The organism is Xanthomonas sp. NCPPB 3959, assembly GCF_056675575.1.
The window spans coordinates 1-57,671 of record NZ_JBWWVR010000025.1 but is presented as its reverse complement, the minus strand read 5'-3'; the positions used below and the strand labels follow the sequence as shown (position 1 = coordinate 57,671).

41 protein-coding genes are annotated in these 57,671 nt (G+C 60.2%); 20 read left to right on the top strand and 21 right to left on the bottom strand.

Annotated elements, in window-relative coordinates; genetic code table 11:
• Positions 1–136 precede the first annotated feature (136 nt).
• From AC1KVG_RS20560 to AC1KVG_RS20540, 5 genes are all read left to right on the top strand, one after another.
• Positions 137–1,723, top strand: a complete 1,587-nt coding sequence (locus tag AC1KVG_RS20560; protein ID WP_481095635.1) for a thioredoxin family protein — start codon at positions 137–139, stop codon at positions 1,721–1,723.
• A gap of 747 nt (positions 1,724–2,470) precedes the next feature.
• Positions 2,471–3,460, top strand: a complete 990-nt coding sequence (locus AC1KVG_RS20555) for a TIGR03571 family LLM class oxidoreductase (RefSeq protein WP_481095634.1) — start codon at positions 2,471–2,473, stop codon at positions 3,458–3,460.
• A 50-nt stretch (positions 3,461–3,510) separates the two neighbouring features.
• Positions 3,511–4,608, top strand: a complete 1,098-nt coding sequence (locus AC1KVG_RS20550) for an alkene reductase (RefSeq protein WP_481095633.1) — start codon at positions 3,511–3,513, stop codon at positions 4,606–4,608.
• 33 nt (positions 4,609–4,641) lie between these two features.
• A complete protein-coding gene (locus AC1KVG_RS20545) occupies positions 4,642–4,923 on the top strand; it encodes a hypothetical protein (protein WP_481095632.1) in 282 nt (93 codons plus the stop codon).
• Positions 4,924–5,236: 313 nt separating this feature from the next.
• Positions 5,237–5,698: a nuclear transport factor 2 family protein gene (locus AC1KVG_RS20540; protein ID WP_481095631.1), complete on the top strand. Its 462-nt coding sequence runs from the start codon at positions 5,237–5,239 to the stop codon at positions 5,696–5,698.
• 176 nt (positions 5,699–5,874) lie between these two features.
• On the opposite strand, the gene AC1KVG_RS20535 is transcribed toward AC1KVG_RS20540, so the two are convergent.
• Positions 5,875–6,795, bottom strand: coding sequence for a LysR family transcriptional regulator (locus AC1KVG_RS20535; protein ID WP_481095630.1), 921 nt, complete (start codon positions 6,793–6,795; stop codon positions 5,875–5,877).
• A gap of 1,851 nt (positions 6,796–8,646) precedes the next feature.
• Positions 8,647–9,684, bottom strand: coding sequence for a hypothetical protein (locus AC1KVG_RS20530; protein ID WP_481095629.1), 1,038 nt, complete (start codon positions 9,682–9,684; stop codon positions 8,647–8,649).
• A gap of 85 nt (positions 9,685–9,769) precedes the next feature.
• On the opposite strand from AC1KVG_RS20530, the gene AC1KVG_RS20525 reads away from it, so the two are divergent.
• From AC1KVG_RS20525 to AC1KVG_RS20510, 4 genes are all read left to right on the top strand, one after another.
• Positions 9,770–10,228, top strand: coding sequence for a hypothetical protein (locus AC1KVG_RS20525; protein ID WP_481095628.1), 459 nt, complete (start codon positions 9,770–9,772; stop codon positions 10,226–10,228).
• Entirely contained in the window at positions 10,225–10,692 is a 468-nt protein-coding gene (locus tag AC1KVG_RS20520) for a hypothetical protein (RefSeq protein WP_481095627.1), read from the top strand. Before AC1KVG_RS20525 ends, AC1KVG_RS20520 begins: the two co-directional genes overlap by 4 nt.
• An 865-nt stretch (positions 10,693–11,557) precedes the next feature.
• Positions 11,558–14,566, top strand: coding sequence for an NACHT domain-containing protein (locus tag AC1KVG_RS20515; RefSeq protein ID WP_481095626.1), 3,009 nt, complete (start codon positions 11,558–11,560; stop codon positions 14,564–14,566).
• Between the two features lie 830 nt (positions 14,567–15,396).
• Positions 15,397–15,621: a hypothetical protein gene (locus AC1KVG_RS20510; protein ID WP_323514014.1), complete on the top strand. Its 225-nt coding sequence runs from the start codon at positions 15,397–15,399 to the stop codon at positions 15,619–15,621.
• A 41-nt stretch (positions 15,622–15,662) separates the two neighbouring features.
• Here the strand turns inward: AC1KVG_RS20510 and AC1KVG_RS20505 are convergent, their stop codons facing one another.
• The gene (locus AC1KVG_RS20505) at positions 15,663–16,079 is read right to left on the bottom strand and encodes a hypothetical protein (protein WP_274497649.1); all 417 of its coding nucleotides are present in this window, start codon (positions 16,077–16,079) and stop codon (positions 15,663–15,665) included.
• Positions 16,076–16,354, bottom strand: coding sequence for a hypothetical protein (locus AC1KVG_RS20500; protein ID WP_076037883.1), 279 nt, complete (start codon positions 16,352–16,354; stop codon positions 16,076–16,078). Before AC1KVG_RS20500 ends, AC1KVG_RS20505 begins: the two co-directional genes overlap by 4 nt.
• Positions 16,355–16,845: 491 nt before the next feature.
• On the opposite strand from AC1KVG_RS20500, the gene AC1KVG_RS20495 reads away from it, so the two are divergent.
• The 7 genes from AC1KVG_RS20495 to AC1KVG_RS20465 all read left to right on the top strand — a co-directional run bounded on the left by AC1KVG_RS20495 (position 16,846) and on the right by AC1KVG_RS20465 (position 24,916).
• The gene (locus AC1KVG_RS20495; protein ID WP_481095625.1) at positions 16,846–17,325 is read left to right on the top strand and encodes a JAB domain-containing protein; all 480 of its coding nucleotides are present in this window, start codon (positions 16,846–16,848) and stop codon (positions 17,323–17,325) included.
• 68 nt (positions 17,326–17,393) lie between these two features.
• Positions 17,394–17,594: a hypothetical protein gene (locus AC1KVG_RS20490; RefSeq protein WP_068574169.1), complete on the top strand. Its 201-nt coding sequence runs from the start codon at positions 17,394–17,396 to the stop codon at positions 17,592–17,594.
• An 840-nt stretch (positions 17,595–18,434) separates the two neighbouring features.
• Positions 18,435–19,064: a DUF1629 domain-containing protein gene (locus AC1KVG_RS20485; RefSeq protein ID WP_481095624.1), complete on the top strand. Its 630-nt coding sequence runs from the start codon at positions 18,435–18,437 to the stop codon at positions 19,062–19,064.
• A gap of 35 nt (positions 19,065–19,099) precedes the next feature.
• Positions 19,100–21,679: an XVIPCD domain-containing protein gene (locus tag AC1KVG_RS20480; RefSeq protein WP_481095623.1), complete on the top strand. Its 2,580-nt coding sequence runs from the start codon at positions 19,100–19,102 to the stop codon at positions 21,677–21,679.
• A gap of 49 nt (positions 21,680–21,728) precedes the next feature.
• On the top strand, positions 21,729–22,739 hold the full coding sequence (locus tag AC1KVG_RS20475; RefSeq protein ID WP_481095622.1) for a hypothetical protein: 1,011 nt from the start codon (positions 21,729–21,731) through the stop codon (positions 22,737–22,739).
• Between the two features lie 9 nt (positions 22,740–22,748).
• Entirely contained in the window at positions 22,749–23,861 is a 1,113-nt protein-coding gene (locus tag AC1KVG_RS20470) for an AlbA family DNA-binding domain-containing protein (RefSeq protein ID WP_481095621.1), read from the top strand.
• Between the two features lie 149 nt (positions 23,862–24,010).
• Entirely contained in the window at positions 24,011–24,916 is a 906-nt protein-coding gene (locus AC1KVG_RS20465; RefSeq protein WP_481095620.1) for an EcsC family protein, read from the top strand.
• Between the two features lie 323 nt (positions 24,917–25,239).
• Here AC1KVG_RS20465 and AC1KVG_RS20460 read toward each other — a convergent pair whose 3' ends face one another.
• From AC1KVG_RS20460 to traD, 4 genes are all read right to left on the bottom strand, one after another.
• Entirely contained in the window at positions 25,240–26,202 is a 963-nt protein-coding gene (locus AC1KVG_RS20460) for a hypothetical protein (RefSeq protein ID WP_481095619.1), read from the bottom strand.
• A 6-nt stretch (positions 26,203–26,208) separates the two neighbouring features.
• Positions 26,209–26,769 (bottom strand): hypothetical protein, encoded by a 561-nt coding sequence (locus tag AC1KVG_RS20455; RefSeq protein ID WP_481095618.1) that lies wholly within the window; start codon positions 26,767–26,769, stop codon positions 26,209–26,211.
• Entirely contained in the window at positions 26,763–27,038 is a 276-nt protein-coding gene (locus AC1KVG_RS20450) for an HNH endonuclease (protein ID WP_481095640.1), read from the bottom strand. The genes AC1KVG_RS20455 and AC1KVG_RS20450 overlap by 7 nt, the downstream gene beginning before the upstream one ends.
• A 263-nt stretch (positions 27,039–27,301) precedes the next feature.
• Positions 27,302–27,628 (bottom strand): conjugal transfer protein TraD, encoded by a 327-nt coding sequence (gene traD, locus AC1KVG_RS20445; RefSeq protein ID WP_369975443.1) that lies wholly within the window; start codon positions 27,626–27,628, stop codon positions 27,302–27,304.
• Between the two features lie 256 nt (positions 27,629–27,884).
• Between traD and AC1KVG_RS20440 the strand changes: the two genes are divergently transcribed.
• Positions 27,885–29,471, top strand: a complete 1,587-nt coding sequence (locus tag AC1KVG_RS20440; protein ID WP_481095617.1) for a MobA/MobL family protein — start codon at positions 27,885–27,887, stop codon at positions 29,469–29,471.
• A 45-nt stretch (positions 29,472–29,516) separates the two neighbouring features.
• Here AC1KVG_RS20440 and AC1KVG_RS20435 read toward each other — a convergent pair whose 3' ends face one another.
• From AC1KVG_RS20435 to AC1KVG_RS20380, 12 genes are all read right to left on the bottom strand, one after another.
• A complete protein-coding gene (locus AC1KVG_RS20435) occupies positions 29,517–29,885 on the bottom strand; it encodes a hypothetical protein (RefSeq protein ID WP_481095616.1) in 369 nt (122 codons plus the stop codon).
• Positions 29,886–30,093: 208 nt separating this feature from the next.
• On the bottom strand, positions 30,094–30,891 hold the full coding sequence (locus AC1KVG_RS20430) for an NYN domain-containing protein (RefSeq protein ID WP_481095615.1): 798 nt from the start codon (positions 30,889–30,891) through the stop codon (positions 30,094–30,096).
• A 590-nt stretch (positions 30,892–31,481) separates the two neighbouring features.
• Complete coding sequence (locus AC1KVG_RS20425; protein ID WP_481095614.1) at positions 31,482–31,841, bottom strand: hypothetical protein; 360 nt, start codon at positions 31,839–31,841, stop codon at positions 31,482–31,484.
• A 105-nt stretch (positions 31,842–31,946) separates the two neighbouring features.
• Positions 31,947–32,192: a hypothetical protein gene (locus AC1KVG_RS20420; protein ID WP_481095613.1), complete on the bottom strand. Its 246-nt coding sequence runs from the start codon at positions 32,190–32,192 to the stop codon at positions 31,947–31,949.
• 76 nt (positions 32,193–32,268) lie between these two features.
• Positions 32,269–39,486 (bottom strand): hypothetical protein, encoded by a 7,218-nt coding sequence (locus AC1KVG_RS20415; RefSeq protein ID WP_481095612.1) that lies wholly within the window; start codon positions 39,484–39,486, stop codon positions 32,269–32,271.
• 10 nt (positions 39,487–39,496) lie between these two features.
• Entirely contained in the window at positions 39,497–39,988 is a 492-nt protein-coding gene (locus tag AC1KVG_RS20410; protein WP_115038584.1) for a hypothetical protein, read from the bottom strand.
• Complete coding sequence (locus AC1KVG_RS20405) at positions 39,942–40,301, bottom strand: hypothetical protein (RefSeq protein ID WP_176341731.1); 360 nt, start codon at positions 40,299–40,301, stop codon at positions 39,942–39,944. Before AC1KVG_RS20405 ends, AC1KVG_RS20410 begins: the two co-directional genes overlap by 47 nt.
• A complete protein-coding gene (locus AC1KVG_RS20400) occupies positions 40,298–43,894 on the bottom strand; it encodes a hypothetical protein (protein WP_481095611.1) in 3,597 nt (1,198 codons plus the stop codon). Before AC1KVG_RS20400 ends, AC1KVG_RS20405 begins: the two co-directional genes overlap by 4 nt.
• 190 nt (positions 43,895–44,084) lie before the next feature.
• The gene (locus AC1KVG_RS20395; protein ID WP_255085149.1) at positions 44,085–44,480 is read right to left on the bottom strand and encodes a hypothetical protein; all 396 of its coding nucleotides are present in this window, start codon (positions 44,478–44,480) and stop codon (positions 44,085–44,087) included.
• Between the two features lie 1,052 nt (positions 44,481–45,532).
• Positions 45,533–47,644 carry a methyl-accepting chemotaxis protein gene (locus AC1KVG_RS20390; protein WP_481095610.1) on the bottom strand — a complete coding sequence of 704 codons (2,112 nt, stop codon included), beginning with the start codon at positions 47,642–47,644 and terminating at the stop codon, positions 45,533–45,535.
• Between the two features lie 273 nt (positions 47,645–47,917).
• Positions 47,918–49,102, bottom strand: coding sequence for an FAD-dependent monooxygenase (locus tag AC1KVG_RS20385; protein ID WP_481095609.1), 1,185 nt, complete (start codon positions 49,100–49,102; stop codon positions 47,918–47,920).
• A 36-nt stretch (positions 49,103–49,138) separates the two neighbouring features.
• Positions 49,139–49,603, bottom strand: coding sequence for a MarR family winged helix-turn-helix transcriptional regulator (locus AC1KVG_RS20380; protein WP_481095608.1), 465 nt, complete (start codon positions 49,601–49,603; stop codon positions 49,139–49,141).
• A gap of 470 nt (positions 49,604–50,073) precedes the next feature.
• On the opposite strand from AC1KVG_RS20380, the gene AC1KVG_RS20375 reads away from it, so the two are divergent.
• Positions 50,074–52,932 (top strand): hybrid sensor histidine kinase/response regulator, encoded by a 2,859-nt coding sequence (locus tag AC1KVG_RS20375; protein WP_481095607.1) that lies wholly within the window; start codon positions 50,074–50,076, stop codon positions 52,930–52,932.
• 39 nt (positions 52,933–52,971) lie between these two features.
• Here AC1KVG_RS20375 and AC1KVG_RS20370 read toward each other — a convergent pair whose 3' ends face one another.
• Positions 52,972–53,316 (bottom strand): response regulator, encoded by a 345-nt coding sequence (locus AC1KVG_RS20370; RefSeq protein ID WP_043889761.1) that lies wholly within the window; start codon positions 53,314–53,316, stop codon positions 52,972–52,974.
• Between the two features lie 257 nt (positions 53,317–53,573).
• On the opposite strand from AC1KVG_RS20370, the gene AC1KVG_RS20365 reads away from it, so the two are divergent.
• Both AC1KVG_RS20365 and AC1KVG_RS20360 read left to right on the top strand, forming a co-directional pair.
• Entirely contained in the window at positions 53,574–55,088 is a 1,515-nt protein-coding gene (locus AC1KVG_RS20365) for an ATPase domain-containing protein (RefSeq protein WP_481095606.1), read from the top strand.
• Positions 55,075–57,147 carry an ATP-binding protein gene (locus AC1KVG_RS20360; protein WP_481095605.1) on the top strand — a complete coding sequence of 691 codons (2,073 nt, stop codon included), beginning with the start codon at positions 55,075–55,077 and terminating at the stop codon, positions 57,145–57,147. Before AC1KVG_RS20365 ends, AC1KVG_RS20360 begins: the two co-directional genes overlap by 14 nt.
• The last annotated feature ends 524 nt before the right edge of the window (positions 57,148–57,671 follow it).

Here is a 57,671-nt window from a genome sequence, read left to right as displayed (position 1 = left end):
AACTACAATCCACATCGAAACGCTGTTGCCGAGGTGTAAGTGGATCTATAAAAGTGATGAACGCCACTCCGTGCGGGCAGGCCTGCTCCCTGGCGCGATCGATACATTGTTCTGCCTCTCCCATTGGTAATTGACCATGAAGCTTTCTTGCCGACTCGCTTCCCCGTCTTCACTCGCACTACTGGCGTTTCTGACGACCCTGACCGCCTGCGATAAGCCAGCGCCGCCTTCACCGCCCACTGCACGGGCCAAACAACCCGCCGTCGCGTCTGCGGCAGAAGCGGAAATTGCTTGGCACGAAGGTGACGTCGAAGACGCGTTTGCCGAGGCTAAGGAAAACGGCAAGCCGATCTTGCTCTACTGGGGCGCGGCCTGGTGCCCGCCGTGTAACCAGTTGAAGGCCACTTTGTTCAAAGATCTGGCCTTCATTGCGCGCACTCGGCAATTCGTGGCGGTTCATCTGGACGGCGACTCCGAAGGTGCACAGGCCTGGGGCGACCGGTTCGGTATCAAAGGCTATCCCACCATCATCGTGCTGCGCCCGGACCGCAGCGAAATCACTCGCTTAGCGGGTTACGCCGCTAACGAAAGCCTAGCTGACACGTTGCGTGTGGCGGCCAACAGTACCGCCAGCGCCAAGCAGCTGCTGAACAAGGCACTGCACGAGCCGAAAGACCTTAGCGCGGACGACTGGGCCGTCCTCAGCAACTATGACTGGGTGGGTGATGATCGAATGGTCAATCCCGATAACGCTCAGGACGTTCTGACTCGCTTGTCCAAGGCCGCACCGCAGGCAGCATTGAAGCATCGTTTCGCGCTTGCGGCGGTCGCTGCAGCCAGGAAGTATCCCACTCCCGACCCTGCCTATCGCCCGCTACTCGAAGCGATCTTGGCCGATCCGGCCGAATTGCGCTCAAACCTCAGCATGCTGACCTACCTCGCCGCACCGCTGGTCAATGCTGCCAGCCCCGATGCCGGCACGCGCGCAGCCTTGGCCACCAAGTTAGATCAGGCCCTAGATAAGGTCTATCCCGACACAAGCCTGCCAATGGTCGACCGGCTGGGCACCGCCTACTTGAAAATCCAGCTGACGCGCGTGGCACAGGGACAGCCGATTCACTCCGAGGAAAAAGGGCCTCCGCATCCGCTGCCGGAAGCAGTCATTAACACTGTCCATCAACGCGTCCAGTTGGCAGTCGATACGGCCAAAACCCTAGAGGAGAGGCAATCGATCATCAGTGATGCGGCGACATTACTGAGCGAAATCGGCGACAGCAGCGGCGCCGAGCAATTGCTGCTCGCCGAGCTGGGACGTAGCAAAGCACCTTACTACTACATGCCGGAACTGTCTCAACTCGCTGAAGAGCGCGGCGATCGGAAGACGGCGGTATCTTGGCTCAAAAAGGCCTACGAAAGTGCGGATGGCAGCGCCACCCGCATCCAGTGGGGGACGATGTATGTGGTCGGACTGATTCGGTTGACACCAGATGACTCCGCTGGAATCGAAGCGGCGGCAACTCAGGTAATTGGCGAACTGGCTGGAGAACCAGATGGTTACCGCCAGCGCAGCCGTCAACACTTCGACCATCTCGCTTCCTCTCTCAAGACCTGGAGCAAGCAGCATCATCAGGAAGGAAGCGCGATGCTTGGGCGGCTGCGCCAGAAGATGAAAGCCAGTTGCGACAGCAAGCAAACCAGCGAGTGCAGCAGCTGGCTGAGCTAACACGGTAGGCGCCTGCCTAGCGGCAATTGTGATAAAAGCGGATGCGGTGTTGTTGCTGCTGAGAAGCCATAAGTGACATACACGGGGGGCGCGTGGCGGCCTTGCCCTCTGAAAAGCAGACTAAGGGCGTGAACTCTAGTTACGCCCAGCGCAGTATTGTCTGAAACGTCCGGCGAGGTGCCGCTAGCGGCATCAAACTTCATTTGTCTATGCGCTGAAGCTGTAGAGCGTCCTTAGGATGGCACCCTAGCTGGTGGTATAGCGCAGCATGGTGCAATGAAATTCGACCCATCCGCCGTTCAAGAAGGCAGAAAATGCCTTCTTGAACGGCGCTTGTCGTGATGGGTGGGTATTGCGTGCGATGCGGTGGCTCCGAGCTTCGAGGAGCAAGTAGCTTGCTTGTGAGAATTAATCGGCCAAAGTACCTACGTTGCTTGCCGGATTGGGGAAGATAGGCAAGAAATTGTAGCGGGAAGGCAGCGCTTTTGCGGAACACGCGACATAACAGGCGAGATCGTCTGTGAGCCATGACGGCTTGTGACTTGACGTTGCCTTCCTGCGATCGGACCCTATGTGACCGCGGCCGTAAAGCCGCAGGAGTGGGCTCACAGATAGGGCTCGATACCGGTCAAGATCAGCGAGCACATTCGTTTGTGACTGTTGGGATCAAATGTTGGGAATGTAGGTTCGATTATCGTATCGATCATCCTCAATACAATGGCGCGCATCTCTTCTGAGTCTTCAGCGATGCAAGCCAAACTTCAAGCGGCCCCCAGCAAGCCGCACGATAGTTCAACGCAAATTATCCAGCGCGTCTTCCCAAGCAAAGGGATGTCCGTTGGCCTGATCATGCCGCTGGAGTCACATCCAGGCCGGCCTGCGCCGACAATGAGTGATCATCTAGAGATGGCCCAGTGCGCCGATGCGCTGGGTTTCGCCACGCTGTGGTTGCGGGACGTCCCGTTCTACGGTCCGCGCTATGGCGATGTGGCCCAGGTATTTGAGCCCATGGTCTACATGGCGCATCTTGCTGCCGTTACCCGCTCGATTGGACTAGGGACTGCAGGCATAGTGTTGCCTATTCGCGAGCCGAAAATTTTCGCCAAGCAGGCCACCTCCATCGATCAGCTCTCGGGTGGACGGCTGCTCCTGGGCCTTTCCTCTGGCGACCGCCCTTCGGACTACCCGCTCTTCGGCATTCCCTATGAAGAACGAAGCGAGCGCTTCAGGGAAGCATTCGAGGTTTATCGCGTCGTGAGCGATGAAGACTTCCCCGTGTTTGACTCGGCCCATTTTGGGCGGTCTTCGGGGACGCTCGACCTGATTCCCAAGCCGTGGCGTTCCAGCTTGCCCAAGATCGCTATCGGTCGCGCACAGCAGACCGAGCAATGGATTGCCGAGCACATGGATGCCCTGGTGGTTCCTACACCGCCAGAAGCCGCTCTCTTCGACTTCGTGGAAGGCTGGAATCGAATCGTAACCGAGACGCTTGGTTACCAAGCGCGCAAGCCCCTGGGCATCGCGGGTTTCCTCGACCTGTCCGCCAAGCCCCGACACCCCTTCGAGCGCGTCCAGGGCGGATTCCGTTCTGGACGGGAATCGCTCATCAGTTTTCTGTGCACCGCCAAGGAAGCTGGTATCGCCCACATTGCCCTCAATCCAAAGATCAGCCAGCGACCCTATGTCGATGTCATGCAGGAACTGGCCGATTACGTGATACCGGCGCTAAGTGCGTAACCACTGCGCTGCCCGATCAACCTGTTCCCTTCGCCAAAGACTGAGACCTAATGAACACACTTTTCAGCCCATACGACCTGGCAGGACTGCAGCTGCCCAATCGCACCGTAATGGCGCCGATGACTAGAGCCCGGGCGAAGAACGGCGTGCCCGACGAGCAGACCATGCTGTATTACCGCCAACGTGCGTCGGCGGGCCTGATCATCAGCGAAGGCGTACCGATTTCCCAGGAAGGCACGGGATTCGTGTTTAATCCGGGGCTGTTTACCGAAGAGCAGACCGATGCCTGGCGTCGCGTCACCGACGCGGTGCATGCCGACGGCGGCCGGATCTTTGCCCAGCTTTGGCATGTTGGACGACTTTCCCATGTATCGCTACAGGAAAACGGTGCGGCGCCCGTGTCGGCAGTGGCCCGCCAGGCACAAAATGCCAATGCCTTCGCCTGGCAGGAGACCGGCGTTGCCGGGCCAGTGCCTGCCAGCATGCCGCGGGCGCTGGAATCGCACGAGGTGCTGAGGGTCATCAATGACTTCGTCGCCGCCGCAAAGCGCGCTATGGACGCCGGTTTTGATGGTGTGGAACTGCATGGCGCCAACGGCTATCTCTTCGAGCAGTTCATCAACGGCGAACTTAATACGAGAGACGACGCCTTCGGCGGCTCAATCGAGAACCGCCTGCGCTTGTTGATGGAGACTGTCGACCGGGTCTCCACAGAAATCGGCAGCCAGAAGCTGGGGGTTCGACTGTCACCTTATGGGCGATTCTCGGACATGAGGCCTTTCGAAGACGAGCGCGAGACATGGCTTGCAGCTGCCGAGGCGCTGAATGCACGCGCGCTTGCCTACGTGCATCTGAGCGATCAGTTCAGCCTGGGTGCCGAGTCGATTCCCGCTGGGTTTTTTACAGCCTTCCGCGAAACCTATCGGGGCACCTTGATTGCTGCAGGCGGCTTCAACGCCGAGAGCGCAGAAGACGCGCTCAATCGCCGCGGCCTGGACCTTGTAGGCTTCGGCAGGCCCTTCATCGCCAACCCAGATCTTGTGGAACGGATGAAGAATGGCTGGCCAATCCAGGAGGCCGACCGCGCGACGTTCTATGGGCTCTTTGGTGCAAAGGGCTACACCGACTATCCGAGATATGCGGCCTAGCCGAGGCACCGACTTCTGGTGAAAGCACCATGCATGTCATCCACCAGCATTATGCCTCTGAGCAACTCGCCGACGCATTGGGACGGCCCCGATTTTGACGTCGAAAAATGCAGAGAAAATGAGATGAACGACATGCCACACGCGTCAGCTCAACACATCATTGAACGTTTCATGCAGGCGTGGCGAAGCGGAGACTGGCAAGGTGGCGAGACATGGATTGACGCGGGCGAACCTCTTCGCAGCTGCCAGCATGGACAAGGCCTTGGCCCGCTCGCTTTTGCCGCGCTGTTGGCACCGGATGCGGTGGGCTATTGAACGAGAACGGCAGACCCGTCTATGGCGATCATTACCAGTTGGCCAGCGGAGCGAGAGGGCGACACTCAGCGGTGGATCTCATGGACGGACAATCGGCCCGGATGGTTTGGCACCGAGAACATGCCCGCATTTGACATGCCTGCGTTCTCATTCGAACCCGAAGGCATGCAACTGGTATTTCCGCTGCATATTCGTAAGCTACTGAGAGCGGCTCACTCGCCGCCAGGCATCACCACTTGAATAGACGATGCGCCTCACACTATCCCCCACGCAGTGGCGCCACCGGCGCCGCACCACACCAAAGGCAATGGCCATGAATCCGGAAATCAATACACTAATAGACCGCGAAGCCATCCGCACCTTGAGGATGCTCTATGCGCATCACCTCGATAGCAACAACATTGCCGCCCTCGACGAAGTCTTCTCCGCCGATGCAACCGTAGAAGTCACCGTCGGAAAGATGGAAGGCATAGATGCCATCCGCAAAGGACTTGAAGAGGCGTTCGTGCTGTTTGATCGCGACCATCAAGGAAGTTACCCCTTTATGCATGTGATCGCCAATCACTGGGTCAATTTGACCGGACACGATACAGCTGAAGGAACCTGCTACTTGATCGATTTCGAGACTGCGAAAAAGCCTGATCCCAATCCGCTGCTCCTGCTGGGACTGTATAGCGACCAATACAGGCGCATTGATGGCCAATGGCGTATTACAAAAACCAGGCTGGAAGTCGTTTGGCCTGATCGCGCCAGCGCCGATGGTGCCCTCCCGTGAAGACATAGGCCTGAGAGATGGCCAGTAACCTGCGTCTAATCGTTCTCGACTATTCCCTGCTTCACGAGGGCCCGATGCCAAGCGACAGAGGGCCGCACTAGCTTCAACTAGCGTTGCCGGACCAGAGCCGATCCGGCGAGCCTGTGCTCTCTGCCGTGAATTACGGATATGCCGTGCTAAGGAACGAAGCCCGAGCCGGGGCGCCGTGCAAGCGCGATCAAACGGTCGACGATTGCCCGCACCTTAGGCTGTAAGTAGTGCGATTTCGGCCAAATGGCTTGGATCGGCATTTCTGCACCCGAATGATGCTCCAATACGGGCAGCAGGCGCCCAGCCACGATCGCTTCACCTACCAGCCAAGTAGGCATCTGCATTACCCCACATCCTGCTAGGCCAGCCTGCAGCATTGCCTCGCCATCACTGAACTCATGGCGCGGTTCGACCTCCAGCCGCATAGGCCTGCCATCGGCGTCCCGAAGCAACCACGACACCTTAGAGCCACGCCTTGGCCCAGTGATGTAGTCGTGGCCGAGTAGGTCGTCTACTGAGTCAATTCTGCGGTGCTTTGCCATGTAGCCGGGCGCCGCGCACAACACAAGCCGCTGCGTGCCGAGCTGGCGAGCCACCAGGTTGTAATCGCTGGTTAGTTCACCTATGCGAACCGCCAGATCGAACTGCTCCTCGACAATGTCAATTCTGCGCTCGGAGAAGGACACAGTGAGATCCAGGCGCGGGAATTCACAGGTCATTCTGAGGAGTTCGGGCAGCACATGTCGGCGGCCGAAAGCGGCAGGTAACTCGACTCTTACTCGGCCTTGTGGTGCCGTATCCTTTGGTGAAAGTCCTGCTTCGGCCCCTTCTAGCTGCTCTATGATTGACCTGCATGTGAGCAGGTATGCCTCGCCCTCGGGGGTCAACGTCAGCCGACGGGTGGTGCGATGGAATAGTTTGAGCTCAATGCGGGCCTCCAAGCGGGTCACCGCTTTTGCAACGCCAGAAGGCGTCATCAGAAGCTCGGCTGCCGCTGCCGTGAAGCTTCCGTGGGTTGCCGACGATACGAATGCGTCGATTCCCGAGAAGCGATCGCCGTCAGACATCATGAACTCCATGGATTACACGGGTATGGACAGCCTGATTTTCCTCTAAAGAATGTTCAACAGGCCAGTCTCCTTCTGAAATAGACTGGTCCATGCTCCATACTGTTTAAAAATTCGGGGTGGCGATAAGCGTGATATAACCTAACGTAAAGATGAATGCAGCATAAACAATTGTCTCTGGATGTTAGTTTGTGTTGACAGTAGTGGCGCGACGTAGCAGCTTTGTTTGGCTCTTCCCTCTTACTGAAGGAGTCAAGCCATGGCGATTAAACCTGGTCCGAAGCCGATTGCTCCATCCACTGGGGAGCCGGATAAGCGCCGACGGGACAACAAGGACACCCCCGGAAATACGCCTGGTTTGAAACCTCACAAGCATAAAACCGGCAAGTGATTGAAGGCGGGGCAGTTCTCGGAGCAAGAAGGCGAGAAAGTAGAGCTGTTACAACTAGCCGGCACTGCCTTGGCGCCGGCCTCTGCCGCTGTGGCCGGTTGTCTACGTAAGCAGCCTGGACCTAGGGGGGCGGAAGCGAATGGGGATCTATCGCGTGGGACGCATTTAGTGGAAGACGGATAGGCACAGTCTCGAACTTCCGCGGGAGTGTACGGTCAAGTGTGATGATGAGGATGAAATCGCCGGAGCATCGAGCGTCGCCACGTTCGTCGTATTGGACAGCCCAGCTCACCCGCGAGCGCTTTATACGATAGAGATCCTCCCTAGCCGGGGAGGCATCTCCGTAGTATTTAAAAATAATTGGTTAGCTAAAAGCTAAAAATAGATCTATTCATAAAATGAACGAAAGTTAAACGTTAGCTAATATTGGACGATATTAGTTAGCTTATTTCTATTTGATTTACTCGCTGCGAGCTGTTATCAAGATGCAGGCAGGGTGGCCCCGTCTCGGAGCGCGTCACCCATGTCCCCTACCAAGATGAGACGTAGGATTGAGCCTATGTCCGCAAAGAAACTAAAGCATGGACCACTTTGAAGGCGCGGTATTGGACTACCTCTATCCAAGCGGACTCTATGGGGTGCGCTTGAGTATTCTCGAGATGCCGTGTCTATGAGGATCAGTCAAGGCAATGGTGTGCGCGAGGTCGTCGCGGCTTGTCTCGCGATGAATGACAATAATTTCTTGGCCTTCCGTCACCGTCCCATATCGTAGCCCATTGGCGAGGGGGCGCTGATCTACCTTGATGTGAAGCTGGATGCCCGGAGGCGCAAGGATCACTCCGTTTGCATGCCCTAGTCTGATTTTTTGAGGCGCACGTGCGGGGCCGCCCAGGGGGCCTGTGGGCCGTAAAAGAAGAAGTGAGAAGTCTTCATCGCTACCAGGTTCATTGCGTAATACAAGTGATTTAAGTCGTTCGTGGTGAGCTCCTAACTTTACATTACGAAAGAACTCATGCGTTGTAAGATGCGCTCGTAGCAGTAAGGAGTTTGCATAGAGGCGAAGTAATCGGGGGTTCGCCTGTTGCTGGGTGTATTGTCGGGCCAGTAATTTCCCATCCAAGTGGTGGATGGGTCGGCCGGATTCTATTTGCCTGACAAAATTGACGAAATGCCTTTCTGGCTCGCTGAACAATGCCTCGCAGGACTGGCACAGAAAGCTCTCATATATACCCATGTGGCTTTTCTTGACACCTTCTCGTGTGACCACTGCAAGTGGCTCTCCAGATGTTCCGAAAGGCTGATTCAGAGCTCGGGGGTAGATGTGCGACTTCACAAGTGAAGAGACTTTCTGGAGGCAGAGGCGGCACTCATGCATCGATTCGTCCAAGGTCGAGAGGGTGATGTATCTTATGTGGGATGGAGCTTGCAGGGCAAGGCGTGCATAAGGCCCATAGCGTAGCTTATCCCTGACTGGCGCTAATACGTAAGCGTGCTTCGAAATTATTCCTAACTGTCCACCTATTTTTAAGGCGGGCAGGGCGCAGTTCCAAAGCAAAACGTTGCCTTGTATCAATAGGGGTTTTTACGTAGCCGACGCCAGGTCTCCCAAGGATCGCGACTAAAAGTCGGCAAATCAATGCCTGCATTTGGAGTGGCACATTTATGTTTTTTCCTTTTATGTGGCCGCCGCTGTAAATGGCGAATCCTATCGGCTGGTCAAAGAACAGGGCCTCATGTGAGAGGTCATTTCTGACTATTGACAACTCGGTCTTGCTTTGTGCATCGAGAGTTGCCCACCCTGGAACGGACAATCCAAACTTGTGGCACATCCACTGAATACGGCCAGCATGAGACTTCTCTAGTCCAGTTGGTTTTGAAATGTTAGGTTCTTTGGAGATTACTAGCTTGAAACATGCATCTAATGCCATGTAGAGATATTGGAATTTTTCGAAATCTAAGCTTTGTGGATGCTGAGCCAAGAAAAGGGTATGGATGACTGCCTCTACACGCCTAAGAGCGCGTGGGTTGCTGCGCTCTGATTCTAGGTAATCTAAAGCCAAATTGAGAGCGTCTGTCAAAGTGCAGCGGCTCAAGGAAAAATCGATAAGCTTTCCAGGAATTATTGGTGTCGCGTCGAGAAAGCCCCTGTCTGTTGTGGTCAGGCGCATGCCGGTTAAGAACGATAGGCACCACACTACAAACACGAGTTCCTCTCGGCTTCCGCTTTTGCGAAGCGTTAATGCGTGAGTTTTGGGAAGCCCGAAGATTCGCGCGCTGTAAGGCATTTCACGATCGCCCCCCTTTAGGGCTTGTTGCGCTCCAGGATAAATCCACCCTTTGACCACGTTCGGGTCGCCTCGAACATCAGCCACAATTTCTTTGTGGTCAGGAAGTGTTTTTAAAATAAACCGCCTGGTCTTTATGTCACAGGCCATAGGGTAATATCCGAACTCCGCCGCAACTCCGCTCGGAGGTGGGGTGATTGATTTTTCGATCACGATCAGCGTGCCATTTTTCAGTTTGGTCTTGGCTAAGATAACTTGTCTGAAACCTTATCCTAGTCTAAAGAGGAGCATTGCAAACATGGATCATTTCGAAGGCGTGGTGCTCGACTACCTCCGAGCCGACCGGGCGCTGTTCGTCAACAGCCAGTGCTGCATCCAGCTCAACGAGGGCGCCAACCCGGACACCAGCGGCCCGCATTGGTATTGCGATGCGGTGGCCGTGAGCTTCAAGGAGCAGGCGGCCTACCTGTGCGAAATCAGCTACGCAGCCCGGGCCCCTTCCTTGATTGCTCGCCTGAAGGGATGGAACGAGCACTGGGCCGGCATCAGGGATGCCCTTGAGCGTGACAGCGGTGTGCCGCTGGACTGGACGGTGAGGCCTTGGCTTTTTGTCCCCGAGGCTCAGGCCGAGCGGCTGCGCGCCAGCATCGCAGGATTTGGCAACCTTCCTGGCCCCCGCATCACGTTTTTGGAGGACGTAGTACCTTGGCGCTATCGTTCCTGGAATCGCGGTGCATACACCGATACGACCCCATGACCCCGCTGACCTTTAGCGCTCCAAGTTACGCCCTCCTGCAAGCGACCACTGAGTGCTGGAAGTGTGCGAAGGCCATTCCTGTCACCACGGTGTGGGTGCCGTCCTTCATCGACAACGAAGGTGTGGAAGAGCCAGACGACGAGCCCGAGATAGGTGGCACGGCCATACTGGGCTACATCGAGGCGCTGGACCCAGGCACTGCGGAGCACATCCAAAAAGTCGCACCATGGCTCAAGCCGGGGAGCTCGGAGACCGCGAACGCGACCTATTGGGCCAATCACTGTGAGGCATGCGGGGCTATTCAAGGCGATCACTTCGTCAGGGGCGTGGACGGGCCGTTCTTTCCCCAGGATCAGGCTGGCGTAGACGCGCTCCAGGTCATCGCGGGCCGTGGCCCGTTGAGCGCGCAAGCTTCCGTATCCCAGTCTGGGTGGATGGACTTGGTGGCGAAACGTTTGGCCTGAAGTCGGCCCAGCCACGCCCCGCAATGGTTGCGCTAAACATCTAGGTCAAGTGGCTCTGACGGCGGGGCAGCAGCCCGGTTGGATGTCCCGTCAATTCTGTGCGGCCGTGACTTGGTCGCGTCGGAGATGCCTGGGGGAAATTGGCGTCATTCGACGACGGCTGGCTAAGAACTTCCTGACATCCCGCAGGGCTTGAGGCCTATGGTTTCAGGAATGCCAGAGGCGCAATCTGATTCTGCCGGACGCGGGACCGATGGTCGCTCACCCCGCGAGACGCTTGAGCAGCGTCGTGCCGGCAACCCGCAAGGATGTCTGTTTGAGGTTGCGTTCATACGGTCTGGCGGCATAGCCGCCCTTCGTGCTACCTCCGATTAGAGCCAGACGCCGATAGGTGCGAGGCATCTAGTCAGTGCCATGCGCTGTCAGCGCACGATCGTGGGGCTTCTGCCGTATCAGGGAGAGGGCGCGTCTCAAGCAGTGCGACAGCGCCGCCGATACTCGAGCCCATGGACAGAGCCGAGCTCCGCCGTCACCTTGAGCGTCTGGATGCTGCGGTGCCCGGGTGCAGTCGAACCTAACACTTCTTCTCTCGATTCCCATTAGACGCATGATAATGCCTGGAGCTTGCGAACAACGAGTTGGGCATTTTTCCTCAGGACAGTATCACCCAACGTTGCTCTAAAAAGCTGTATCCCTAACAGATTCGATAGGGATACCCCCTTTTACTACGCTGTAATTCTTAATATGCTAGGCATTCTATGGATCCAGCATGTTCCTTCGATGGCGACCAAACGCCGAAACGTGAGGGGCAGCAGTAATTCGCGGGAACCGCCTCAATTGCCAAAAGTAAGGACGGTACGATTCAATGGAAGAGCTTGCCACTATCGATGCATTGACACCAGTGCTGTCACAATTCAGGCCGAAGAATTCGTCTAGTAGACTAGATATTAGGGAGTCACTGGCCTTAATTGATTTCCATACTCGACTTGTGTATACGCTTGCTGTCTGTCTCGGAAAGCGCCCCGAAGGCATGCCAATTCGTATGTCTCCGGTTCCGGGCTTTGGAACAATGCTCGCACCATTGCGAAAGGGAGAAAGTTATGCAGCGGAAGCTTCCACATGGATATCATCCATGGTCGGCAACTGGGGCAATGAGATCACTGTTGCTTTCGAAAAGTTCAAAGTTCCGAGATATAGCTCCCTAAAGTCCTTGAGGGATAGGCTTTCGCACGGGCAGCCACTTCCTAATGACTCGGAAGTTATTGAATTAATTAGCGCTGAGCTGAGCAGGCTACTAGATCAGCTCGATGTAATCTTGAAGAGAAATCTCCTTGATACATATGTGACGGCCCGAGAAGATAGGTTAATTATTCAAAAGCGCAAGGAGAAATCCCTCTTCGAGGTATCTCCTTTGTGGATGTGGTCTGAAGCGTTTAACGCAATTCAGGTCTATTCACACCTGTCAGGCGACGGCATCCACTACATTGCCCCTGACGGCGATATTTTCTCAGAAAGCTCAGACCCCATCGTCACTCGTTTTAGAAAGACATTTATCGGAGATGGCTTCGCTCAACAGGGTGGTTTGGGCCGACTTGTTAAAGATGTCCTCGCCGATGTGGGTGCTTATACCGAGGACTACTCAAGGCCGAGTTATTTCTTTGGAGACGGCGAACATGCGGGAATCCTGTTTGTACCCTGGACAAGATCGACGAGTGAGAGCAACGTGCCAAGGCTCGATGCATTTCGAATTGGAATAGCCGATCAAAGGGAATGGAGAGTAAAAGGGGGTGAGTGGGTAAGCTATATCGCATTTTTGAAGCACATATCGAACTGGGATTTTCTCGCGCGAAGGCTGGCGATTGGGCTGGAAACCTATGCCAATGAACGAGAGCAGGAAGAAATATCTCGACTCGGTTTCCCGAAAAGCACGGGCGTTAGAGGGCCAACGCTGATCAGAGAAAGGAAAGATTTTGGAGTATCTGACAACGAGAAGGAATTTGATCTTGTTGCGCGCATTGACGATTCCTGCCAAAACGTGAAGCCATCGACCTCCGCGTTCTTCTTGATCGGGCAGGCTGGCCTTGGAAAAACGGAGCTGATGGTCAATGCTGCCATTGAAAGAGCGCGTGCCATTGAAAAGAAACCTAGCTCTCCACTTCCTCTATATTTATTCATATCCTCATCAGGGCGAACGCTATCTAGCCTGGAAGATGCGGTAAACAGTGCGCTAACCATTACGAAAGTGCTCTCTAGTCACAGTGCTAAGGCGCTTTGCAGAAATGGACTGCTCGTACTTCTTGTGGATGGCTTCGACGAGCTTCTAGGTAGCAGCGGATACGAAAACGCATTGGGCTCTCTCGAGCCTTGGTTCAACGAACTCAGAGGCCGAGGCGTTCTTGTCGCTTCCGCTCGCTCATCATACTATCTAACACAATATCGAAAATCCCTAGCGCTCGCCACGCATCTCAATGTTGACCACACATTGCTGGAATTGCAAGCATGGACCAAGGCTGATTCCAAGAAGTACTTGACTGCAATGGGCGCTGATGAAAGCGTGTTGAGATCGGTGAAGGAACGCGAGTGGCCCGTTCTGAGTGTGCCATTCTTTGCCAAGGCCTTCGCAGCTTGGCTTGAGCTCCAGAGTGACTCGGCGCAGGCTATTCCTTCGGTTTACGAAATTGTTATTGAACAGTACCTCGAGCGAGAAGCGCTAAAGCTACGCGATCCGAACGCTGGCGAGCTTCTCAGCTCAGATGAATTACGTGAGCTTTTTTCGGACATCGCTGAAATCATGCAGTCCACTACGAGTCGTGAGATTGAACAGAGCGATCTTGTAGCTTGCGCGGAGGCTGTCGTAGGCACCGATGCGCTTGATCGAGCCCGTCCTGGTTTGACTCGAAGACTATCATCACTCTGTGGACTTGGCGTCGCTTTTGATGCTTCAGGACATAGCCAGTTCGGATTTTCGCATGAAGTCCTATTTGACTGTTTCCTATCTCTTGCTCTGCAACGCAAGCTCACCGGGGTCGTGAGCACGGCGTCGATTCTGAGGCTATTCAGCGCGAGTAAGATTAACCCCGTCGCCTTTGAGTGGCTCGTGGAAAAGATGCCTGCTGCTTCGAAAATTCTGGCGCAGAGTGTTGAGTTCATGGTGCCGGCGGGAAATGAGGGAACTGTACTGGCCTCGAACCTCGGCGCCCTATGGGAAGAGATGCTAGGCGCAAATCAAGGCGTCCCACCTACATTGCGCGCGATCGGACTACAGCTGGAGAAAATCCAGCTAGCGAAGTCTGGATGGAGTTCTCTAGACATTAGCCGAAGTAATGTTGGGGAGCTTTCTATTCCTCCGGGACTGACAGCCGTAGTCAACGTGACAAATTCAACGATAGAGTTCCTTAATGCAAAGTCTCCAGACCTACTGTCGCGGGCGTTGACAGGCGTAGAGTCTTCAGATATCCGAAGTCTTTACGTCGGAGATCGGTTTGCGGACAATCTGACTGATATTCGTGCTGCTCTCGAAGATCTGGGCTTGGTCAGTAGGTCAAAGGTATTGCAGAACGATGCGTCGCGCGAACAGGCAAGCAACTTTATCGGTCGTCTAACACGTCGATCTGAGATGCCGGTTGTATTAGATCGAGATGACTACAGCGCTGAAGACCAGCGGCTCTCTTGGATCGGCCATGCAGATCAAGGGGAGTGGGTGAAGTTCGTAGATGCGCTGGAGCACTCAGGAATGGCCCGACTAGAGGCAATGCCGGCTTCCGGACCAGCAAAAGTGCGTCTCGCCTACAATAAGCCGCTAACGGCTCTATTTGACACTCCGCTGAGCTCAGAAGCGACTCAGTTCTGGGCGCGGTACGGGGGAGGCGGCTGAGACCTGCCGGCACGGCAGGCATGATATGCCAGCCGTGCCTTGCAGGAATTCCAACCAATCCCAGCGATCATAATGTTTAATTTTTATGGGCGAGCCAGAGGTTCTGGTCTGTTAGCTTTTAATATGTACCATTCTTAAACTCCCGTAAATATTTGTCAGTATTATTTTGAGATGCTGAGGGTGATTAAGGGAATTGACTAACATGGATCGCTTCGTAGGCGTGGTATTGGACTATCTCCGCGCCGCCCACGCGCTGTTCGTCAGCAGCTAGTGCTACATACAGCTCAACGACGATGGTCCATCAGGCCCTGGCTGTTCGTGCCGCAGGCGCACACAGAGCGGCTGAAGAGCAACTTGGCATCGCTAGGCACACTACCGAGTCCGCGAATCACATTCTTGGAGGACGTGGTGCCTTGGCGCAACCGGTCTTGGAATCGTGGGGCTTACGAAGATCCGGCGGAACTAATGAGTCGCTCGGCCTTGGCTAAGCCTGGTTTCAATTTCGTAAGGCGACAGGGACGCCCGCCTCAGAACTTCCTGACAGTCCAAGGGGTGTGAGACCTATAGGCTACGGAACGCCTGCGGCGCAACCTGACTTTGCCGGACGCGGGACCGATGGTCGCTCACCCCGCGCGCCGCTTGAGCAGCGTCTTGCCGGCACAAATAGCCTCCGTGGTGGAGATCGAGTCCGCACATGCCAGCGGCATAGCTCCATCCGGATTTGGCCTGGGCACGGCGGTGTGCAAAGCTGTCACCTACTTCAACTTTTGCCTTCAGAGGGGCGTGGCCACGGTCTCAGGCGATGCGACAGCGCTGCCGATACTTGAGGCATGGACCGAGCTGAATTGCGCCTCCACCTCGAACGCTTGGATGCAGCGGTGCCCACACTGCGGGCCTCAAGTCCCGATCGTCGCCACTTCTGGCGAGCTTTTACAGTCATGGCCGCCGCCATCGAGAGCAAGGCAGCGACGAGCGAGGACGCCCAATTCGTTGGCCGTCGGGCCCAGGAAATTTTGTCCTGGCACGGGCTCTCCAGCACTGACGAACCAAGCTAAAAGCGCAAATGGCCAAGGCGCTGCGTGTTGAACAGGCTTGGCTACCGCCCGCCCTGAAACTTGAACGTGAAACGAGCGGCAGATGCTGGGACGGCCTCCCCACTGAGGGGCACGGGTGTGGCGTCCACCAGCGTCAACATGCCATCGGCAACAGGGACCGGCATACCCAACGTGAGATCGATCTGCTTAGACCAGCCGCCGCCCATCACGGTCGTCCTGACGATCAACCGGCCTGCCACGACGCATTGAACGTCGGCCGGGCAACGGCTGTCCTCAATCACGTTGTCGGGACGCACCTTGGGCCCGTCGACCGCCGCAATCTCGCCCAGACGCACGGGGCCTTCGATGGGCGGGCTAGTGACGTGGCCAGTCGCTGCGCACCCGACAAGTGAGACGACCCAAAGCATTGCAAGCACCAGGCTGCGCAAGTGGCGGAAACGCTTTATGGCGGCGGTCATGCTCTTGTGTTGTGAAGATAGAAGCTGATGTTCTCGGCGAGCTGCGCATAGGCCTCGATCGCGTCAATGTGATGGAGCATCACTTCACCGTGGTGCTTGCGCGCGAGCGCCAGCATCGCAGTCTCAAACTCCAAGGCTTCAGCGGGCAGGCCAACCACCTCGAAGGCGGCAGCTAGGGCTAGATGGAAGCGCTGTTCGTCAAGCGGATGAAAGGTGTGCCACGTTTCCACGCGCATCCACGGGTCCAGGGCGGCCTTTAGTCGTTCATTTCCCATGGCTCGGTGCCAGTCCGAATATGCATCGAGTGTCCCACAGCTAGGCGGCATTTCGCTGAGATGGGTGCCTCAGCCTACTGCGCCCGAAATGCGTTGAGCATGAGTGTTTTTCGTGGGTCGACGCCCAAGGCTGCTGGCGCTGGCAGCTGGCAGCTGGCAGCTGATTGCAAGCGGCGTGGTTCGGGCAGGCGGCGACAGGGCGAGTGCAGCAGATGGCAATGGCACGCGAGCAGCATGGAGTCCACCCTTGGCTGTTCAACCACCGGCATGGGAGTCGCGCATCACCACTTTCCACCAGCGCTGGGCCTCTGAAAGGGACCTTAGCTTCGCTGTCCCGACCGCAAGGACAGGCCTCCTTCTCGTCGCTGGCGCTTTGTTGCGGCCCTTCGCTGTGCGCCGCTTGCGCGGTGCTCACTCCCGGGTGCGGTAGGGCCGAACGCTTCGCCTGTCGGTTCCCACGAGGCGCACAACGCGCTGGTGGAGAAGAACCGATGAAGCGCACCCAAGACCTGAAGGCTCAATACCAACTCCAGATGGACGAGGAGGGCATCTTGCTCGCAGCAGCCACCATCCTGAAGCAACGCCTTCAACGCCAAGGCCGCATCCACAGCCCTGACCAAGCCGGTGACTACCTGGTCGCCCGCTGCGCCCACCTGCCGCACGAAGTCTTCGGGGTCGTCTTCCTCGACACCAAGCATCACATCCTGGCAACCGAACATCTCTTCTTCGGCACGGTCGACGGCTGCGAGATTCATCCCCGAGTCGTGGCACAGCGTGCTCTTGAGCTCAACGCGGTGGCTGTCATCCTTTTCCACAACCATCCGAGCGGCAATCCAGAGCCGAGCGAAGCGGACCGCAAGGTCACCCAGCGCCTGCAGGAAGCCTTGGGCCTCCTGGACATCCGAGTGCTGGACCACTTGGTCATCGGTGGCCAGAAGAGCGTCAGCTTGGCGGCAAGGGGGTGGGCATAGCCCGCCTCTTCACCTATGTGGTCTATCGAAGCTAGACTGCTACGGTAGATGCACTCCAGGGAGCAGGAATGAAAGCGTTTCGCGTGCGAGGTATTGTGTGGGAGACCGACGGCAAGCGTCCCGTATTGCCCGCTGAAGCCACCGTCGAATGCGAGAGCGAAGGCGATATTGCCAATGTGCTCAGCGATAAATATGGCTGGCTAATGAGCACTTTCGTTGTCGTAGAGGAGCGTCAGGCCAGCGATCTCGATGAATCGGGGCAGAGCTGATGGGAGCGAGTGATTCAGATGTGAGAGCAATGACGGGCCGGGCTAGTAAGGAATGGCAGTCGTATGGCTTAGTTCATCATGTTCTTCAATCAGTTCAACAGTGTGGAGGCTGACCCAGGATCTAGGTGGTCCAATGCTAAAATGTGCCCGTCGTCTATCTCTCGGCTTTTTAGCAAGCAGCCGCCTAGAATGTGCTCATCGCTCATCCTGCCATATTGCCAGGCAAGCTCGGTGGACAAGAATAGGCAGGTCAATGACTGGAGCTGCTCGGTGTTTAAGTTTTCGATACGGCGGAATAGTTCGTCGTGATTGAACACTTCTAACCAATACATGGACGATCTGCTACAAAGAAGGTTCCTCTTAATACGGCAAGGAAAAGGGAAGTCAAGTGGCTGATTACAGAAACGTCCTAACATTCGAGACCATCGGTGGGAAGCGAGGTATCTTCCTGCAGTGTAATAAATCAGATGCTGTGTCTCAGGTGTTTCGTCTCCACCCAAGAGGAGGTAATGCGTTGGTTCGAGGCGACGTGAAGATGTGGCATACGAAAAGTAAGCCTGATGAGAGAGCTAAGCCAAAACAAATTCACTTAGTCATCGAGGATGACGGTGTGTATGAGATCACTAACCAGTCCAAGCTTGCAGGGTTCTATCTCTTTAAGAAATCCCCTACTGGTCGTATGACTTATTTTGCAATCAGTGCCCAGGAGAAGGACTCACTTCTCGCGTCTCCCGAAGGAGCCGACTTGGAAGTGTTGCTGCGAACGTTGAGGCAGTAGTAAGAAGCCGCCAGCCTGCCAATACTTGTAAAAAAGATGGAGCGCAACGCGTGGAGTCGACGATGGTCAATCAGCCAAAAGCTGGAGAGTTTTTTTTATTTGAGCCCGACCTTGAAAGCGACAGGCCGTTCCGTGGCGCAGTCTTCGAAAATGTACAAGCGTTGCTCACTCCACCACGTCTCATCCTGCGCCCTGAGGACGGCGGATTCCCTCCGTTGAGTGAAGCACCACGGCTCTTGTTTGATCCTGCCCAGGGACCCACGCCAAGGGACTTGGAAGGAGGCTTCAGCGGGTATTGGCTGGTCTCGGAACGGCTCCAACAAGTCATGGTCGCGGTTGACCCTGGCGCCTTCGCATTCGTTGAGTGCGAGACCCGTCTTGCGGACGGCACTAGAGGGCCGAGACACTTCCTCTGCGACGTTGTTCGCGAGGTAGATGCTTTGGACGAAGAAGCCTCAAGGTTGAAGATTGAGATTGATGAGGACTTCGTCAACGGGAAGTTCTATTCCCTCGGTGGAGGAGCCAGCTTGGCTTTCAGACGAGAGGTCTTGAGTGGTGCGCACGTGTTTCTGACGCCGTTCAATTCCTTTGTCGTTTGCGACCGATCTTTCAAGGAAGCTGTTCACAGCGCTGGAATACCTGAAGACCCTGCGGCGAGTGGCATCTCTTTCATCGACGCATCGGACATCTGACTGCCCTCAGGCGCGACAAGGAAGGAATCTGCACCATGCCCAACAACAGTCCCCTTTTCCAAGGGCACCACGGCATCGAGCAACAAACCCTGGGGCATAGCCGCCTGTTGAAAGCGCTGGCGGACACTGGGCGCTTTGAGATGGACGCGGGTTCGAATCTGATCAACATGCCGAACGACAAGGCGCTGGCTCATGCCCTTGGTGTTTCTCCTCACAGCGGCGGCCCTATCCGTGACTACCGCCAGGGCCTGGAGGACAGCCTCACCCGGTTGGAACGATCCAAGGACGGACGTGCTGCGTTGGCCGGCGATCCCGAAGCGCTGGATAGGGTAGCGGCGAAGGTCCATCGGCTCGGCGACAGCGTGCAGGTGGCTCTTATCAATGGTGACCTTCGCACCAACGCCGGGTTGGGGCAGACGATCGATCAGGCGCGGGCCCAGACCCAGGCGTTTTTCCAAGACCCAAACGGCTACGACAAGCTGCACGCTGGGCAGGTAGATGCCCATGGCCAAGTCAGTCCGCTAAACCGCCAATGGGGTGTGGTGACGCAGAGTGAGCCGCGTGTGCTTGCAACTCTCCAACACCTCCAAGGGTCCACGCAAGCGCTGACGCGCGGCGGCAATATGGACCTTCAGCGGCACGGTCTGTCGCAAGCGATCGCTAATGCGCACCAAGATGGACGCGTGGTGATGTCCGAGCGGGGCATCCTGGTGGTCGAGCAAACCCTGGGAGAGGAAGCCGCCCAGAACCTCCGTGTCCCGCGCGGGCAGCGCGGTGATGTCGCCATGCAGCTGTTGATGGGCGAGGCCTCTGCTCGGGGCCTGACCCGTGCTGGCGGACTTTTGACCACTGGCGCGGATGCGGTCATGACCGCGCGCACGGCGTCCGCGCTGATGGAGCAGGGAAACACCACGGCGGCACAGTCGGAGGTTCAGCACGCCATTGCCCGCAACGCGGGCGGTTGGGCTGGTGGTGCGTCCACGGCAGCGGCGCTGGGCAGCAGCGGTGGCTTTGTGCCCGCGGCTCTGGTGGTCGGCGACGCCGTCTTGATGAGCAAGGCCTTCGACAAAGGCGCCGATTTGCTGGACAACCGCGCCATCTATCACCAGACCGACAATGCCGGTGTGGATTGGCAATTCAACGGCCGGGATTGGCAGCGCCAGGGCGCTTTCGAGCGCGGGGCCGATGGACGAGACACTCCCAGTCAGGCTCCGGTGGGCGCCAGCTACGCCAAGTCCCAGGAACTGGGTGCGGTGGCGAATGCCAAAGCTGCCGAGTTGGCGCTGGGCAAGGCACCGCCGCCGCAGGACCCCTTCAATCTCCCGGCCAAGCCTAGCGATCAGACGGGACTGGATAACCCCAACTGGCAACGCAACCCGGCTACCGAGTCCTGGGAGCGCCAGGTCAAGACCGGCGTGGCGGGTGCAAGCGACCAGGGTGTTTACGAGCCCCAGACCGCTACCCCGGCGCAAGCGCAGCGTTTGAACCAGGAATCCCTTGCTCGGATCGAGAGCAACATTTCCACTGGTCGCGAGGCCATCGCCCAGGCCTATCTGGAAAACCATGCCGCTCAGCGAGGTCAGGACTACGGTGTGCCAGTGCCGGAAGCAGTGGAGAGCGCCCGGGCCAGGCCCGACCAGGTCCAGGGCCATACCGGCCAGCTCTACCAGCGAAACGACGTCGGGCAATGGGCTGGCAAGGACGGGGTGGCCAACGGCAACCTTGCGGTGGAGCTGGAGCTCACCAACCAGATGCGCCAGCCCTCGCTGGAGCGCGCCCAGGAGACCCTGGCAGCCATCCAGTCGCGGCCAGCGCCCACGCCCGCGCAGATGGAGCACAACGAGCTCCTGCATCGCTACCGGGCTGCGGGTGTCGACCTCAACGCCCAGGAGAACAACCTTCAGGCGGTGGAGCTGGCCACCCAGCGCACCAAGCAGACCGAAGGCCTTGCCGGCCCGACGATGCAGCAGCTGAAGCCGAACGAGCAGGGGCAATACGGCTACGACAGTCCCATTGCCCATTACCAGACCGGACCCGATGGCGTTGCCCACCAGGTGGCAGTAACCACCTCTGAGGAGCTACGCCAAGCCAAGGCCGAACTCGGCCACCCTGCTATGGCGCATGTGCCTACGCTGGGGACGGTATCGGTGACCGGGCCAGTGCGCAGCAAGGAGCAAGAGGCCGAGCCGGCGCTGGAGAAGGTGGCGCCGGGGCCGGTGTTGGCCGACAACCCCGCGCACCCGGATCACTCCACCTACCAGCAGATCCATTCTTGGGTGAGGGGCACGGGCAACTGGAACGAGGAAGAGAGTCGCAACGTGTCGGCGTCGCTCTACAAGCAGCAAGCCGAAGATTCGCTGTTGCAACGGGTCGACCGGGTAACCGGAGGCCTGGGAGACAATGGCGCGCAGAACGTCTTTGCGGTCTATGCGCCCTTCGGGGACAAAGGACCGTTCTTCCATGCTCATGTCGACGGGCGCGAGGCCTGTCAGCAGCCGGCGCAGCAGAACCTCCAGCAGGCCGAGGTCATCAAGCAGGATCAGGTGCGTCAGCAGCAGGTGGAGATGAGTCAGAAACAGAATCAAGAACAAGTTACGTCAACGCGCTCCTTGTGAACGTCTGCAATACAGGTGGATTTTTCTAAATATTTGGAAGGACTTACATATGGATAGTTTGACGGACGCTTTCTTGGCTCATTTTCAAGCTCAGCACTACGTTGCGCCCAATCTTCTGTTAGGTGTTCATGTAGCCAGAATCCGGAGTGTTCTTGAATTTTTGGATGCCGAGCCGTCGGCTAACAAGTTCAAGGTCGATATCAAGCAGATATTTCAGGATTCAAATTGGTTGCTCAATCCGATAACTTTTCAAAAATTCATCCAGCTGGTCGGTGAAGCCCAATTTTGGCAAATGGCCAAAGAGCGAGGAGTGGATCTAGGACGGATCCCTGAGAGAAATAATGAAAAGACCCCGGACTTTCGGTTGGCTGCTGTGGCGGGCTTGGCGCCGTGTTTTGAGGTGAAAACCTTGTCAGTTGTTGGTGGCGCATTTCATCTGGCAGAAATGGATGAGAGAAGCTTTGAAGCTCAGCTGTCACTTAGTAGTCAAATTTCAGATGGACGGCTTGTGGCGACGGCCATAACGGAAGTGTCGCCGCATGGGGTGATCAATGATGGGAAAAATATGACAGCCATCATCCGTAACCTCATCGATAAATCAAATAACAATTTTAAGTCAGACCAGTACGCCGCCGCGCCAACTTGCTTAGTGCTCAACTTGATGTTGATAGACGGCTACTACAACGGCAATAGCTCGCTTCGACCAGTCGCGTTTGGCTATCCAGATGAGTGGCAAATTCGTTCAGGCGCCTATTGGAACCTCGCGTTTGGCCGGCCAGGCAACTTGGTGTTTGGAGTAGTCGAGTTTGGGGGAAAGCCTAGTATAGAGGGTCAATTGGATCGGGAGGGTATTTTATATGCTTATCCCGAAATCCAAGCTTTGCTAATCATCGTCCACACATTGGGCGAGGAGCCAACGATCTACGGTCTCGCGCGCGAAGCCGACACCGACCAATGGCGAGGAGGACTCAAGCCTTTGGGGGATGCATTTTACAAATTGGTCGGTCAGAATTGGAACGACGACGGCGATACTATGGGATGGCGCCTGACTGCACACTAAGGAAATTCAATGCTTTCTGATTCGCTTTTGGAGGAGCTTCGAAGCACAGGGGAAGGTTCGACCCTTGACTACAAGGTTGAGCGCTACAAGTTCGCAAAGGCGACGGATGAAGACAAGTCTGAGCTACTAAAGGACATCCTTGCACTGGCAAATACGCAGCGCATTGGAGAGGCATACATCCTGCTGGGCTTCAAAGAGAATACTCCTCATCCAGCGGAGGTTGTAGGGCTTCCAGCGGAGGGTGCCATTGACGATTCTCGGATTCAGGAGTTCGTTAATCAAAAGCTGGAGAGTAAGCTTGACTTTAAATATGAAGAGCAGCTGTTTGACGGTAAGCATATCGCTGTCATTACTATTCCAAAGCAATCGCGGCCGTTCTATCTCTCTAAGGCCTACGGGAAGGTGGAAGCAAACACCGTCTATGTTCGCCGCGGAAGTTCAACCGGGATTGCCACTCCTCGTGAAATCTACCGCATGGGGATTATCGATCAATCAAAGGGAGAGGCACTGTTTGAACTGAACGTGCTTGACCATGAGAATCAACCGTTGGGTGAACTCTTTGAGCGATGCTTCTTAACTTTCGATGAAATGCCAGATTATGGGCGGGAGCATCTTCCAGGTTACACGTTTGCCTCCGACTATACCAAAGAAAATCGCGGCTACTGGCGGGAGGGGGCAGAGTATCAGCAATCCAAAAACTGCCTAATCCGGATCCGATTGGCGCTAACCAATCGCTCCAAGTTTTCATTGAGCGGGACTAAGCTCGAAGTCACTTGGGCTGGCGAAGCTTTCAGGGTGCTGACAGCCGATGATCTGCCTGACGTTCCAGCAGAGGAGTGGAATTTTTCCCTGGCTAGAGTGGGCAGCGCCACCGACGTGGATGAAGTGGGCGGCCAACCTGTCTATCAGTCTTTTCTGGGCGACGTTCGCCCGGGCGAGACAAGGCGAGTGAGTGAGGACATGGCTTTCTTGCCTGTGAAGCCTGGCTGCTACACCATGAAGGTCAGGGTTTTAGCCAATGAGATCAGCCCTCCATACTCAGTTGAACGAGTTCTAACCGTTGAGGGGGAATGCAGGCACCTCAGCTTCGACGAGCTTCAAGATTTGCTGGATAAAGACTAGCTCTCCTGCGCGCCAACTTCGGCCAATGGGGAGATTTTTTGAGATGAGGTAAAGGTATATTTTTCGGTGGTGCAAGCTTCGACTAAGGTGTTTTGGGATACGCTTTGGGGGATTTCTATCATAGTTTTTTAATATCAGGAGATAGGTCATTGCTTTCGGAATATGAAAAGCGCGCATTGGCGCAGATTCATGCTTGGAAGAACCCTCGGCAAACCTGGTTCGATACCGCCATGACCTATGTGAACAAGCCTTTGGAGCTTGCGGGTCAGGCAGTAGATAAGATCCCTGGGTTCAGTGAAACTTGTAGTAAGGCCACAAGCGGTATCGTAGGGTTGGTCAATGATTTCTCACAATGGTCAGTTAGGCCGGGCGCGATTATCGAAGAACTTTCTGCGATCTCTAAGAAAGAAATAACAGGGCTGGATCAAGTTCCAAGCCTCGATCTTCAGCTTGTGGACAGAGCCATAGGTTGGCTTGATACAAAATACGAAGGTCTTGCGCTGTTGGAAGGGGCTGCAGCAGGTGGAACAGCTGTGGTCAATCCCTTGGTCGCGCTTGCCGCGATTCCGGTTGACTTAACTGCGCTTCTGACCATGAATCTTCGGGCGATCGGGGAATATGGAACCTATTGCGGCTTTGATATGTCCTCTCAGGAGGAGCGGCTATTTTCGCTAAACATCTTGGCGTTTGCCTCGAGCAGCACTGATGGCGGGAAGCAGGCTGCCTTGTCTCACTTGGTGAAGATCGCTCAAGACGTAGCCAAAAAGAAGACTTGGGAGCATCTTGAGAAGAGTGTATTTGTTCAGGTTTGTTTGTCTATAGCGAAAGCCATGGGTATAAATCTAACCAAGGCGAAGCTTGCCAATGTCATACCCGTGGCCGGAGCGGTACTTGGCGGTGGATTCAATGCCTACTATACGGACAAGGTTTGTAAAGCTGCCTTCTACCTCTACAGAGAGCGGTTCCTTGCACTAAAAAGCGGCTCACAGGTGATTGAAGTGACCGTGGAGCCAGCAAAGAGCGATGTCTGGACGCCTGAGGAAAGTAGCGCTTAAGCCAGATTTTCGGACGCTACGCTGGGGCTAAGTTGTCCGCGGATCAATGTCTAAGCTTCGCTGGTTGGGGAGGCCATCCAGCTCCCCATTCCGCTCCGACACTGAATTCGCTGTGGCGATCACCGAGCGGATCTCTTCCAGGCTCAGGTCCAGCGCCGTCAGCTTGGCCGGATACATGATAATGGCGATACCGCAGGCTCAGGAATTCCTGAGCCTCAGGCGGAGGAGACCTTATTCTTCACCAGCCGCCCGTAGTGCGAACCGATGGCCGCACACCCGAGAAAATTGAATCCTGAAGCTCAACTAGGAAGAGTGGGTGTGCGTCATTGTTGGCGTTGACGCTGGAGTTCAATTAATTCTTTAGTTGACGTGGCAGTCCAGTGAGACTGGGCTGGAATTAGATGCAGAGGCAGGGGGTTTGTAGCGTTAGGGTTATAGGCCATCGCTGACAGGTGTTCCCTGGCTAAGGGTTTTCCTGGTAGCTCTTTAACCAGAACTTCCTCCATCAGATCTACCGCATATATCGCGGACACGTGATTGTAAGATGGATTTAGGAAGCTGTCTGCAGGGACTGTAGTCGCCGGCTTTCCAGCAACTTGCTTGGGAATTTCAGGTCGGTGTGCGTAGTCACGGTGAACGACTTGGCGGGTATGTCTGTCGATGTGAATTTGTTGCGGGCCGACAGCAAAAGCCACCTCACATGCGACAGGAATTTGACTGATGCCGCTGAGGGTGCGAAAGGATCTCTGGAGTAGGTGCTGGTTTATGGCAATAACGTAGATATCTCGTGGTGCTACTATCCCATTAGACAAATAGCCAACTTTTCCACGTCCATTGCCTACTAGCTTTTCGTGCTTTTCCTTCAGCGCCGAGGTGTAACGCAAGGCAATCTCAGGGTGTGGATACTTCCACACCCCTTGCTTGTTGCCTGTTAACCATGTCGGGTCAATACCGCTGGGCTCAGGAGTGAGCAGTTCCACCCATACTGAATGGCCGTCTTTGGTGGCACGGAAATCCGGACCTTCGTTTGCACTATCTAGATCAAAACCGTGCGCCCAGAGGTGCCCGGCCATTAGGAGCTCAGCTAAACGCTGCGCGTGCTGGGTCGGGCTTCCAGAGGTCAAAGCTTGGTCAAAGTGGCGGTCGGCTAAGCCTTCCTGATGGAAACGGTCGTAAAGGTTACCTAGTGCGACAATTAGCTCTGCGCGCAGCTCTGCAGGAGCTTTATGCCAAGTCGTGCCTATGCGGTTCAAAAAATCGGCACGAAGGTCAGCGATGATTGGCATGGGCAGCTACTGATTTGAAGGCAGCGGAGTCACCACGATCATCCGCTCATCAATCGCTGGTCCTCGGTCGTAAGTGTATTCAAAGCGGTAGCCACTCCCCTCCTGGGTAACGTTTTTCTTGCCCTTGAATGCAAGTAACAGGACTTTGTCATTCGGGCTCGGGTAGAGCTTCACTAAGTCATGAACCATCTTGTCAGCGTCTTTAGCATCAGCATGAATGCCATATCTGCGGTCTTTGAACCAGTCGTTCCATAGGAACTTCATGCTCTTTACTTTACCGGTGCCTTGCTCTTCATTGATGAAGAACTTCACCGTCTCAGCTTGACCACCAATGCAGCCGTAGAGTGCGCCCCAGCCATCGCTTGCCGGGGTGATCTTAGAGCTGCGGCAAGACAGCACGCCCTTAACCCGTTCGACTTCTTGCTCAAATGGGGTAGGGCCGACAGGCGTGGCTGTCGACGGTGGAATCTCGGTCGGGACAGAAGAGGGCGATGTTGTGGCAGGGCCCTTTGAGCAGGCAGCCAAAATTATTAGGGTGACAAGCGTGGCAATACGCTCCTTCAACATCCTATGTCTCCTTTCAGTCGGATGAGTGACGCAGGCCACCATCTTCCCATTGCGACGCGTCGAAGCACCAGCGCTCTATAGGCCTGGGGCGAGGGGGCTGGCGCAGGACGTTTGTGCCGCCGCAGGTTGCACAAGTAGCAGGCGGCCACGACATTGCCGGCGGTGTCCTTTCCCCCATCTCGGCGAGCCAATAGGTGCTCGGCAGTGCATTGGTAAGGTCGCGCCGAACGTGGGCGCAAATCCAGCTCGTCGGGGGAAGAAAGCCACATTGGCGCATCGCAGTAATAACAGCGGCCGTTCTGGGCTTGGAAAGCTTGTGTGCGTAAGGTTTTAAGGCGTTTCACAATAGAGGTCCCAGCATGGAATCAAAAGGCGATTCCCGTGCCCCCATTGGGTGGACCTCGGGCACCCGGAGCCGTTTGGCATGCGGGCACAACACCGACGCTTAGCGATCGGCAAACATGTTTTAGCTCAACTTTCAGACGACTGCAACTCGGAGACCGCCAGCAAGTGCGAGCGCTGAAGAGCCAGGTCAGTGCCTGATTTGGCTGTCTTCTGCGTCTGCCATTGTCAGCCGCAAGGTCCCGCGCGAACGTGCTTGGTTGCGGACATCATGGTCATTGCGGCTTTCTACATAGCTCAACAGCGCGCCGACTAACTCAGCATCCTCCAGCGTTTCGGCACCGGCTAAAAACACAAGCTCTGCGACCTGCATGCGTCGCTTGGCTTCTTCGCGGCGTTGCGTTTCCTTCGCCTTTACCGCTTGGCGCTGGCTCGCTAAAAGCTCGCGCGCTTGCAGCTGCGCTAGCCGCTCTGTAGCTCGATGAATTCGGTCGTGGTAGTGGTTTGTCGCGCTCATTTGATTTCTCCTCTGCGTGCTTACGAGTCAACCAGAGAAATGGCTCGCGTCAAGTTCGCGCCGACTTGAAAATTTGGACTCCTTCGGAATCGAAAAGATCTGAAAAACAAGGCTTAAAAGAAATAAGCAAGAGCGCACTTATGCAATGTTTCACATTGCGCGCGCAAAGGGCTCCGCCCCTTGGACCCCAAGCGCTCCGCGCTTGCGCAAATCAAAAGCCACGGCATAAAGAGAGCAACCTCATCCGGAGCTCTGCATGGCCATCTACCACTCTCGCGTCAAAGTTTTTAGTCGTTCCCGCGGCGACTCTGCTGTGGCCGCAGCCGCTTATCGGGCTGGCCTGCTTCTTATCGATCACCTCACCGGCCAGCGCCACGACTACCGCCGACGAGGTGGAGTCGTGACATCCGAGTGTCTCGCTCCCCAGGACGCGCCCGACTGGGCGCTCGTCCCGGCCGAGCTCTGGCAAAAGGCCGAGGCGGCGGAGAACCGAAAAAACTCGGTCGTGGCCCGCGAGTTCGAGGTGGCGTTGCCGCACGAGCTCAATGACGAACAACGGTCCGATCTCGCTGTGGCCATTGGGCAAGCCCTGGTCGCCCGCTACGGTTTCGCTTTGCAGGCCAGCATCCACTCCCCGGGCTCACGGGATGGGCTGAACCATCACGTCCATCTGCTGGCCACTACGCGTCGGCTGACCAGCGAGGGCTTCGCCGAGAAAACGAGGGAGCTGGACGGCGGAGCGTCGGGGAAGATCGAGATCGAGTGGATCCGCCAAGCCATTGCATTCACCATCAACGAGCACTTGGCCGCTGCCGGCATCGATGCTCGGGTCGACCACCGCCGCCTGGAGGTCCAAGCAGAGGAGGCTCTGGCTCGCGGGGACTGGGCCGAAGCCATGGTGCTGTCCCGCCAGCCCACAAAGCACGTAGGCAAGACGGCCACAGCACTGGCCCGCAAGGGAGTGATGACTGAGCGTGCCGCCGAGAATGCGCGCATCGTGCGAGACAACGAGAAAGCTTTCGAACAACTGCTAGCCCAAGCTGAGCGGGAGGGCAGGGCGACTCTGGGCTCCGCTGGTCATAGCCACGACCGGGCGCAGCGCGACCGTCGACACAGGGTTGGCTCCACAAAAGACCTTCCGTCTTCTGTGCCGGGTTTGGAGATCCACGGGCTTCGAGTCATGCGCCTGTCCGAAGCGCTTGGTTGGTCTGCAGAAGAGATGGAACCTCGACCAATGCGCTCCATCGGTGAGTTGGTCATGGAAGCAGCTCGTGACCTTGCAGAGATCCTCTCGACTCGGTCCGACCTGGTGTTGGTGGCAACCCAGCGACTGTTGCGGAACTGGACGGCGCAAACGGCGACGTTTGTCGACAACGCCGACCTTCGCCGAGGACTTGATGGGCTGGTTGAACGACTGGGCCGCCTCAAGCGCAGCATGGTGAAGTTCGCCCAACGAACCAGCGCCTTGGGGCGTGCGAAGAAGCTCTTCCACCTAGCTGAGCAGGCATGGGAGCAGTTCAACGGCGACCATCCCCGTCCCGATGGCGAGTGGTCCTCTCAAGAATGGGAAAAGCGACGAGGACGGCGGTTGGCCCTGCTGGAAAAACGCACAGCCGAACTGGCGACAGCCCGGTCAGCGGTCTCCGAGCAGCGGTGGAACGACGACGAGAACGAGATTGAGATCCGCGCGGCTCAAGTGGAACAGTGGAGCGAAGCGATGCTCGCAAGTCCAGAGCCTGAAATCGTCCATGGCTCTGTTGCATCTATCGACGCTACTCCAGCCATGCCCAAGCCTTCGCCAGTGCCAGCGCCGCAACCAACACGCCGCCGGCCGCGGCCCTGATGGATATCGAAAGCCCCGCAGATGCGGGGCTTTCTTCCTTGGGCCCTAGCGGCAGGCGCGAGGGCGAGGGCGCAAGTCTGCGCGTTCAATCCCAATGGGCTCCTTGGGGCGGGGGACGTTGTCCTTATCCTTCTTCTTGCGCGCCTCTCGCCACTCCTCAATGGAGGTAGGCATGGTCGGCACGACGTTGCGATCCACGGCCGCTCGTTTGACGAGGATGGGTTGAGAAGGTGCCATGGCTGACGCCTGGGTTTGACTTGCCGGCCCTGGCGCGCCGAGCCGTAGCAACTCTGCAGCCAAATCGAGCGCGTATTGGATGTCCTCGACTTGGTTCGGGGGAAGGCGTGTGGTGTGTTGCTGGAGGAGGTGGCCGAGCAAGCGACTGGCGACTTGGATTTGCGTTTGGTGGTGCATGGGTGCTCCTGTGTTGGGTAAGCCCTCATCCAACCAAGAAACGGTGCTTACGCAAGAGCTCGCTTGTGGCTGCATTTCACAAATTTGAATACGCGAAGAAATTCGATGGCAGTTATGCCATTTGACGAATAGGAAAGATTTCAACTGGGTCGGCGTCCCCGATTTGTCGTTTGTAGAAGCACATGGTCCGCTGAGGCAACGGGAGCAATCACGCCGTATCGGTGGGTTCTGGCTTGTGCGCGATGCTGACCGACCAGCCGCCGGTCTCCTCCCGTTGCGTGGTCAGCAGGTCATAGGTCTTCACCATGTTGAGCAGGCCGGAGTGGCCGTAGAGGTTGGGTGAGAAAGACGGGTCAGTGCGTTTGAGGTATTGGCCCAGTGCTCCCAATCCAACCTTGCCTTCAGAGGTGTCTCCCGTCAGCAGGGTGACGGCTTCAACCAAGAACCGAGGGCGGCGCTTGGGTAGCGGCTTGGCTTCAGCGCGGGGCGCTTCTTCTTTCGCCGCCTCCGATTTCAGGACAGGAAGTTCATTGCCCTGGACTTCGGGTGCTGCCGCTTCCTTGGCCTTCCGGTCCCATTCGAAGAACTGGTCGCAGGCGTTGCGCAAAGCATCCGGGGTCTTGGGCTCGCCCACGATGAAGACCGTTGCCCCACGCTCCCGGAGCTTGCGGCAGAGGTAGGAAAAGTCGGAGTCGCTGGTGACCAAGCAGAACGTGTCGGCTCGGCTGTCGAACAGTGCCTCCAAAACGTCTAGTGCCAGAGCGATGTCTGCGGTGTTCTTGCCGGAGGCGTATTGGTATTGAAGGCATGGAGTGAACGCCTGGCGGACCAGGACTTCCTGCCACTTGTTGGCGAGGGTGTTGTGGTTGCCATACCCACGGCGCAGCACGACCCGGCCGAACTGGGCCACCATGAGCAACGCGTGCTCCACGATGTCGGTCGGCACGTTGTCGCAATCGACCAACACGGCGACACGTGCTTCAAGCGGGCTGTTTGAGTTGCTCATGCCTGTGAGGTCCGAGTTTATGCAGACAGACAATGGCGTCAGCAACTTGCCGATGGCAAGCGGGCGCTAGCAATCGAGTCAAGCCCGGCGTTATGATCGAGGAAACATTGACAGGAAACCTGCCGAGCACGCTTTCTGCAACGGATTGAATGGGTTAATTCGGAGGTGATCCGATCCCACTCTCTCCGCCAAATCAAGGTGCGTTGTTGCTTGACCACAGCGTTAAGATTTTCTCGAGATCCCGAAGATCCGAGAAGAACGCAAGTCGGGACATCTTCGACTTCTTGGCAAGACTGACGCAGGCCACTGTTGCCTAATTTGCTGCCACCTTCGCGCCGAATCTAGGCGGGTGGTTCGGCTACAAACGCGTCCGGCAGCAAGGTAGCTGAGTTCAGCCTCTATCCAAAGCGTTCAACGCGCTGTTGACGACTTTATAGAGCCACATCCGTCTTACGATTCCCAAAATTTATCTGGTCAAGAGCGCAGTTCATCCATTAACCGGTTGGCGTTCTTGAAGCAGGCGTGCGCATGGCGGCCAATCCGATCTGTTCGACTCAGCCCCATCAAAGAACCCGTCTCCGATGCTTACCTCAAGCCGCTGGTGTGGTGTCGGGCAGCACGATCCCTCGGCTGGAAAGCAGGCTGACCGAATTGCGGAACACGTAGAGAATCAGGTCATCGTCGATCGAGCTGCTGTCGGGAATCACGACGACGCAATCGATTTGTTTGTGCTCGGGCGGAATCGTGTCCGCGAATTGCACGTAGAAGTCGTTGGATCCCATGGCGAAGGTGCCGGATGGGTCCGGGTAGCGCGAGCGTGCGACGATGACGAAGTAGGGCGTGCATGTGGCGGAATTCATCGGGCGCGCGGGCGTGCTGACAGGCGTGTTGTTGATGGAGTACGTCGCGGCCGAGGCGCTGATGTTTGCGATATAGACTTTGCCCGTCATTGCATCCTCCGATAGCGCATGGGTGTCACTCCGGCGGTCTTGCATCGCGACTGCCCGCAAGCCGGTGGCGGCCCGGCGTGTCGGCTGGGTCGCCGCCGGTCCACATTACGTCTGCTGCTGGAACGTGGCGGTCTGCATTCCGCCACCTGGCGCGTGCACCAGCTCTACTAAGATTCCGGGCGGATAATTCGGGTCCGAGATGCTGTAGGTGTTGCCGACCACCAGATCCCGGTTGGGATACGGCGCGATATGCGAGACGAGGTACTGGGTCGGGTTGCCGGCCTGGACCACGATGTTGTTGCCGTTTGCGATGGCGCGGAAGCCGGGGATTTGCTTCACGGTGGTAGGCATGATGCGGTTCCTTCAATGATGCGAGGCGGAACGGGCGGCCTCGCTACGCCCTCGGCGTCGGAGCGGTCGTTGGCGTTCATAGGGAGGGCGTCCACCCGCCCGGCGGAACCTGGATCTCCAGCTCGGGCGCAAGCACGATCGGTACTTGAGTGCCTTCCACATTGGCGAACAACGTGACGTCCAGACGCAGCAGTGCGACGTCGGTGGATGGCTGCATGATCGCGAACCAGCGCGCGCAGTCGTTGGCCAATTGTCCGGCCAGCACAGGCAGCGTCACGGCATTATCCGAGACGGCTTGCACGTCATCGCTGGTGAGTCGCACGTCGGTGGCCAGCAAAATCGGCATGTCGCTCCACAGGCCGGTGCCACCTTGTGCCGGCGCGGCGATCTGGTAGCTATACGTGGCAGCGATCTTGAGCAGGCGTTCCTTGGCCGCTGCGCTGGTGGCCTCGGCGAGCGGCGCCAGCGCGTTTTCGATTGCGTCGGCCAGTGCGTCGCCGGAGCCGAAGGTGCAGCGCGGTACGGTGATGATCGGCACTACTGGCGAGGCGAACGAGACCTCCGGCGTCCGGTAGATCAGGGCGGGATTGGTCCTCACGCCGTTGGCGCTGGCGAGATTGGCGTTGCGGACGATCCACCAGGTCGAATAGCCGGTCTGGCGCGTGGCGATGTCCAGGTTCTCCCAGACGACGTCGAGGGTGCCGGTGGCTGTTTCCGGCAACGCCGCGTAGGCGTAGGTCGCCATGAACCAGCACGCCGTGTCGTCGGGTGCAGCTGCGCCAGCGGGTGACACCTCGCCGTGCATCTGGCCATTAATGGCTGGCCAGACGATGCTTGCGGCATCGCATTGGCCGTTCGCATACGCACCCTGGGCGAACAGCTGCACGGTTTTCTGTTCGTCGAACGCATGCGAAAGATTCAAGACGTAGCCCGTGCTCGACTGCGCTACCGGTGCGTTGGCGAGCAGCACCCGGGCGGCATCGCCGGGCGGGCCGCGCCATGTCGCCCACGCAGCGGTGACATGGCCGATCTGATCGAGCAGTGCGCCGATCACCTGCTGTGGTGTCGGCATGCCCACATGTGCGTCGAACGCACTCTGCTGCAGCGCGAGCACGGCAGGCCGCAACACCGGCCAAGCGGCCATGAACGCGGCCAACGCCTCGAACACGGCTTCGATGGTGCCGAGCTCGGAGAGCTGCCGGCCGCGCAGCGTGCCGTTCACTGGCCGGTTATAGGTCAGCGTCAGCCACAGTTCGTCCTGCGCTTCCTGCTCGGCCAGCACGAGCCGGGTCGAGTAATCCCATTGCAACGCGGTGGTGGCCGAGGCGGTGAAACGGACCGGCCTTGTCTGTTCGGCGCGCTGCGTCTGCAGCACCGGCGAGGCGGGAAACGCGCGCACCGGCACCGGTGCGTCGATCGCACCAAGCGGCATGGACAGCGGATCGTTGGGAAGCTCGAGCACGAAGCGCAGCCATTGCGACGGCGTATAGCCGAATGCCGCTTGCGTTTCGTCGATCTGATGCTCGACGAAACGTGCGCCGTAGGTCAGGTCCAGATGCAGGTTGGCATCGTTGCCCGCGTGCGCGGCCGTCACCAGGAAATTGAGCAGGCCAGGCGTGGACGCGGTAGCTGTGGCAATCGGCAGCTTTGCGCTGCTGATGCTGCAAGAGGAGGGCAATGTTTCGGTCGGGCCACTTGCCTTGGCACTGGCAGTGAGGCCACCGAAGAAACGCGGTGGCAGCGTGCCCGCTTCTGCGGTGTTGGCCACGAAGACGTCGGCCGGCACTTGTACGATCGAGGAGACTGCGTAGGCGGTCGAGAGTGCGGCCAGCACGCTTTGTTCGAATTGATCCTGCGCGGCGGCAAGATCGCCGCCGGAAAGCGCTGGGAACACCGGGCCGACACCGCGCGCGAGCGCTTTTGCCAGGGTGGCTTTATGCCCCATCAGCGTCTGGTAGGCGGCACCGTCGAGCGCGGCGAGCGCGGCGCAGTTTGCCGGCGCGAGCAGTTCGTCGAATGCGGATAAAAAGCTCTGCGCCCAGGCATCGACATCCACGCCACTGAAGGTCTGCGTGGTGTAGGTCGGCAGGAGCGTATCGGGATTGTAGACAGGCACCTGGGCGGGACCAGACATCAGCTTGGTGTTGAGCGGCAGCAGGGTGAAGTAGCTGGCCGCGTCCTGGCGGAACTGCACATGGATGCCGTGGGTCTTGCTCCAGCGCATGCCCCATAGCGAGGCCCCGCCGTCGCCGGTTGCCGGGCTGTCGGCTGCTGTGCGCACGGCGAGCCGTGTTGTGCCGTCGGCGCCATCGAAACCCGCGAAGCTGGCCTCGAACTGGCTGGCAAACCAGGCCAGGCCGACATCTTCCACCGGCGCCGCGCCGCTGGCAGCAGCGCGCTGGCGTGCGCGGGCAGTGCCCTGCGACGGCGGGTCGAGATCGGCGGCCAGCGGCATCGCCACCGACACCGCGCGCGGCATGCCAGTGCGCGCTACCTCGTCGACCAACTCGGGCGGTCGGGCGAAGGTGAGCGTGACCGTTACCGCAAACAAATCATCGCCGCGATTTGCCAGATCGGTCTTGTCGAAGGGGAGCTGCAGCAGCAGGCTTTTGGGCGTTGCCGTGCCGCCGCCGAGCGCGTTGCTCAACTGCTGCACGATGTCGTTTGCGAACGCAGTCAGCGCCTGCTTGATGGCGCTACCGTCGCCGAGTTCGCCGCCGTTGGAGGGCAACACCGATTGGGTGAGCGTCACGCAGGTATGCGGATCTGCCAATTGCGCGGCCACGGTGGCATAGCGACCGAGTGCTGCGCGAATCTGCTGCTGAGCGCGGTCGTCGTCGGTTGCGGTCGCACCAGCTGCCAGGCCATGTACGCGCACGTGGGCCAGCGCCGGGTCGGTGCGGATCACCAGGCTGGGGTCGAACTGCATCGACAAGCCCAGCTGGCTAGGCTTGTCCAGCTGGCCGGGTTCGAAGCGATAGGCGCAGCGCACGCCAGGCCATTCCATTGGCGCGAGCAGCGCATCGTTGTAAAGCACCGGGAAGTCGGTGGTAAAGGTGTCGGTCGCGCCGTCGAGCGCGTTGCCGAACACGTCGTTCACGCGCAGCATCAGATTCGGCTTGCCGCCGATCGCCGCGTAGGGCAACGGCGTGCTGCTGACCAGTCCATTCTGGGTGACGAAGCGATAGGCAGGCACCACTTGCCGATAGCTCTGCTGGGCCGCGTCGAAGCTGTCCGGGCGCGCAGCATTGGCCGCGTCCTCCCCGGCGCTGTCGGACGACGGGCTCAGCGCCAGACTCCACAGCGAGGTGCCGAACGGAACCGCGCTGTCGGCCGCTGCGCCGTCGATGCGGAACTGCAGCAGGTGATAGAGGGCGGCGATCCAGTCGGCGTCGTACAGCGTGCCGGCTTCGCGCGCGAGCATCGTGTTGGCAAGCGACCAGTCGGCCACAAAGCCAAGACAGCCGGGTGGATAAGATGGCTGGTAGTGCAGCAGCGGCGTGCCTGCGGCGTCGGCGACGCCGAGATACAGCGTGCCGTCCAGGCTGCCCTGTGGCGCGAGCGCGAACGCGTTGTGCCAGGGATGGAATGTGGTCGAGGCGGGGAAGCTCACCAGCAGCGTAAGGGTGGCGGTGTCGCCGTTGGCAATGCCGTCGGTGGGCGCCGCTTGCCCCTTGGGGGTGAAGATACGCACCGGCAGCGGTTGGCCGCTGACGTCTGCGTAGCGCAGGAAATAGCCATCCGACTGGGTGACGCTGACTTCCCAGATCAATTGCAGAAGCGCTTCGAGGCGCTGCTGGTTTTCCGGGGTGTCGGGGTGCTGCGGATCGGGGAAAAGTGTCGACACCGGGCCGAGTGGGTCGTCGCTCGCGCGCAGCAAGGTCTGGCGCATCGGCACATTCGCAAGCGCCGGTTCGCTGCTCGTCGACAGGTTGGTCTTTGCCAGCACTATCGGTTGCGCGGACAACGCGATCGCGTCGGATTGGTAGCCGGTGGTGGTGGCGTCGTAGAGCACCGAAAGCGTTGCGCCGGCCAGTGCTTGCGCGCTCAGTAAGGCATGGATGCGCTCGCGCGTGGCGTCGTCTGCACCGCCGATGCGGTAGATATCGGTGTAATACGGATTCGCAGGGCCGCCGTCGCCATCCACACTGCCGGCTGCGGCGCGATTCACTAGCCAGATCGGCACCTGGATCATCAGGGCCGGGTTGACCTGCTGCAGGCCGACCGGGTCCGAGGTCTGCGGCCGGCCGGTCTGGACCGTCAAGGTGAGCGGCGCGCCGGCCGACTGCTGCAGCACCGCCGGCGGCAGCGGCACTACGAAGCGTGCTGGAGCGTCTGCTGCTGTCCAGGGCAGGCGATCGCGCGCGGCATACCAGACGGCCTCGCCATGCACCGGCGGGATCGGCGCCACGCTGACGGCCGCAGCTGCGGCAAGCGCCAGGCCGCGTCGGCTCCATCGCGGGCAGGGCACCGGTGGCACGGCCTCGACGGGCATCGTTGAGGTGACGCTGCTGCCGCCACCGGCGAACTTCACCGGAATCGCCGCCACCGCGCCGAGCGGGGCGGGTGCAAGCGAGAGGGTCGCCGAGACACTGGTGGGCGGCTCGCTTGCGTTGGTCGCAATTGCGAACTGCTGCCCGTTGAGCGCGTAGCCGGCGGCAATGTCGAGCGTGTATAGATCCACCTTGTCGATATCTGCTGGCGTTGTGGCCGGGTCGGGAAGGCGCATGCCGTTCATCAGGTAGCGCGAGGTCATGCCCCCCAGGGTGCGCGTCAGCGCGGTGTCCGGCAGTGCGCCGGGTTGCCCCGTCTCGCGCTCTGTGCCGGCGAGGCTGCTCGCCATCTGGCGGCACAGCGTGAGGAAGTAGTCGTCGAACATGTAAGCCGTCAGCGACGGACCCTGCGGCGCGTCGCCGTCGGCTGCGCCGAAGCGTGCCGCGCCGCGCAGGTCGGGGTTGTCGGTCAGCACGCTGAGCGAGAGTTGGGCGAAATAGGCCTCGACGGCCTGACGGTAGTCCGGATAGGTGCGCGCGTGGTCGGCGAACACCAGCGGCGTATCCTGTCCGGTCCAGCTCATCTGCAGCGCGCCGAACATCGGGAACATCGCCCAGTCGCCGTCCTCGCCGTCCTCGCGATGCACGCTTAGATCAATTGGATTGAGCGTGAAGCGGACCTCGGTGGACAGGCAACCGGTCAGCGTCTTATCCCACTCGGCAGGTGGCAGAGCGCGGCCTTGTCCCAGGTTCGCGATCACCTGGGCCCAACTGCCGGTGCCGTTGGACCAGGTGCGCAAGAGCCATGATGCGAGCGCGCCGACCAGCGTCTCGAGCGCGCTTAAGTGCGCGGCGTCGCTGGCGCCGGGCGCACCGATGATCAGCGTCGCCACGCCGACTGCGCTGCCGACGTCAGCCGTATACACCACCGACGGCTGCAGCAGGAACGACAGCGCCACCTCGACCGGCGCGACCGGCGGACTTGCGTGCCATGCGGTCCGGGCCAGCGGTGCGGTGGCAGCACGCAGCCGCTGACGATGGGCGAGCAGACTACGCTCATGCTGTTCGATGCCGCGATGCGCCCAGTCGTTCATGCCATGGAAGGCGGGATCGAGCGGTCCATCCAGGCTGGCCGGGGTGCCGCCGGTGATCTCGAAAGAGGTGGAAATTGTGGTGTGGAAGCCCACCGAGATCGTGACGAACAGGATCTTCAGGCGTGCCTCGGCGTCCACGCGCGCGGTGACGTTGATGACCGTGCCGTAGCCGGTTTCGAATGCGATGCCGGCAACCACCGAGAGCCGCACAAGCACCGAGAGTTTGACCACGCTCAGATCGACCTCGCCCTGCAACTGCCCGACGATGCCGACGGTGGCGGCGAACCAGAAGTAATCGGGCGTCTTCGAGACCGAGCCGCCGCTGGCAGCGTCGCGCCATGCCAGGATGCCCTGGAAGGTGCCCTGCGCGGTCAGCGATAGCGACGCCGAGAATGGGCCCGCACTGATCGAACGCCCGACCCCGAACCACATCGCCAGACCGAAGGTCACAATCGGGTTGTAGCTGACCACGTCGGTGGCCGCCGCCGAGCCGATTGCCTTCAACGCAGCGGCGGCGCTGGCTGGATTGTCGCCGCTGCGCAGCTTGCCGAAGTAGAAGCCGCAGCCGCCGGTGAAGATGTAGACCTGCACGCCGATCGAATCGTCGCCGAGCGGCCAGCCGACGCTGACCTTGAAGTCGCCATTGGTGTAGATCCAGATCTTGAACGAGGGCAGTGTGAGCGCCACCGCGCCGAGGTTGATCTGACGGAACTGCGTGGGCATCGTCAGCGCGCCGTAATACACGCCAAGATGTGGGCCGAGTTTTTGGTACAGGATTTCGAACAGCAGCCCTTTGAACTGGTCGGCCGAGCAGGTGATTTCCAGTCCGTAAAGCACTGGATCGTTGAAGACGGCACGGATGTCCCAGCCACGCACCAGGATGTGTGCGGCCACGAACCAGTCACGCGATGCGTCGTAATACGTGCCAAGACTATCCAGCAGTTGCCGCGGGTCGTTGGTGGTGAACGTCGATTCGAGTTCGGTAAACATCGCCGCAATCGGATCGTCCGCAATCGGATCGTCCTTGTTCATATGCGCGCGCGGGCCGAAGCGCTGGCCCAGGCCCAGATACTTCACCTGAAAATTGCTGCCGCCCTGCGCGGGGACCGGGAACGGATAGTTGACGACCGAGGTCTTCGCGTCATCGTCCAGCGGTGCGGCGATCGTCGTTGCCGGTTGGATCCCTGCCGCGAGCGAACGCGTCTGCATAAACGCGTCCTGCTCCGAAAACGCCACGCGTGCACTGACCGCCAGCCCATCCTTGGACGTGTCGTAACCGACGATCAGATCGTAGACGGTGAATTTCGGCTCGATGGTGACCGGGCCATAGCTGCCGCCGAGCCGGATGCCGTAGCCATCGTCGTCGTACAGTTGCACCACCAGTTGTACTGCCGTCACCTCACCGACCGATACGGTCAAATAGGGTGCGATCTTCACGTCGAAGATCTTGCTCCATGGCAGCGAGGCGCTCAGATGCGCAATCTGCCCGACCGCATCGATCCCCAGCATCTTGGCGATCTGTCCGATCACCGTGCCCAGGCTCAGCGGCGGCTGCCGCGGCGATGGCCCCACCACGAATTGGGCAGGGCCATCGCCGAACGCAAAGCCGAATTGCAGGCCATAGCCGGCCGCATCGGCATCGACGAGTGCGTGCGATGCCGACGGCAGCAGCAAGGTGGCTTGTACGCCTAGCGTGAACCTGCTCATGGGCGGCGCGTCAGCTGTTGGACTTGGGCGTTTCGTTACTGGCGCCGAACACCGCGCCTTCGATCGACAGCACGCCCGGAATCAGCGGGATGCCCTGGCCGTCAGGCCACACCGCCGACATCGCAAGTGTGTACAGGGTGGACTGGTCGGGGGAGGCCGTGCCCGGTACCTTTATGTGGAATTGGTCGACGGCCACGTCGAGCGTGGTGAGCTTGCTCATGATGCTGTCCAGCGGTGCCGGCAATTGGTCGGCGCTGGGCAGGTCGATGTTGAACTGCGTCTTGAACCATGCCGCAAAGTCGTCCAGCGTGCCGAGATCGACCGGCGCGGGCAGCGTGAACTCGATTCCGTTGGTCTTGGCGTTGGCGATGTCGTCGGTCGATACCGGCACCATGGTGCCGTGCAGATTGAAGTTCAGGCCGAAGACCAGATGCGTGCTCGGCGGGGTCGGCGGATCAGCGGCGACCACGGCGGCGGCCTTGCGCGACAGTTGCTTGCTCATGGGTGGTTCTCCTGGGTGCGGCACTGCGGTGGGTGATGGGCGCGGGAGGCAACGGGTGGGTGCCGCCGCTGAGGACCTGGGCATCGACGATCCCTTCGAGGATCGCCGCGACCGGGTAGGTGGTGCTGCCAGTGGCGAGGTAGAGCACGCCGGTGGCCGGATCCTTGCGCACGCTGATGGCGATTGCCCACAGTGCCGCCAGCGGCGTGCCGGCGGCCATCGCGACGGGCAGGTTCCACCCGTAGACGTCGTTGAGCGCTTGCATCAGCACAGGAACACTGCGTGCGGCGAGAATCGGATCGGTGTCGGTCATGGCGTCTGCGTCGCAGCCAGGCTCCAGCCCAGATTGCCGCCGCCCGGATCATTGGCGTCGGCGAACAGGATGAAATCGGCAAGTACCTTCGGCGGCAGCGTGATACCGAACACGCTGAGTGCCACGTTGTTGAACATCAGCACGTAGGCCGGCCCATTCTTTGTCTTCACCAGCCCGAGGTTGGCCGCCGAGAAGGTCGTCTTGAGCAGGCCTTGCAGGTTGAAGCCGAAGGCGCCGGCAGTGACCTGCGGCAACTGCACGAACAGCGCGACGCCGTCGTCGTCGGGCGTGTAGGTGCTCGCGCCCCAGGCGACGATCAGCGAGGCATCGAGCGATGCATGGGCATCGGCCAGCGCGCCGAGCGCGCCGAGCGGCAGCGCGAATTGCAGGGCATACAGCGGCTTGGAGGTCACATACGCGACCTGCGTGGGCATCGGCGCAACGCCACCGCCGCCTGGCACGCTGGTAGCGACGCCGGTCAGCGCCGGCACCTGCACGGGCAACGCGCCCAGCGCCTTGATGTCCAGGCCGGCCTCGTCGTGCAGGATCGCCTGCAGCGTGAGCGGCAGCATGCGCACCAGTGCGCCGGGCCGCCGTCCGCTGCGATCGTCCGTTGCCCGAAGCCCCGAGAAATCCACCGTGATCTGCGGCAGCCCGATGCGCTTGCCGTCGGCGTCGAGCTGACAGCTGATGCCAAATGCCAGGCTTGTCAGCGCCACACCGGTGGTGGTCGTGCCGGGTGCGGCACCGGGCAGGCCGTAGGAGAACAGGTCGAGCCCGGTCACGCCAGGAAACGGATCGGCCGCGAACGCGAGCGTGCCGCTCAGTGCAAAGCGCGAGGTGATGGTGGTGCCGGCATCGGCGGGGACGGACGGGACGGAGGCAATCGGCACCAGGCTGGCACCGCTGACCTGGAAGGTATCGATCACCCGGATGCGTGAGCGGTCCGGGTTGAACGCGAAGCTACCGTGCTGGCCGCCGTCGAACGTCACCGTACCGACCTCGCCGCGCCGCTGATAACGGCCCGCCACCACCACGGTGTTGGGCGGCACGTCGGCGTTGATATCCGCGCCGGTCAGCGTGACCGCACGGCCGAACAGCGTGTTGATGGTCATTCCCACCCGACAATGGAACTGGGTGACGAGCGACTGGTTGATCGCCACCGACAGCTCCTCCACGACGAATGCGTAGTCCGGCGGCGTCTGGTCCGAGTGCGGCGCGGCCGGCTTGCGTTTGAATATCGCAGTCGCCGCATGGTGATAGATCACCCCGAACAGCGCGCTTTCGCTGATCTGCGGCTCCTGGTCGGCGCCGTCGCTGATGCGGTTGACCTGCACGCCGAAGTGATGGGCGCTCAACTGCCCGTCGATGCCGGCCAACAGCATCTGCAGATCGTCCGGCATACCGTTGCCATTGATCGGCGCATTGAAGGCAAGCATGCCGGTCCAGCCGGGATCGGCTGCCTTGGTGCGGAAATCGGCGAACGGGTCGTCGTCATCGCTGCTCGCCTTTTCTGCAACAGCCAGCGCATCGATCAGCACAGACTGCGTGTCGGTTACGCGCGTAGCGTCGCCGATGAAATAGTCCGTGTTGGCCCAACTCTCCGGCGCGCGGATCAGCTCGGCCAGGCTCTGCGTGGTTGCGTACTTGAAGACAAGGACGGTGCGCCAGCGATCGGTTGCGTCGACGTCGGGCGCGATCTCGAAGTTGAAGCCTGCCACCGCGATCATGCGGGTGATGTTCGGGAACCGGCTCCAGTCGTTGAGCACCAGAAACAGTTGCTCGCGCATCAAGGTGCTGGCCAACTGCGCGTCCACTACGCCGGTTGCAGGATCGGCGTCGAACGACAGCGTCTGCTCCGCACTGCGTGCGAGCAATAGCGACTGCCAGGTGCCGGCCTGCACCTCGGGCGCCTGCGCGGCGGCAATGCCGGCCCGCGTTGACTGTGTTGCCGAGTTGAGCTGGACCAGCAGCCCTTGCGGTGTGGAAGTGCGGGTGCCGGGCAATGGCGCACCCTGTTCGCCAACGAACACCGGGCGATCAGGCGTGCTACCGCGGATCAGCGCGCCGCGCAGGCCGGCGATCACCTGTTTCTCGTAGCCAGCCAGCAGCTGAGCGTCCTGTACGGTCGCGTCGGCGAGCGCGAACACGCCGCCGTACTGCACCATCGGAAACGCCACCGGGATCTCGTCACTCTTCGTCGTCGATGCGAGCGTGGAGACGAGCGCAGACACCGCAGCCGGATAGCGCATGTCCGGGGAGACCGCGCCGCGCCCGAAATTGACCGACGCGCCAGGTTGCGCGTAGTAGCCGCGCATGGCGGTGGCCGCGCCTGGACGAAACCGCACCCACGAGGTGGCAAATGGCCCGTCGAGCAATGGCTTGGTGTCGGCGCCGTTGGCCAGCGTCATGCGCCGGGCCATGGCGGTGCCAAACGCCGTCGAGCAGGCCGGCATCGATGGCACGAAATCGAGAATGTCGCCGTCTGCGACGCGCAGGTATTCGGTGCCGAGCGTGCCGCAGGAAAGCTTCGCCGCACCGCCCGGTACCGTCAGGACGAACGGGCCAAGTGGGGCGAGGTAGGCTGCCGGCGCTTGCGCAGCGCCGGGCCGTGCAGCCGGATAGAGCCCGGCCGGCGAACCGTTGGACGGCACGCTCGGTGCCAGTGTCACCAGATCGCCAGACACGGTACGGCCGAACGACGAGGCCAGGTTGTCCAGCCGCTGCGGCCGGAACAGAAAACGGGTGCGTGTCCCGTCTAGCGGTGCGAGCGGATCCATCTCGCAGTCCAGCAGAAACGCCGGCCAGTCGTTGGCGGGCAGCGGCGGTAGCGGCGGTAGCACCGGATAGCGCAGTTGCGCAAACCCCTGCGGCGCCTGCGGGTCCGGATGGAAGTAGCGCAGCTCGCCGCCTTGCAGGCCGGGCGCCTGCGGATCGTCGGCGAACAGCCCGAACAGGTTGTACGGGTCCCACTCTGCGGTGAAGCGCAGCAGGCCGGCCGCGGCCGGATCGAATGACAGCGCCACCGTGTAGGCGTCTGGCGAGAGCGGCGTGCCCTGGCCGGAGTCGCGTAGCAGGGCGATGCCATCGCCCACGAAGGTGGCCTGCCCGGTCTCTGCTGACAGCGTCCATTGCGTACCGCTCGGTAGCACCAGATCGACATGACCGAACGGCAGCGAGCCGTTGCTGCCCGCCACCTGCCCGCTGGTGGGCGAGAAATAGAACAGCGGCACGCTCGTGCAGGCCCAGGATTGCGGCGGCGCCGCTTGCCATAGCCAAGCCACCCCACGCAGCGTGGCGTAAGGCGGCGTGAGCCCGAGGGTTTGTGCGATGTCGGCAGGCTCCGCCGGCAGTGCCTGCGATTGCGGATGGAACAGGAAATAGCCGGGCTGTTGCCAGGCTTGCGACAAGCTCAACTCCTGCGGCGCCTGCTCGTCTCGCCGGACGCCGATCTGCGATGCGCCGGCACCGCCCGGCAGCAGCAAAAAGCCTGCCTGGACGGGCGCGACACCAATGGCCTGATCCACGGCGGCCGAATAGAGCGCAAAGCCGGCGGCGTCGAGCGCGATCCGAGTGAAGATCATGTCTGCCATGGAGTGCATCGGTGAGCTGATCTCCGGTGAGCCGCGACGTACCTCGATCCGAGTGCGTCGACGGACGCAATGACGACGATCCGGATGCAGCGTGGTCGTCGGCATCGATGGACGGCGGTTGTCTGCCGGCCATCGCGCCCGCATCAACCGCGGACGTTGGGTACGCCAGATGCCGCCTGTGCGTGGTCGATCAGACCGCGTCCTGCGATTCTTCCTTGGCCGCCATGCTCAGCGATGTGGTGACATCGAAGGTGTTGAGCACCACGCCGCGCGCCGTCAACAGGATCGCCTTGTTCTGCGTGATGTACAGAATCAGGTCGTCGTCGAGGCTGCTGTCCTGTGAAAGAGTGACCGTGGCGTGGCCAGTGCGGCTATCCCATGGGAAGACCAAAGTGTTGTCGCCGTATGCGAACACCGCGCTCGTCGAGGGATACTTCGAACGTGGCACGGCCAGCGAACTCGGGGTATATAACGGCGGCGTCGGGCCGGCGGCCCAACCGGCGATGTTGCCGGCATTGTTGTTGGTTACCAGCAGAGACGTGATGGGTTCGTTGTAGCTGTTGAATACCGTGACTTTGCCTGCCATGAGATGCTCCCGACGTTGTGGGTGAAGAGACGGAGACGGTGATTCGCTCCGTTTGCCGATTGGCTTGCTGCGCTAACGACAGTTTGGAAAAGGAATCCGAATTGGTATCGATGCGACACGTGAGACATGGCGCCCAGCGATCATCCTGACGAGGGTGGCGACGCGTTTGCGGTGGATCGTTCAAAGTTCCCTCTATCTGCACCTTGCCGGTTTAAAAAAAACGCTACCCGACATAACGTCTCACCAGGTGGTCCATCTTCGATTGCTCCTGATGGCGGTTTCGTCACCGGTCGCCGAACGAAATCATTCACGCATCGGTTGTGATCGCGTGATAAGGCAGGGCTTGGCGTTGCCCGTCGAGGTTTTTCCGAGACCAGGTCCATCGAACCAACGGCTCAAATGCAAGTGGTTGGGTTTCTGCTTCCCTGCGGCGCATTGGAAGGGAGCTTGAAGACGTGGCAGGTCCTGATCGGCGCGGTATCGATGCGAACCGTGACATGGGTGTCGCCCCCTGCTCCGGGAGGTATTTGCCCACCGCCATGCTCTCCTATCGTGAAGGTGCAGCTATTGGCGGCGTATGCGGTTCTGAGCCGATCATTTGAAGAGTTCGCAACCCGGGTGGGCCAGCCGCTGATGGAGCCCTCGATGTGGGCGACAACGTTGCAACTGGCGGTTGCGTGACCACTTGACGCAAGCAGCGTCAGCAAGACGGCTGCTTTGATGCCTTGATTGAGGATAGGCATATCGATGTCCTGACGAGCGTTGGGAGCTGCATAAAATGCGTTGGCCAACCTTGTCGGATGCGCCAATGGGAACCCGACATAACGTCTCAGAGTCGACGAAATCTTCAGCCGACCATGTGGTCCGGCGCATTCGTGGCGCGACGTCCAGCGAGGGCAATCGATGGTGTGAGAGCGGCTAACAAAGCGACTGCGCTCACCGCCAGGCGAGCGCAGCGGGTACTCGGTGCGGCATGTGCCACTCGTCCTGTTGTTCTGAGTGTGCCGTCCATACCCGGCCGACGGGTGCTCGCGACGTTGGGGACGCCGCGCTTAAATGATCGCAGCCTTGACCTTGAACACGTCCACAGCGCGGATCAGCTGCACGGAGTGGTCTTCGAGCGCACGCGCGGCGGTGTTTGCCGCTTCTACCAGGCGGACATTGTGTTGGGTGGTTTCGTCCATCTGGGCGATGGTCTGATTCACCTGTTCGATGCCGCCGGCCTGCTCTTGGGAGGCGGCGGAGATGTGGCCCATGATGTCGGTGACGTGCTGGACGCTGGTGACGACCTCGCTCATGGTGGTGCCGGCCTTTTGCACCAGTGTGGCGCCGTCGGCGACGCGTTGTACGGAGTCGTCGATGAGCCGTTTGATTTCCTTGGCGGCGTCCGATGAGCGGTGCGAGAGGGTGCGCACTTCGGAGGCGACCACGGCGAATCCGCGGCCTTGTTCGCCTGCGCGTGCGGCTTCGACGGCGGCGTTGAGGGCGAGGATGTTGGTCTGGAAGGCGATGCCGTCGATGACCGAGATGATGTCGGCGATGCGCTTGGACGACGCTTCGATCCCGGACATCTTTTCGATGACCTGGCCGACCACGTCGCGTCCGTCCGAGGCGATCGCGGCGGCGCCCAGCGCGAGCTGGTTGGCGCGGCCTGCGTGCTCGGCGTTCTGCTTGACGGTGGAGGTCAGCTCTTCCATCGAGGCGGCGGTTTCTTCGAGACTGGCGGCCTGTTGTTCGCTGCGGCGCGCCAGTTCCTGATTGCCGCTGGCGATGTCTTCGGCGGCAAACCCGATGCTGTTGGAGGTAGTCTGGATATGCGTGACGATGTCGGTCAGGCGATGCACGGTGCTGTTGGCATCGTCGCGCATCGAGGCGAACACGCCGTGGAAGTTGCCGGTCATGCGCACGGTCAGGTCGCCGTCGGCGATGGCGCGCAGCAGGTCGGAGAACTTGGCCAGGTTGGTGTCGGAGGTGGCCATCATGGTGTTGAGGTTTTCGACCATCAGGCGGAAGTCGTGCTCGAACTTTTCCGGCTGGCCGCGGAGTGCGAAGTTGCCTGCACAGGCGGCCTGGGTGAGTTCCTGGATCTGTGCGTTGATGGCGCGCAGGTTCTGCTTCACCTGCTGCATGGTGGTGGTGATGGCGGCCTTTTCGCCGGGATACTGTTCGATTTCCTGCGCGAGATTGCCCACCGCGTAGCTGCCCATGACCTCGGTCATGCGCAGCTGAGTCTGCACGTGCGCATGCACCAGTGCGTTGGTGTCCTGCACCATGTCGCCGTATTCGCCGGGGAAACGCTTGGCGTCGGTGCGGTAGCTGATCTCGCCGGCTTCGTGGCGGGCGGCCATGGCGCGCTGTGCGGAAATCACCTCTTGCAGGCGGCGCTGCATCTGTTGCATGGCACGCAGCAGCTGGCCGGATTCGTCCTGGCTGGTGGGCATGTCCTGGCTGCGCAGATCGCCGTCGTTGATGCGCTCTGCCAGGCGCAGCGACTGGCGCAGGGGCAGCACCACGCTGCGGGTGAGCAGGAAGGCAATCGTGGCGCCCAGCAGCAGCGCGATGACGGTGGAGATCACCATCAGCATGGCGAAGCCGCGTGCAGTGGCGACGGCGTCTTTGGCGGCCTCGCGGTTCTTGGCTTCCTGCAGATCGATGAAGGCATTGATGCTGGCCAGCCAGGCAATGAAGTCGGGCCGCGCTTCATGTAACAGCAGCTGCTCTGCCTGCGGTTTGTCGCCTGCCTCGCGCAGTGCACGCACGTTGGCGATAAACGGCATGGTGCGCTGCTCGATCTCCTTGATCTGCTGGAGAATCTTTTTCTCTTTGGCATCCGAAGAGGCGGCGATCATGTTGTCGAGCGGCTGCGCGGAGCGTGCGTAGTCTGCGGCGAGCTTGTCGATCGATTGTTCTGCTGCGTGCCGGTCTGCCGCCTCGTCCATCAGCACCACATCGCGCAGCGCAATCGCACGGTCGTGGACGCTGCCGCGAAAGTTGATCGCATAGCGTTGTTTGACGCTGTTGACCTCGTTGATGGCGGTCAGCTGCTGGTCGATGCTGCGCACGCGGTGGATGCCGACGACGGTCAGGATCACCATCAGCACGATGATCGACAGAAAGCCAAGGGCCAGGCGTTGACCAATACGCAGATTCAAAAAGACATGCATGGGGGTTCGATCGATGATCCGACAAAGCGGGGAGCAGGGGAGTCCCGGCAGCAGCCGGGAGGCGAAGGCAGGTGCACGCTCCTCGAAGCGACATGGCTGCCGCTGCTCCGATTGCGTCTCTACGTGTTCGTTAGCGACCCCAGCCATTGAAACTGAAACCGGCGCGTCGGCCGATTCAGGTGTGGTTGGTTTCGTGGCGATGCGACGTCATCCCGATCCGGACGACACGTCGCAACGTCACCGCGCTGCGCAGCGCTTGAGAGCCCGGCAGGCTCAGTCGTAGCGCGCCAGATCCGGCGCCTTGATCGAGGGTGTCATCAGCTTCGCAGCGATGGTCTGGATGCTCGGTTGGCTGGCGAACTTCAGTGCGCCGTGCAACAGCTGAATGCCGAGCCGGCTATGCGGGTTCATCAGTCGCGGACCGATCTTGGGCACGCCCTGGCCCTGTTCGACCATCGGTCGCATGGCGGTCGCGTAGGCCGCGAATGCGCTCTGCAGATCATCGGTGCGTGCGATCTCGCTTGCCAACACATAGCCGCCGGTGACCGCCAGGGTGGCGCCGATACCAGCCAGCGGGGTTGCGCACCACGCCGCGTCACCGGTCAGGACGACGCGGCCTGTGTGCCAGCGCGGCATGCGCACCTGCCGCAAGGCGTCGAAGTAGAAGTCGTCGGTGCTGTCCATGCCGTCCAGTACGCGCGCTGCCTGCCAGCCGGCGTCGGCAAACTGTTCACGCAAGTACGCTTTCTGCGTTGCCTGGTCCCAGTCCTGCTCGCCATCGGTGACCTTCTGCAGCGACAGCATGGCGCGCGTGGTGCCGTGCCGGTCCGGTCGCAACGAGATGCTGCGGCCGCCGGTGGTGTGATACCAGCGCCACAGGCGATCGTCGTCTGCGTTGCGTGCGATGGTGAAGTAGGCGATGGTCAGATCCATCCAGCGTGGGTCGTTTTCGCCCGGGAAAAGCTGTTCGCGCGTGGAGGAGCCGACGCCTTCTGCGATGATGACTGCATCGAAGCGGTCGCTGCTTCCGCTGTGGAAATTGACTATCGCGCCGTTGCCGTCGTCCTGGATGCTGGCGATGCGTTCGCCGAAGCGATAGGTCACCTTGTCGCGTGCGGCTTCATAGAGCAGGCGGGCGAGGTCGCCGCGCAGGATCTCCAGCTCGGCGGTCGGGCCGTCGCCGTCGATGTCGTCGGTCTTGAAGGTGGCCACCGCATGGCCGTGTTCGTCGACCCAGGCAGTGCCTTGCTCGCCGGTGCCACGGTCGAGTGCGGTCTGTTCCAGACCCATGCGCTGCAGCACCTGGCGGCCGACGCCGCGTACGTCGATGTTCTGGCCGCCGTCGCGGAAGTGCGCCGCCTGTTCCACCACCACGACGTCGAGTCCCTGGTTGGCAAGCGTCCAGGCGGCGGTATTGCCGGCGACGCTGGCGCCGGTGATGAGGATGCGACGCGCCATTACAATCACCCGTAGAGATAAATATCAGAGGTGATATTACAGGTCTGCGCCGCGTTGCTCCAGGTTGACGATCAGGCGCTGCATGAACGCGACGGTTTTCTGGGCCTCCTCAGGTGAGAAGCCTTGCAAGGCATCGGCATTCAGATCGATCAGCACCCGAGCGCCCAGCTCGGCCATCTTGCGACCGCGCGCGGTGAGCGATACCAGCGCGGCGCGGCGGTCCTGCGCGGTGGGTGCGCGTTTGATGAGCTTTTGCGCTTCCAGCTTGTCGAGCAGGGCGACCATGGCGGGCTGCTTGACCGCAGAGGCGATCACCAGGTCGCGTTGCAACATCGGCCCCTTCCAGGACAGCAGCAGAATCGGTCCGATCAGGGCCAGCGAGACGCCGTGCGGCCGCAGTTCGGCGTCGACCAGCCGATTGAAGACCCGCGCTGCGTGATTGGCCAGGTAACCCGGCGCCACTGCCGCCTGGGGGTGAATGCGTTCGTCTTGATCCTGCATGCGCGCAACCGTGTGATGCCTTTCAGCCATCGGGCGATTTTATCGGGCATCAAGGCGCGGGGCATGGGTGCTGCTCCCGGCGACGCGTTCACGCCTGCATCGGTGCGACCTCTGCTGCCTGGCACGGCACGCCGTCGCCGGTTGGGCACGCTGCCGGTCAGGCAGTCGTTGCGCACTCGAGGCAGTGCATCGCCTGGGTGCTGCGCAGCGCGCGTTGCCTGCGCTAGCTATTCAGCAATGCCGGGTGGGTTCGGCTGGACGCAGCCGGGCGCAGGCCAGATGATAGCCGGATGCGCGTGCGCCTGGTCTTGCGATAGGCGACACGCAAGGTTGGCAGCTGGCCTCTCTATCAATGGTTTGAAAAAGATGCAGGTAGGTGTGATCGGTAATCCGGGCCAGGGCGGCGTTGCGTTGCGCCCGTGGTCCACACAGTGCGGCTGCCGCATGGCGCTAGTGCGGTCGCATTGCGTATGAGTTCGTCATTCCCGCACGGCGACAGCGCCATGGCGCAGGCGGTCCGCAGCCACGATTGGGCGTCCACGCCACTGGGGCCGAGTGCGCAGTGGCCATCGCCGTTGCGCAACGCGGTCAGCTTGATGCTGGGCTCGCCGGAAAGCATGTATGTGGTGTGGGGCGAGGCGCTGACCTTTTTCTACAACGATGCGTATGCGCCGATTTTGGGGCCGCGTCAGCCGCAGGCCTTGGGTGCACCGCTGCGCGCGTTGTGGGCCGATGCGTGGGAGGCCGTGCGTGGGCCGATCGAAGCCGCGTTCGAAGGGCGCGCATCGCGCTTCGAAGAAGTGCCGATCGGCATGAGCCGCTACGGCGCGCCCGAAGAGACCTGGTGGACGTTCTCGTTCTCGCCGATCTATCTGGACGATGGCCGTGTCGGCGGTGCGTTCTGCGTGACCAACGAAGTCACCGACCGCAAGCTGGCGCAGAGCCGGCTTGCCGATGAGCACGAGCGCTTAATCCGGTTGTTCGAGCAGGCGCCGATGTTCATGGCGTTCCTGAGCGGGCCGCAGCACCGGGTGGAATTCGCCAACCCGTGTTATTCGCGTTTGATCGGTCACCGCGACGTGATCGGGAAGCCATTGGCCGAGGCTTTGCCTGACCTGGTCGAGCAAGGCCATCTGCGCCGCCTGGACGAGGTCTATCAGTCGGGGCGTGCCTACGCGGCCAATGCGCTTGCGTACAACGTGCAGGCCGCGCCAGGTGGCCCGGTGGAGCGGCGCCTGCTGGATCTGGTCTATCAGCCGATTGCAGGCGCCAACGGCACCGTCTCCGGCATCTTCGTGCAGGGTCTGGACATCACCGATCGCATCAGCCTGGAACGCGCGGTGCGCGAGGCGGAAGTGCGCAACCGGCAGATCCTGGACAGCGTGATGGATTACGCGATCATCGCCACCGATCTGCAGGGGCGGGTCACTTCATGGAACGAAGGCGCGCGGCGCATCCTGGGCTGGACCGAGACGGAAATGCTCGGCCAGTCGTTGGAGCGCACGTTCACGCCTGAAGATGTGGAGCACCGGCAGATCCTGATTGAAGCGGCTGCGGCGCTGGAAAGCGGCAGCGGCATGGACGAGCGCTGGCACATCCGCAAATCTGGCGAGCGCTTCTGGGCCAATGGTTCGTTGATGGTGCTGCGCGAAGAGACCGGCGCGGCGATCGGTTTTGTCAAAGTGCTGCGCGATCGCACTGCCGAACGGCTGGCCAGCGAGGCCTTGCGCAAGAGCGAACGCCGGCTCGATGCGCTGGTGCGTGCATCGTCGCAATCGATTTTTTCGGCCAGTGCCGATTGGGGCGAACTGCGTCAGCTGGTTGGCGATGGCGCGCTGAGCGATGCGTTGTCGGCCACGCCGAACTGGCAGCAGGACATGGTGCATCCGGACGATCGCGCGCGGCTGGCAGAGGCCATTGCGCATTCGATCGTCAACAAGACCGCACTGGATCTGGAATACCGTGTGCCGGGTTCCGATCAACGCGTGGGCTGGACCTTGATGCGCGCCATTCCGCTGCTCAACGAGCATGAGCAGATCGTCGAATGGTTTGGCACCGCAGCGGACATCACCGACAAGCGCATCGCCGAAGAGCAATTGCGCCAGCTGACCGAAACGCTGGAAGAGCGCGTGCGCGAGCGCAGCGCGGCCTTGCTGTTGGCCGAAGAGAAACTGCGCCAGAGCCAGAAGATGGAAGCGGTGGGCCAGCTCACCGGCGGCCTGGCGCACGACTTCAACAACCTGCTGACGGCCATCAGCGTGGGGCTGGAGCTGCTGCAGACGCGCATCGAACAAGGCAAGTACGACCGTCTGGAACGCTATGTGGACATGGCGCAATCCAGCGCCGCGCGCGCCACGGCGCTGACGCAGCGGTTGCTGGCGTTTTCGCGCAGGCAGACCCTGGCACCGACCGCGCTGGAGGTGGAAGCGCTGGTGCGCGACATGCACGACATCATCGCGCGCACGCTGGGGCCTTCGATCAGTTTGCAACTGCGCCCGGCGGCAGAGTCGTGGAAAGTGCTGGTGGATGCGCCGCAGCTGGAAAACGCGTTGTTGAACCTGTGCATCAACGCACGCGATGCCATGCCCGATGGCGGCGAGCTCACCATTGCCATTGCCAATTGCGTGTTGAACGAGGCCGCGGCGCAGCAGCTCGATCTGCCGGTTGGCGATTATGTGTGCCTGAGCGTGCAGGACAGCGGCACCGGCATGAGTGCCGAGGTCATGTCCAAGGTGTTCGAGCCGTTCTTCACCACCAAACCGATCGGGCAGGGCACCGGCCTGGGCTTGTCGATGATCTATGGGTTCACCCGGCAATCCGGCGGGCATGTGCGCATCGATTCGGAAGAGGGCGTGGGCACCACCATGTTGCTGTATCTGCCGCGTTTCACCGGCCTGCTGCCGGCCGATGAGATGCAGCACCCGGTCGAACCCTCGCTGCAATCGCCCACGCACAGCAGCACGGTGCTGCTGGTGGAAGACGAAACCGCGATCCGTGTCCTGGTGTCCGAAGTGCTGACCGAAGCGGGCTACCGCGTCATCGAAACAGCCGAAGGCAGTGCTGCCGTGGAGCGCTTGCGCTCGCAGGAAGCGATCGACTTGCTGGTGACGGACGTGGGCCTGACCGGCGGTTTGAACGGACGCCAGGTCGCCGATGCGGGGCGCCAGTATCGACCGTCGCTACCGGTGCTGTTCGTGACCGGCTATGCGGCCACCGCTGCGGTTGGAGCGGGTCAGTTGGACGATGGCATGGAAGTGCTCACCAAGCCGTTTCTTGCGATCGATCTGGAGCGGCGCGTGGCGCAACTGCTGGGGCGGACGCCGCAGTAATCGTGCACACGGAGTGGATGGCGCAATTGCTCCGTTCGCTTACATCGTGGTCTGCACGATACCCAGCAGATCGCGCAACGAGAACGGCTTGGTCAGCAATCGCATGCCGGTATCCAGAAAGTCGGCACGCTTGGCAATGGCGCCTGCATAGCCGGTCATGAACACGATGGGCAATGCCGGGTAAAGAAACCGGGCCTCGTCGGCCAGGTCGCGGCCGTTCATGCCCGGCAGGCAGATATCCGAGAGCAACAGGTCGAACGGGCGCGCCGTGTTGAGCTGTTCCAGCGCGTGCTCGGCATCGGCGGTGGCGACGACCTGGTAACCCTCGTCGCCCAGGATATCTTCGGTCATGGCGCGGATCGCATCGTCGTCTTCGACCAACAGGATGCGTCTGGTGCTTGCTGCGTGATTCACCGCTATCCTCGAACAATCGCAACAACGCGATGTACTTCATGCGCAACGCTAGGCTGGCGGATGTGACGGGAGCGTCGGATTTGTCATAAAGGCATTGCCGAAAAACTCGGTTGAGCGCGCAATGGCAGCAGCGAACGCAAGCTGTGAGCAAGCAGGTCCGCGCAAGCAAGCTGATCAATTCAGTCGTCCGCATCGGGCTATCACGTGCGCGTGATAAATTGAAGGCTATGGGAAATTTGAAGCAGACGACCGCAAAACGCATTGCCACGGGTACCGAGGGGTTGGACACCATCCTTCGCGGCGGCCTGCCACCCAATCGGCTGTATCTGCTGGAGGGCCAGCCGGGGTCGGGCAAGACGACGCTGGCGCTGCAGTTCCTGCTCGACGGCGCTGCCAAGGGCGAGAGCTGCCTGTATGTGACCTTGTCGGAGACCATCGACGAGCTCAACGAGGTGGCGGCCTCGCACGACTGGACGCTGGATGCGCTGAATATCTTCGAGCTGGCATCGGCCGAGGCGTTTCTGGGCGACGGGCGCCAGCAGTCGATCCTGCACCCGTGGGAAATGGAACTGGATGGCACCATCAAGCTCATCCAGGCCGAGATCGATCGGGTCAAGCCGACCCGCGTGGTGTTCGATTCGCTGTCCGAACTGCGTCTGCTGGCACAGGATTCGCTTCGCTATCGCCGCCAGGTGCTGGCGCTCAAGCAGTTTTTCGCGCCGCGCAACATCACCGTGCTTCTGGTCGACGATCTCACCGGCGAAAACGGCCAGCGTGACGCGCATCTGCACAGCCTGTGCCATGGCGTGATCTCGCTGGAGCGCATGACGCTGGACTTCGGAGCAGCGCGTCGGCGCATGCAGGTGCAGAAGCTGCGCGGCGTGAATTTCATCGCCGGCTATCACGACCTGACCATCGTCACCGGTGGCATGCGGATTTATCCGCGCCTGATCGCCTCCGACCACCACGTGCCCTTCGTTGGCGAAGCGGTGTCCAGCGGGGTGGGACGCATCGATGCGCTGCTGCATGGCGGCCCGCTGCGTGGCACCAGTACGTTGCTGACCGGGCCGGCCGGGTCGGGCAAGACCAATATCGCGCTGCAGTACGTTGTTGCTGCCTGCGAGCGTGGCGAGCACTGCTGCATCCTGGAGTTTGACGAGCGCACCGGCACCTTGCTGACGCGCGCCGAAAGCCTGGGCATGGATCTGCGCAAGCATCTGGACTCGGGTCTGCTGGAACTGCATCAGATGGACCCGGCCGAACTGACACCGGGCGAGTTCGCCTGGACGGTGCGCGCCAGTGTCGAAGAGCGTCATTGCCGGGTGCTGGTGATCGACAGCCTCAACGGCTATCTGACGTCGATGCCGCAGGAAAAGCAGCTGATGCTGCAGATGCACGAGTTGCTGTCGTATCTCAACCAGTGCGGCGTCACCACGTTCCTGATCAACCCGCAGCACGGGCTGGTGGGCACGATGTCGACCGGCAACCTCAACGTTTCTTATATGGCCGACACCGTCATCCTGTTCCGTTTTTTCGAAGCGCAAGGACGCATTCGCAAGGCCTTGTCGGTGATCAAGAATCGCAGCGGTGCGCATGAGGATTCGATCCGCGAGTTGCGCATCGGGGTCGGCGGCATCCAGTTGAGCGAGCCGCTGGAAAAATTCCACGGTGTGCTGACCGGCACGCCGCAGTTCGTTGGAGACGCTGCGCCGTTGCTGGATCGTCCCATTGACTACCCGTGACCCGGACGGGTCCATCGTCCACATCATTGCGCCGTTCGGGCGCGACGCCGAAAGCATTGCCGGCATCGTTGGCCAGCGCGGGCTAACGCGTCGGGTCTATGTGTCGTTGGCTGCGCTGGCGGACGAACTGCTCGATGCGTCGGGCGTGGTGGTCTTGACTGAAGAGGTGATCGGCGGCGATCTGCAGCAGTTGACGCACATCTTGCGGGGCCAGGCGGCGTGGTCGGATATTCCGTTCGTGCTGCTGCGTGCCCCGCGCGGAACCCACAACGGGCGTCAAGCCACGTTGCCGGCCGAGCTGACCAACGTCATCGAGCTGGAGCGGCCATTGAGTTCGGCGTCGTTGCTGAGCGCCATTTCGATCGCGTTGCGCTCGCGGCAGAAGCAGTTCGTGATTCGCGACCAGATGGCGCAGCTGGCCGAAAGCAAGGCCGCATTGGCGCTGAGCGAAGCCGAATTGCGTCGCGTCACCGATGCGTTGCCGGTGTTGATCGCCTTTATCGACAAGAACCTGATCTATCGCTTTGCCAATCGCTCGTACGAAGACTGGATCGGGGTGCCGCCTGCCGATGTGATCGGGCGGCCACTGGTGGATGTGGTTGGGCCGGCAGTGGTGGCGGAGCGGCGCGCCTGGATCGAGGCGGCGCTGGCCGGACAGGCATTGACGGTGGAAACCAGTTGGCCGCATGCCGATGGGCGCCGACGCGATGCGGAAATCCGTTATATGCCGCGCCTGGATGCCAATGGCGAGGTGGATGGTTTCCACGTGTTTGCCACCGATGTGACCGCACGCATGCTGGCGTTGGAGTCGATGCGGCAGCAGGCCAATCTGCTCGAGGTCAAGGTGGCCGAGCGCACTGCCGAGTTGCAGCAGCAGATGCAGGCGCGCGAATCCAGCGAAGCCGCGTTGCGGCAGGCGCAGAAGATGGAAGCGGTAGGCCAGCTGACCGGCGGTATCGCGCACGACTTCAACAATATGCTCACCGGTATTTTGTCCGCGCTGGATCTTGCGCGGCTGCGCATTGATCAAGGCCGCACCGAGGGGCTGGGCCGCTTTCTGGATGTGGCCTCGGCCTCGGCCTTGCGGGCCGCCGCGCTGACCCAGCGGTTGCTGGCGTTTTCGCGCCGGCAATCGCTGGAAGCGCGCCATCTGCATCTGAACGATCTGGTGGTGTCGCTGCAGGAGTTGTTGGCGCGCACGCTGGGCGAATCGGTTCGTCTGGAAACCGATCTGCACGCCGACATGCCGCAGGCGTATGTCGATGAAAACCAGTTGGAGAGCGCACTGCTCAATCTGGCGATCAACGCACGCGATGCCATGCCCGGTGGTGGTCAATTACGGATCGCCACGCGTCATCTGCTGGTCGATACGCATCCGCTCGAACTTGGCCGTGGCGTGACGCTGGCGCCCGGCAATTATGCGGTGGTGTCGGTCACCGACAGCGGTACCGGCATGCCGATGGATGTGCTGGAGCGCGTGTTCGAGCCGTTCTACACCACCAAGCCGATCGGGCAGGGCACCGGCCTGGGCATGTCGATGATCTACGGCTTCATGCAGCAGTCCAACGGGCAGGTGTGGGTGGAGTCGACGATGGGCGTGGGCACCACCGTCAGTCTCTATCTGCCGGCGGGCGTGCATCTGCAGCCAGTCCAGCCGCTGCCGCAGGCCGGTGCGGTGGTCACCGGGAGAGGCCAGCAGGTGCTGGTGGTGGAAGACGACGAACAGGTGCGCTTGCTGGTCACCGAGCTGCTCAACGAATTGGGCTACGAGGCCGATGTGGTCGCCGATGCGGATGCCGCACTGCCGATTCTGGCCTCGCAACGGCGGATCGATCTGCTGGTGACCGATGTCGGCTTGCCCGGGCTCAACGGGCGCCAGCTGGCAGAAATCGCACGTCAGTCACGCCGCGATCTGCCGGTGATCTTCATGACCGGCTATGCGGAAACCGCGCGCGATCGTGGCGAATTTCTGGGCGAAGGCATGAGCATGATCGCCAAGCCTTTTACGCTGGGCGAATTCAGCGGCAAGTTGCACGAAGTGCTGGGGCCTTCGGCCTGAGTGCGGAGTGCGTTTGACCCCACGTGCACTTGTATTGTGGATTGCCCATGGCTTCAGAGCGGCTAACAAAACCTCTTGCATGCTATATCGATGGCAAGAAGGTGCCGACATTGTAAATCGCAAGAAGAGCTACGCACGCCGACCATCTCGACTGGTCCTTGCCCGCCCACCGTCGCGGGACCTTACGCGGCATGGATGCCGCGTAAGAGCCTACACGGACGTACTTGCGGCGTGTCCTGCGATGATGGGCGGGCAAGGGCCTTGCAGCCAGGCACAGAGTGTCCGCTTTACGACTGATCTATCCGCACTTTCCAATCATTTCGACATACTGTGATTTGAGTCGTCGCGGCTTTTAGATGCAGTCAAGAAGCTCATGTCAAACGCCTGGTAGGTCGAGGGCGCGGTGCCCTCGCCGCTTGCGGGACACGCCGTGAATCCATCCCTGGAGGCTCGGTGGCGGCATCCATGCCGCCACACGGTCCCGCAATCGGTGAGGACACCGCACCAGACAGTTTGCTGGTCGT

Excerpts from the sequence above, each read along its gene's own strand:
- AC1KVG_RS20495 (WP_481095625.1), top strand. The coding sequence starts at position 16,846 with ATGAAGCGCACCCAAGACCTGAAGGCTCAATACCAACTCCAGATGGAC.
- AC1KVG_RS20550 (WP_481095633.1), top strand. The coding sequence starts at position 3,511 with ATGAACACACTTTTCAGCCCATACGACCTGGCAGGACTGCAGCTGCCC.
- AC1KVG_RS20390 (WP_481095610.1), bottom strand. The coding sequence starts at position 47,644 with ATGCATGTCTTTTTGAATCTGCGTATTGGTCAACGCCTGGCCCTTGGC.
- AC1KVG_RS20510 (WP_323514014.1), top strand. The coding sequence starts at position 15,397 with ATGGACCGAGCTGAATTGCGCCTCCACCTCGAACGCTTGGATGCAGCG.
- AC1KVG_RS20505 (WP_274497649.1), bottom strand. The coding sequence starts at position 16,079 with ATGACCGCCGCCATAAAGCGTTTCCGCCACTTGCGCAGCCTGGTGCTT.
- AC1KVG_RS20560 (WP_481095635.1), top strand. The coding sequence starts at position 137 with ATGAAGCTTTCTTGCCGACTCGCTTCCCCGTCTTCACTCGCACTACTG.
- AC1KVG_RS20405 (WP_176341731.1), bottom strand. The coding sequence starts at position 40,301 with ATGACCGACACCGATCCGATTCTCGCCGCACGCAGTGTTCCTGTGCTG.
- AC1KVG_RS20470 (WP_481095621.1), top strand. The coding sequence starts at position 22,749 with ATGCTTTCTGATTCGCTTTTGGAGGAGCTTCGAAGCACAGGGGAAGGT.
- AC1KVG_RS20400 (WP_481095611.1), bottom strand. The coding sequence starts at position 43,894 with ATGGCAGACATGATCTTCACTCGGATCGCGCTCGACGCCGCCGGCTTT.
- AC1KVG_RS20520 (WP_481095627.1), top strand. The coding sequence starts at position 10,225 with ATGACCCCGCTGACCTTTAGCGCTCCAAGTTACGCCCTCCTGCAAGCG.
- AC1KVG_RS20540 (WP_481095631.1), top strand. The coding sequence starts at position 5,237 with ATGAATCCGGAAATCAATACACTAATAGACCGCGAAGCCATCCGCACC.
- AC1KVG_RS20455 (WP_481095618.1), bottom strand. The coding sequence starts at position 26,769 with ATGTTGAAGGAGCGTATTGCCACGCTTGTCACCCTAATAATTTTGGCT.
- traD (WP_369975443.1), bottom strand. The coding sequence starts at position 27,628 with ATGAGCGCGACAAACCACTACCACGACCGAATTCATCGAGCTACAGAG.
- AC1KVG_RS20365 (WP_481095606.1), top strand. The coding sequence starts at position 53,574 with ATGGGAAATTTGAAGCAGACGACCGCAAAACGCATTGCCACGGGTACC.
- AC1KVG_RS20460 (WP_481095619.1), bottom strand. The coding sequence starts at position 26,202 with ATGCCAATCATCGCTGACCTTCGTGCCGATTTTTTGAACCGCATAGGC.
- AC1KVG_RS20450 (WP_481095640.1), bottom strand. The coding sequence starts at position 27,038 with ATGTGGCTTTCTTCCCCCGACGAGCTGGATTTGCGCCCACGTTCGGCG.
- AC1KVG_RS20500 (WP_076037883.1), bottom strand. The coding sequence starts at position 16,354 with ATGGGAAATGAACGACTAAAGGCCGCCCTGGACCCGTGGATGCGCGTG.
- AC1KVG_RS20385 (WP_481095609.1), bottom strand. The coding sequence starts at position 49,102 with ATGGCGCGTCGCATCCTCATCACCGGCGCCAGCGTCGCCGGCAATACC.
- AC1KVG_RS20420 (WP_481095613.1), bottom strand. The coding sequence starts at position 32,192 with ATGCCTACCACCGTGAAGCAAATCCCCGGCTTCCGCGCCATCGCAAAC.
- AC1KVG_RS20490 (WP_068574169.1), top strand. The coding sequence starts at position 17,394 with ATGAAAGCGTTTCGCGTGCGAGGTATTGTGTGGGAGACCGACGGCAAG.
- AC1KVG_RS20525 (WP_481095628.1), top strand. The coding sequence starts at position 9,770 with ATGGATCATTTCGAAGGCGTGGTGCTCGACTACCTCCGAGCCGACCGG.
- AC1KVG_RS20480 (WP_481095623.1), top strand. The coding sequence starts at position 19,100 with ATGCCCAACAACAGTCCCCTTTTCCAAGGGCACCACGGCATCGAGCAA.
- AC1KVG_RS20545 (WP_481095632.1), top strand. The coding sequence starts at position 4,642 with ATGTCATCCACCAGCATTATGCCTCTGAGCAACTCGCCGACGCATTGG.
- AC1KVG_RS20485 (WP_481095624.1), top strand. The coding sequence starts at position 18,435 with ATGGTCAATCAGCCAAAAGCTGGAGAGTTTTTTTTATTTGAGCCCGAC.
- AC1KVG_RS20375 (WP_481095607.1), top strand. The coding sequence starts at position 50,074 with ATGAGTTCGTCATTCCCGCACGGCGACAGCGCCATGGCGCAGGCGGTC.
- AC1KVG_RS20435 (WP_481095616.1), bottom strand. The coding sequence starts at position 29,885 with ATGCACCACCAAACGCAAATCCAAGTCGCCAGTCGCTTGCTCGGCCAC.
- AC1KVG_RS20430 (WP_481095615.1), bottom strand. The coding sequence starts at position 30,891 with ATGAGCAACTCAAACAGCCCGCTTGAAGCACGTGTCGCCGTGTTGGTC.
- AC1KVG_RS20535 (WP_481095630.1), bottom strand. The coding sequence starts at position 6,795 with ATGTCTGACGGCGATCGCTTCTCGGGAATCGACGCATTCGTATCGTCG.
- AC1KVG_RS20555 (WP_481095634.1), top strand. The coding sequence starts at position 2,471 with ATGCAAGCCAAACTTCAAGCGGCCCCCAGCAAGCCGCACGATAGTTCA.
- AC1KVG_RS20515 (WP_481095626.1), top strand. The coding sequence starts at position 11,558 with ATGGAAGAGCTTGCCACTATCGATGCATTGACACCAGTGCTGTCACAA.
- AC1KVG_RS20395 (WP_255085149.1), bottom strand. The coding sequence starts at position 44,480 with ATGGCAGGCAAAGTCACGGTATTCAACAGCTACAACGAACCCATCACG.
- AC1KVG_RS20380 (WP_481095608.1), bottom strand. The coding sequence starts at position 49,603 with ATGCAGGATCAAGACGAACGCATTCACCCCCAGGCGGCAGTGGCGCCG.
- AC1KVG_RS20425 (WP_481095614.1), bottom strand. The coding sequence starts at position 31,841 with ATGACGGGCAAAGTCTATATCGCAAACATCAGCGCCTCGGCCGCGACG.
- AC1KVG_RS20475 (WP_481095622.1), top strand. The coding sequence starts at position 21,729 with ATGGATAGTTTGACGGACGCTTTCTTGGCTCATTTTCAAGCTCAGCAC.
- AC1KVG_RS20410 (WP_115038584.1), bottom strand. The coding sequence starts at position 39,988 with ATGAGCAAGCAACTGTCGCGCAAGGCCGCCGCCGTGGTCGCCGCTGAT.
- AC1KVG_RS20440 (WP_481095617.1), top strand. The coding sequence starts at position 27,885 with ATGGCCATCTACCACTCTCGCGTCAAAGTTTTTAGTCGTTCCCGCGGC.
- AC1KVG_RS20415 (WP_481095612.1), bottom strand. The coding sequence starts at position 39,486 with ATGAGCAGGTTCACGCTAGGCGTACAAGCCACCTTGCTGCTGCCGTCG.